38 protein-coding genes, 1 tRNA gene and 3 pseudogenes are annotated in these 47355 nt (G+C 69.1%); 24 read left to right on the top strand and 18 right to left on the bottom strand.

Translation table 11 applies throughout. The annotated features are described in order from the left end of the window. Nucleotides 1-219: 219 nt before the first annotated feature. Together ACFXBC_RS21680 and ACFXBC_RS21685 are read right to left on the bottom strand one after the other, a co-directional pair. Nucleotides 220-2721, bottom strand: a complete 2502-nt coding sequence (locus tag ACFXBC_RS21680) for a Helicase associated domain protein (protein WP_385026706.1) — start codon at nt 2719-2721, stop codon at nt 220-222. 55 nt (nt 2722-2776) lie between these two features. Further along, entirely contained in the window at nt 2777-3259 is a 483-nt protein-coding gene (locus tag ACFXBC_RS21685; RefSeq protein WP_385026709.1) for a hypothetical protein, read from the bottom strand. 304 nt (nt 3260-3563) lie between these two features. Between ACFXBC_RS21685 and ACFXBC_RS21690 the strand changes: the two genes are divergently transcribed. Both ACFXBC_RS21690 and ACFXBC_RS21695 read left to right on the top strand, forming a co-directional pair. Beyond that, nucleotides 3564-4754, top strand: a complete 1191-nt coding sequence (locus ACFXBC_RS21690; protein WP_385026712.1) for a glycosyltransferase family 2 protein — start codon at nt 3564-3566, stop codon at nt 4752-4754. 28 nt (nt 4755-4782) lie between these two features. Further along, the gene (locus ACFXBC_RS21695) at nt 4783-5895 is read left to right on the top strand and encodes a hypothetical protein (protein ID WP_385026715.1); all 1113 of its coding nucleotides are present in this window, start codon (nt 4783-4785) and stop codon (nt 5893-5895) included. A gap of 226 nt (nt 5896-6121) precedes the next feature. Here ACFXBC_RS21695 and ACFXBC_RS21700 read toward each other — a convergent pair whose 3' ends face one another. The 3 genes from ACFXBC_RS21700 to ACFXBC_RS21710 all read right to left on the bottom strand — a co-directional run bounded on the left by ACFXBC_RS21700 (nt 6122) and on the right by ACFXBC_RS21710 (nt 11464). Further along, nucleotides 6122-7909, bottom strand: a complete 1788-nt coding sequence (locus ACFXBC_RS21700; protein ID WP_385026718.1) for an ABC transporter ATP-binding protein — start codon at nt 7907-7909, stop codon at nt 6122-6124. Continuing rightward, entirely contained in the window at nt 7906-9807 is a 1902-nt protein-coding gene (locus ACFXBC_RS21705) for an ABC transporter ATP-binding protein (RefSeq protein WP_385026721.1), read from the bottom strand. Before ACFXBC_RS21705 ends, ACFXBC_RS21700 begins: the two co-directional genes overlap by 4 nt. 439 nt (nt 9808-10246) lie before the next feature. Next, entirely contained in the window at nt 10247-11464 is a 1218-nt protein-coding gene (locus ACFXBC_RS21710) for a helix-turn-helix domain-containing protein (RefSeq protein ID WP_385026724.1), read from the bottom strand. Nucleotides 11465-11831: 367 nt separating this feature from the next. Here ACFXBC_RS21710 and ACFXBC_RS21715 point away from each other — a divergent pair, with 367 nt between their 5' ends. The 5 genes from ACFXBC_RS21715 to ACFXBC_RS21735 all read left to right on the top strand — a co-directional run bounded on the left by ACFXBC_RS21715 (nt 11832) and on the right by ACFXBC_RS21735 (nt 16259). Then, nucleotides 11832-12044, top strand: a complete 213-nt coding sequence (locus ACFXBC_RS21715) for a hypothetical protein (protein ID WP_385026727.1) — start codon at nt 11832-11834, stop codon at nt 12042-12044. 203 nt (nt 12045-12247) lie between these two features. Further along, entirely contained in the window at nt 12248-13414 is a 1167-nt protein-coding gene (locus tag ACFXBC_RS21720; RefSeq protein WP_385026730.1) for a 2-deoxy-scyllo-inosose synthase, read from the top strand. Between the two features lies 1 nt (nt 13415). Next, the gene (locus ACFXBC_RS21725) at nt 13416-14150 is read left to right on the top strand and encodes a cupin domain-containing protein (RefSeq protein WP_385026732.1); all 735 of its coding nucleotides are present in this window, start codon (nt 13416-13418) and stop codon (nt 14148-14150) included. Continuing rightward, nucleotides 14147-14947 carry an SDR family NAD(P)-dependent oxidoreductase gene (locus ACFXBC_RS21730; RefSeq protein WP_385026735.1) on the top strand — a complete coding sequence of 267 codons (801 nt, stop codon included), beginning with the start codon at nt 14147-14149 and terminating at the stop codon, nt 14945-14947. Before ACFXBC_RS21725 ends, ACFXBC_RS21730 begins: the two co-directional genes overlap by 4 nt. 34 nt (nt 14948-14981) lie before the next feature. Next, complete coding sequence (locus ACFXBC_RS21735; protein ID WP_385026738.1) at nt 14982-16259, top strand: DegT/DnrJ/EryC1/StrS family aminotransferase; 1278 nt, start codon at nt 14982-14984, stop codon at nt 16257-16259. A 7-nt stretch (nt 16260-16266) separates the two neighbouring features. Here the strand turns inward: ACFXBC_RS21735 and ACFXBC_RS21740 are convergent, their stop codons facing one another. Beyond that, on the bottom strand, nt 16267-17265 hold the full coding sequence (locus ACFXBC_RS21740; protein WP_385026740.1) for a hypothetical protein: 999 nt from the start codon (nt 17263-17265) through the stop codon (nt 16267-16269). A 135-nt stretch (nt 17266-17400) separates the two neighbouring features. Here ACFXBC_RS21740 and murC point away from each other — a divergent pair, with 135 nt between their 5' ends. From murC to ACFXBC_RS21755, 3 genes are all read left to right on the top strand, one after another. After that, the gene (gene murC / locus ACFXBC_RS21745) at nt 17401-18864 is read left to right on the top strand and encodes a UDP-N-acetylmuramate--L-alanine ligase (protein WP_385026743.1); all 1464 of its coding nucleotides are present in this window, start codon (nt 17401-17403) and stop codon (nt 18862-18864) included. Between the two features lie 34 nt (nt 18865-18898). After that, complete coding sequence (locus ACFXBC_RS21750) at nt 18899-20167, top strand: MFS transporter (RefSeq protein WP_385026746.1); 1269 nt, start codon at nt 18899-18901, stop codon at nt 20165-20167. A 160-nt stretch (nt 20168-20327) separates the two neighbouring features. Next, a complete protein-coding gene (locus ACFXBC_RS21755; protein ID WP_385026750.1) occupies nt 20328-21227 on the top strand; it encodes an aminoglycoside phosphotransferase family protein in 900 nt (299 codons plus the stop codon). A gap of 29 nt (nt 21228-21256) precedes the next feature. Here the strand turns inward: ACFXBC_RS21755 and ACFXBC_RS21760 are convergent, their stop codons facing one another. Both ACFXBC_RS21760 and ACFXBC_RS21765 read right to left on the bottom strand, forming a co-directional pair. After that, on the bottom strand, nt 21257-22138 hold the full coding sequence (locus ACFXBC_RS21760; protein ID WP_385026752.1) for an aminoglycoside phosphotransferase family protein: 882 nt from the start codon (nt 22136-22138) through the stop codon (nt 21257-21259). Between the two features lie 114 nt (nt 22139-22252). After that, nucleotides 22253-23452 (bottom strand): tetratricopeptide repeat protein, encoded by a 1200-nt coding sequence (locus ACFXBC_RS21765; protein ID WP_385026755.1) that lies wholly within the window; start codon nt 23450-23452, stop codon nt 22253-22255. Between the two features lie 779 nt (nt 23453-24231). On the opposite strand from ACFXBC_RS21765, the gene ACFXBC_RS21770 reads away from it, so the two are divergent. The 9 genes and pseudogenes from ACFXBC_RS21770 to ACFXBC_RS21810 all read left to right on the top strand — a co-directional run. Then, entirely contained in the window at nt 24232-25035 is an 804-nt protein-coding gene (locus tag ACFXBC_RS21770; RefSeq protein WP_385026811.1) for a phytanoyl-CoA dioxygenase family protein, read from the top strand. A 13-nt stretch (nt 25036-25048) separates the two neighbouring features. Beyond that, nucleotides 25049-26101, top strand: coding sequence for a polysaccharide deacetylase family protein (locus ACFXBC_RS21775; protein WP_385026758.1), 1053 nt, complete (start codon nt 25049-25051; stop codon nt 26099-26101). Continuing rightward, complete coding sequence (locus ACFXBC_RS21780) at nt 26098-27390, top strand: D-arabinono-1,4-lactone oxidase (RefSeq protein ID WP_385026761.1); 1293 nt, start codon at nt 26098-26100, stop codon at nt 27388-27390. Before ACFXBC_RS21775 ends, ACFXBC_RS21780 begins: the two co-directional genes overlap by 4 nt. After that, on the top strand, nt 27377-28369 hold the full coding sequence (locus tag ACFXBC_RS21785; protein ID WP_385026764.1) for an aldo/keto reductase: 993 nt from the start codon (nt 27377-27379) through the stop codon (nt 28367-28369). The genes ACFXBC_RS21780 and ACFXBC_RS21785 overlap by 14 nt, the downstream gene beginning before the upstream one ends. Before the next feature lie 49 nt (nt 28370-28418). After that, entirely contained in the window at nt 28419-29210 is a 792-nt protein-coding gene (locus ACFXBC_RS21790) for an SDR family NAD(P)-dependent oxidoreductase (RefSeq protein ID WP_385026766.1), read from the top strand. Between the two features lie 75 nt (nt 29211-29285). Then, a pseudogene (locus ACFXBC_RS21795) lies at nt 29286-29696 on the top strand (transposase); the annotation flags it as partial. Between the two features lie 596 nt (nt 29697-30292). Beyond that, on the top strand, nt 30293-30952 hold the full coding sequence (locus ACFXBC_RS21800; RefSeq protein WP_385026769.1) for a reverse transcriptase domain-containing protein: 660 nt from the start codon (nt 30293-30295) through the stop codon (nt 30950-30952). Nucleotides 30953-31044: 92 nt separating this feature from the next. Then, nucleotides 31045-31755 (top strand): group II intron maturase-specific domain-containing protein, encoded by a 711-nt coding sequence (locus tag ACFXBC_RS21805; RefSeq protein WP_385026772.1) that lies wholly within the window; start codon nt 31045-31047, stop codon nt 31753-31755. A gap of 110 nt (nt 31756-31865) precedes the next feature. Next, nucleotides 31866-32027 (top strand): annotated as a pseudogene (locus tag ACFXBC_RS21810) (transposase); the annotation flags it as partial. Nucleotides 32028-32111: 84 nt separating this feature from the next. Here the strand turns inward: ACFXBC_RS21810 and ACFXBC_RS21815 are convergent. Both ACFXBC_RS21815 and ACFXBC_RS21820 read right to left on the bottom strand, forming a co-directional pair. Then, on the bottom strand, nt 32112-32351 hold the full coding sequence (locus ACFXBC_RS21815; protein ID WP_385026775.1) for a hypothetical protein: 240 nt from the start codon (nt 32349-32351) through the stop codon (nt 32112-32114). Continuing rightward, nucleotides 32348-33517, bottom strand: a complete 1170-nt coding sequence (locus ACFXBC_RS21820; RefSeq protein ID WP_385026778.1) for an ISL3 family transposase — start codon at nt 33515-33517, stop codon at nt 32348-32350. The genes ACFXBC_RS21815 and ACFXBC_RS21820 overlap by 4 nt, the downstream gene beginning before the upstream one ends. A 161-nt stretch (nt 33518-33678) precedes the next feature. Here ACFXBC_RS21820 and ACFXBC_RS21825 point away from each other — a divergent pair. Further along, nucleotides 33679-34322: pseudogene (locus tag ACFXBC_RS21825) on the top strand (IS256 family transposase). Between the two features lie 209 nt (nt 34323-34531). Here the strand turns inward: ACFXBC_RS21825 and ACFXBC_RS21830 are convergent. Together ACFXBC_RS21830 and ACFXBC_RS21835 are read right to left on the bottom strand one after the other, a co-directional pair. Then, entirely contained in the window at nt 34532-37330 is a 2799-nt protein-coding gene (locus ACFXBC_RS21830; protein WP_385026814.1) for a Helicase associated domain protein, read from the bottom strand. Further along, complete coding sequence (locus ACFXBC_RS21835; protein WP_385026781.1) at nt 37331-38146, bottom strand: DEAD/DEAH box helicase family protein; 816 nt, start codon at nt 38144-38146, stop codon at nt 37331-37333. It lies immediately after the preceding gene. A gap of 572 nt (nt 38147-38718) precedes the next feature. On the opposite strand from ACFXBC_RS21835, the gene ACFXBC_RS21840 reads away from it, so the two are divergent. Beyond that, entirely contained in the window at nt 38719-39378 is a 660-nt protein-coding gene (locus ACFXBC_RS21840; protein WP_385026784.1) for a hypothetical protein, read from the top strand. A 170-nt stretch (nt 39379-39548) separates the two neighbouring features. Next, nucleotides 39549-40283 carry a hypothetical protein gene (locus ACFXBC_RS21845; protein WP_385026787.1) on the top strand — a complete coding sequence of 245 codons (735 nt, stop codon included), beginning with the start codon at nt 39549-39551 and terminating at the stop codon, nt 40281-40283. A 524-nt stretch (nt 40284-40807) separates the two neighbouring features. Here the strand turns inward: ACFXBC_RS21845 and ACFXBC_RS21850 are convergent. Next, the gene (locus tag ACFXBC_RS21850; protein WP_385026790.1) at nt 40808-41056 is read right to left on the bottom strand and encodes a hypothetical protein; all 249 of its coding nucleotides are present in this window, start codon (nt 41054-41056) and stop codon (nt 40808-40810) included. Between the two features lie 293 nt (nt 41057-41349). Between ACFXBC_RS21850 and ACFXBC_RS21855 the strand changes: the two genes are divergently transcribed. Both ACFXBC_RS21855 and ACFXBC_RS21860 read left to right on the top strand, forming a co-directional pair. Beyond that, on the top strand, nt 41350-42570 hold the full coding sequence (locus ACFXBC_RS21855; RefSeq protein WP_385026793.1) for a hypothetical protein: 1221 nt from the start codon (nt 41350-41352) through the stop codon (nt 42568-42570). A gap of 131 nt (nt 42571-42701) precedes the next feature. Continuing rightward, entirely contained in the window at nt 42702-43697 is a 996-nt protein-coding gene (locus ACFXBC_RS21860; RefSeq protein ID WP_385026796.1) for a hypothetical protein, read from the top strand. Nucleotides 43698-43860: 163 nt separating this feature from the next. On the opposite strand, the gene ACFXBC_RS21865 is transcribed toward ACFXBC_RS21860, so the two are convergent. The 5 genes from ACFXBC_RS21865 to ACFXBC_RS21885 form a co-directional block, all read right to left on the bottom strand. Continuing rightward, nucleotides 43861-43934: transfer RNA gene (locus ACFXBC_RS21865), tRNA-Met, on the bottom strand. 58 nt (nt 43935-43992) lie between these two features. Next, entirely contained in the window at nt 43993-44565 is a 573-nt protein-coding gene (locus tag ACFXBC_RS21870) for a helix-turn-helix domain-containing protein (RefSeq protein ID WP_385026799.1), read from the bottom strand. After that, the gene (locus ACFXBC_RS21875; protein WP_385026802.1) at nt 44566-46083 is read right to left on the bottom strand and encodes a helix-turn-helix domain-containing protein; all 1518 of its coding nucleotides are present in this window, start codon (nt 46081-46083) and stop codon (nt 44566-44568) included. 12 nt (nt 46084-46095) lie between these two features. Further along, nucleotides 46096-46428 carry a hypothetical protein gene (locus ACFXBC_RS21880; protein WP_385026805.1) on the bottom strand — a complete coding sequence of 111 codons (333 nt, stop codon included), beginning with the start codon at nt 46426-46428 and terminating at the stop codon, nt 46096-46098. Between the two features lie 518 nt (nt 46429-46946). Then, nucleotides 46947-47355 (bottom strand): transposase (locus tag ACFXBC_RS21885; protein ID WP_385026808.1); only part of this gene is annotated, 409 nt, incomplete at its 5' end.

Below are 47355 nucleotides of genomic sequence, written 5' to 3' on the forward strand. Positions count from 1 at the left end.
CTCGGATCGCTCCCCCAAACCGCGCGTGAGACAGCCCGCTCCGCGGGATCTCTCAACGGAGTTCGCTTCGCGAACTCCTAAAGCTGGCTGCAGGGATGCGGCGGCGCTTGGGACCTCCCCAAGCGCCGGCCTGCTGCTAAGTCTCAAGGGTTCCGGGCCGCTCTTGTGTCGATGGGAAGCCTTCCGGAATGCTTCCTTAGTGGAATCCATGAGAAAAAGTTACGAGATCTCTGAGATTTCGGGGCGTTCCTCTTCGGCGGGGACAGTGTCGGCTTCACGGAGGATGCTCTGGATCAACTGGCTTCTATTTTTGGAGAGCTGGCCGTTCTTCTGGCTGGTGCGGACCTTGCAGAGCCAGGGTCCGATCATGACGCGTTCCCCGTCGACCTCGATCTCCTCCCGGGCGCCGGGAGGACGGTCGTGCCGTTCTATGAAGGCCCGCAGCAGTGTGGCTGTTTGTTCGAAGGAGCGGCGTTTTCTGGTCTGGGGCGTGCTGGGTATGGAGGGGGCGGTGGTCTTCTTCGTCGACAGGGTGATGTGGTCTGGGGTGAGGTCGAGGCGGGCCAGGAGGTGGCGTTGGCCATCGTCAAGAGTGTTCCAGGTGGTGAGCTGGCGCTGCAGCCAAGTGCCGACTTTTACGCCGTCAATCACCGTGTCGCGGCGCAGAGTTGCGGGGTCGTGTCCGTCCTGGATGTGGCGGGCCAAGAGGTGGTACTTGCGGTGCCAGTCGGGTCCGTGCGGGAGGAGCCAGTCCGGGTCGAGGACGATGAGGCGGATGTGGCGGGTTTCGGGGAGTTGGCCTTTGCGGGCCAGACCGCGTTGGTCGACGAGGAACTGACCGCCGGGAGCATAGGCGGGGATGGCGAGGTGGCCGTGTTCGGTGTGGAAGGCCTCGATGAGGGTCATGTTGCCTTCGAAGGCGGCTTCATTCTCGTCCCAGATCATGCCGAGGGTCTCGAGTTCGGCGATCCAGTCCACAGTGAGGGTACGTCGGCGGTGGGCGGTGCGTTGGCCAGCGATGAATGCTCCCAGGCGGTAGCCGTATGCGTCGGTGTAGTCGACCGGGACCTTCAGATGGCCGTGTTCGGCGTGGTAGCGGGTGGCCGCAGCCAGGCCGGCGCGGCGGGGTGCGGAGAGCACCGCGCCGGCCGACGGCCAGACCAACAGGTCCATGGCGCGGGCGATCGCGTGTGGGTCGAGGGTGAAGTCGAAACGGAACCGGCGTGCAAGAAGGCGGTGGGTGCTGTCGTCCAGGCGGTGCGCGGTGGCCTTGCGGGGGGCGCGGGCAGCGATGGTCTGGTCGTGGTGGCGCAGCGCGGCGGTGATCAGCCAGAGGGCTTCGAAGGGGGTGTCGAGGAGGTCGGTGGGGTCGGCCTCGGGTGGGATGTAGGCGGGGATGACCAGGCTCGCGGTCTTCACGTCAGTGGTGGGGGGTTTGCGCAAGGCGCGGCCCAGTGCCTGGACAATTCGGCGCACGCTCTCGGTGCGGGAGGCGAAGACGATCGCATCTACGACCGGCAGGTCGATGCCTTCGGACAGGACTTGGGCGTTGGTGATCACTGCACGGTCGGCGTTCATGAAGCGGCCGAGGATTTTGGCGCGCTGGTCGGGGGTGTGGTTGCCGTTGATTGAGGAGACGGAGAGCTTCGCGGCCCAGGAGGGGCGCTGGTCGGGTGGGAGGGTGCGCAGGGTGTGGGGGAACTGGCGGGCGAAGTCCGCGGCGTCTGCGACCTGCTGGAAGTAGACGATCACATGCTTGAGGTCGTGTTCGGTCATCGCTTTGAGGACGGCCAGGTGCAGGGCGGTCGTCCGGCGCGTGGTCGGGGTGAAACCTGTGTGCGTGCCGTCGGGGTCGGTCAGGACGGTGCGGAGGACGGTGTCGGTGATGGTGGGGACGAGGAGCTGGTAGTCGGCCAGGACTCCGTCCTCGATCGCCTGGGCGTGGGTGTAGGTGTGCAGGCGGGGGCCGAAGACTTTCGGGTCGTCCATAGAGGCGATCAGGGACGGGGACTCCCATGCGGGTGCGGTCGAAGCGGTCCGCATGGGGCGCGGTCGGGTATCCGGTGCTTCGGCCAAACGGGGGGCCTCCCATTCGTAGGGCGTCGCGGTCAGGTAGAGGCGGCGGTCGGTGCGGATGCGGGAGGCGTCGTGGACCATCGTCCACTCTTTGTCCCAGGAGCCTGCGGTGCGGTGCGCCTCGTCCACGATCGCGAGGTCGAAGACGGGAGCCGGGAAGACGGAGTGCTGGATCTCCTCGATCCGCTGGAGGGAGTCCAAAGTGACGAATACGGTCGCCCGCTCGTTCTTCTTGGCGCGCTGGGTCAGCCAGTACGCCAGGTACTCCCCCGACCCCGTACTGCTCGCCCCGGCCTCAGCGAGCACGGGGTGCTTTTTTGCGTTCAGTGACGACACCGCCATCAACGGCTCGGTCCGCCCGTCCGCGCGGGCCGCCGCCGCCCACTGGCCGATTAGATCCCTCGAAGGGACCACCACCAGCAGGAACCGGATGTCGAGGGCTTCGGCCGTACGCAGTGCGCTCAGTGTCTTGCCCGTGCCGCAGGCGGAGACCATGTGGCCACGGGTTCCGGACTTTCTCAGTCCACGTACCCCACTGTCCACTGCCGCCTGCTGATCCGGGCGCAGTACCCGCCGGGCGGGAACGGAGGAGTCAGGCAGGGCCAGGGGGCTGTCCCGAAGAGCGAGGCGGGGGCTGATGGCCATCAGGCGGTTCCTTGGGACATCGACAGAAGGTTCGCAAGGGCTAGGGGCGGACAGGTCACTGGGAGAGGAAGTCCGTTCCCCGCATCTGGAGTCCGTCGACCAGGGGGACGGCGGTGTCCGCCGCTTCCCGGTGCTGTGCAGCTGTGCACGCGTCGTGTATGGCGTTAGTCAGTCCTGAGTTGTGGTACTTCGCAGCAAGCTGGCGGAAGGTGGCCGAGGGGCGGAAAACGGTATCCGCCGACGCGTCCTCATCGACGAGCTCCGCGGGAAGCCCGCCGTGCATCTCCGAAGTGATCAGGCATGTCCAGTCGATCAGTTTGCATGTCGACCCTACGTCGCTGGCGACGCGGTCGAGAAGCGTGGACCGGCACTCGTGGCATTCGTCCACTGTCGCGTAGAACAGCTGGTCCAGCAGAGCAGTGTCGATCCTAGTCGCAAGGTCTGGATGCAGCTCGGACGGCGGAATGAACTGCCGTTGTCGGCGGCGGACCGTGGCCGCATTGTGTACATGGTCAGCGCCGATCACGATTTTCTCCACGGCTGCTGCCTCCTGCAGGTTCGATATCTGGTCTTTCAGCCCATCGTCGCGCGCTCTGTCTGCACAGCGAGCGGAAATACGAATATGCCGCGCAGCGCTAGATCTTCTAGTAGGGAGGCTGTCGGCCCGCTCCCCCACCTTGCGGTGCTTCACCGTTGCCACCGCGCCCTTGCTTCGATCTCACGTCTGGCTTTGTTGCATGACATGCGCCGGGGGCGCCCCGGTGTCACCGCTGGCGGCGAAGAGTTGGCAATATTGGCAAGGGTCGTTGCCTAGTTGTGCCATTGGCTCTTATCTTTGTGCCATGACCGACATGAGGTTCAGCATCGTGATCCCGTACAAGCAGCGCCTGAACAACATCAGGGCGGTCCTGACCTCGCTGTGTGAACAAGACCTGGAGCCATGGAGCTTCGAGGTCGTCATCGGGGCAATGGAGTACGACCCCGCCTTCGTCGCGCTCTGCGAGGAGTTCACCGGGCGGCTACGGATCGTCTCGGTGCTCTCGGCCGAGGAGTGGAACACCAGCAAGGCCCGGAATCTCGGCATCCGGCAGTCCTTGGGGCGGGTGGTCGTCGTGCTTGATGCCGACGTGGTCCTCGCGACGGACGCCCTGCGCAACCTCTGGCAGACCTACTACCGGCACGGGCAGAACGTCTGCGTGCAGGGGGAGGTGTTCGGGTACGACGATGTGCTGGACGAGGACATCGACATGGTCGCGGCTCAGCCCTACAGCGTCTACCGCACGGCGCTCGAAGAGCTCGACGCGGCGCCGCTGGGCCGCCGGGATCCGCGGTGGTCCCCGGAGTACGCCGCCGCCATCGCTCGCTTCCCCTGGGCCTTCGTCCGTACCGGCTTCATGGCGCTTCCCGCCTCGGTGATACGTGATCACGGTCTCCTGCTGGACGAGGGCTTCCTCGGCTGGGGAGCCGAGGACCAGGAGTGGGGTCTACGGATCTCCAGGACCGGCACCCCGATCGTGCTCGGTCAGGGGGTCCGGGGCATGCACTTGCCGCATCACCGTGACTTCGCCGCCCAGGACCTCTCGGCCGGTGTGACCAACCGTTACTACCTGGCCAAGTGGCCGCGTCTCGAACTGGAAATGGCGCTGGCGCTGGGTGGCTGGCTGGAGGCCGAACGTCATCTACCGGAAGTCGAGCGGCAGATGGACGTCGTGGCGGGGGCCGGAAAACGGCTCGGTGTCGCCCTGGGAACCGTCGGGGGCACCCGCGTCCTCGTGGTGGGCGCCGTCCTCGTCGCGTCGGCGGACGGCCACCACACGCTGATCGACGCCACGGGCGCGGCACTCTTCGCCCCCTGGCCGAACGGACACGAGGAGGTGATGCCGCTCCTCGGCCTCGCCCTGCCCTACGAGGACGCGACGTTCGACGAGTGCCATCTCCTGCCGGCCGTCGACCAGCTCAGCGAACCCTATCGGCAGGCTGTGCGGCGTGAGGCCGGGCGGGTGTCGAAGAAAGTCCTGCCGGTCAGTCCCTGACCTCCCACCCCACCCTCTGGAGATGACCATGAACGCAACCCCCATCCGCCTCTCCGTGGCCGTGATGAGCCACCCCGACCGGGCCGCGGCTGCTGAGGCGCTGGCGCGCAGATACCCCGAACTGCGCGCCCGTGTCGTCCTGGATCCTGACCCTCAAGGTCCGCCGAGCGCCCTCAGGACCGCTCGACGGGCCTGGGCAGCGGTGGAGCCGGACGCGACCCACCATCTGGTGCTCCAAGACGATGCTCTGCTCGCCGACGACTTCGCAGCGCGGCTGGCCGCCCTGATCACTGCCTACCCGCGCGCCGCTCTGAGCCTGTTCGCGGAGTGGGGCTCGCGCTCCTCGTACGCGCTGCGGATCGCCGCCATGCACGGGCACCACGTGGCCCCCGTCGTCGACGACTACATCCCGTGTGTGGCACTCGTCCTGCCTGCCGAGGACGCCCGGCAGTTCGACGGCTGGGCCGGGGCCAAGGCCGCCACGGAGGATCCCGATGACCTCACCCTGCTCCACTATCTGGTCGAGCGGAAGACCCCCGCCCTAGTCCCGGTGGTCAACCTCGTCGACCACGAGAACGGCGACAGCCTCGTCGGCAACAACGTGCATGGTCCCCGCAGCGCCGCCTGCTCGGTACCGTGGCGCGACGATGTCGCCCTTCCCGCCGTTCCGTCCCTCCTGACAGGACTCGGGACGGTCCCCTACTACGACTTCTGGGGGCAGTACTCGGACGCCTGCCTATCCGATCCGAGTTCAGTGGACGGCAGGGTGCGCAGTTCGGCCCGCGTCTTCCTGCGAGAGAAGGGTGTCAGCGAGGTGGAGCTGGCGGTCGGGCTGCGGGCCGCGCTGGAACGGTCACCCGAGCGCGGATTCCTGGTGGACCGGCTCAGCGAGGTCGTGCTCACCGAGGTGTGGATCGTCTCCTTCCTGCTCGGCTACCTTGCCGCTGCGCACGAGGGGCGGGGCGCCGGTGCCCTCGACCTCACCGGGAGGGTGGCCGGGGCGGCGCTGGCCACCCTCGGACCCGGCGCGGTGCGGCGCGTGGTCCCCACCCGGTGGCTGCCCGCCATCGGGACGCTGCTGACACCGCTCGTGATCGACGCCGTACGGGCCGGAGCGGCACGCGTCCCGCTCGTCGGCTGACAAGCGGGACGGGCGGGGCGTGGTCTCCCCCGTGAAGTGAGAAACATGATCCGACGGGCGTCCGCTTTCCGCGGGCGCCCGTCGGCGTAGTGGCGTGGTCCACGGGCCGTGGGGTGCCACCAACCAGGCCTCGTCCCGCCCGTCGCGGCACGCCCGGGCGCCGCGATGGATAGGGCAAGGCCTGGCGCCCGGGGAGCAACCGCGGGTGCCAGGCCTCGGCTAGCCGTCAGCCGTAGCTACGGGCCTGAAGGGCGAAGAGCTCGGCGTACAGCCCGTTTGCGGACACGAGTTCCGCGTGCTCGCCGAACTCCACCACCGCACCGTCCTCGAGGACTACGATCCTGTCGGCCATCAGCACCGTCGAGAAGCGGTGGGAGACAAAGAGGGTGACACCCCCGTCCCCGCTCACCTCGCCGGCCGTTCCCGCATACCGTTCGAAGACGGCGTGCTCGGCCGGCGCGTCCAGGGCGGACGCCGGCTCGTCCAGCACCAGGAGCAGCGGATCTGCGCGGAGCGCCGACCGGGCCAGTCCCAGTGCCTGCCACTGGCCACCTGAGAGTTCGGCCCCGTCGTCGTAGCCGCGGCCGAGTATCCCGTCGAGGCCGCCAGGAACCCGGTCGATGACCGCTCCGGCGCCGGCTGTCGCCATCGAGCCGGTGAGGGCCGCATCGTCGCCGAGTCGCGCCAGGTCGCCTGTACCCACGTTCTCGCGCAGCCTCAGTTCAAACCGGGCGAAGTCCTGAAAGAGGGTGGAGACCCGGTCCTTCCACGCTTGGGCGGGAACGTCACGCAGGTCGGCACCGTCGACGAGGATCCGGCCGCTCGTGGGTTGGTAGAGACCGCACAGGAGCTTTACCAGGGTGCTCTTGCCTGCACCGTTTTCGCCCACCAGCGCTACGGTTGCCCCGGCCGGGAGGTCCAGGGTGACGTCCTGGAGTACAGGGCGGTCGGTGCCGGGATAGGTGAACGAGACATGGTCCAGCCGGATGCCCCGCTGTAGTCGCCGGGGCACGGTTGCGGACGCTGTGGCGGGCGGCTGTGTACGGGTCGTCGGCCAGGTGCGCAGCGCCGTCAGACGGCGCTCGGTCGCGCCGGCCGCCTGGAGGGTGGAAAGCATGCCGAGGGCGGCGGCCACCTGTACGTTGATCTGCACGGCGACAGTGATGACGAGGACTACCTCGCCGACCGTGACCTGCCCGGCGGCGGCCCGGCGCAGCACGAGGTAGACAGCCGAGAAACAGGCGACGGTGAACACGAGTTGACCTGCGGCCCGCAGTACCGCCCCTGTGACCTGGCCGCGTCCGATCCGGGATGTTCCGGACTGCCAGCTTGCGTCGTGCAGCGCCACCAGCGCGTCGTCGGCACCGAAGAGCCGTGCCTCCTTGGCTGATTGCGAGGATGTGGCTACGTGGAGCAGATGGCGTGCTCTGCGGTTGTGTTCGGCAGCTGCTGTCTTGCCGGCGTCGACCTTGCGCTGGGCGTATCGCCCCAGCACGACGGGCGGCAGCGCTCCGAGGGGCAACAGCAGCAGCCACGGTTCCAGCGAACCGAGAATGGCGGTGATCAGCGCAAGTTGCACGCCGAGCGTGGTGATCTGTAGCAGGGCTTCGACGTAGCCCCGCATCTTCTGGATCTCCTCACGGACCAGCGCCATCGTGTCGGCGAAGCCGGAACTCTCCAGATGTTCCACACCGCTGGTGCCGTTGGCGTATTGGATGAGCTCGGAGTTCACCCGTCCTTCGGCCTGTTCGCCGAGCTCGAAGTAGTACAGGTGGGCGAAATGGCCCATCATCAGCTCCGCCACCAGCATCAAGGCGATCACGCCGCCAAGGGCCGTCGCCTGCGCCGTCTTTCCGGCGAGCATCCGGTCGGTGAAGGCGCCCAGTGCGACGGCGACGACGGGCGTCGCCACATGGCCGATCCCCATCAGGACAAATGACTTGAGGAGTCGGCCGCGATCGGTTGCCCAGGCTGTGCCCAGCAACCAGCGTGCCGTGCGGGCAAGGCCACTCACCGCGTCACCTCTGTCATCGTCCGTGTCGTGCGTGGTTCCACGGGGCCCGTGGGAGCCTCCGCGAACCGGTCTGCCTGCAGTCTGAACATCTCGGCGTAGCGCCCCTCGGCCGCCATCAGTTCCTCGTGGGTGCCGCGTTCCACCACGTGTCCCTCCGCGAGGACCAGGATCTGGTCCGCCCGGCGAACTGTGGAGAAGCGATGGGAAATGATCAATGTGGTGACGCCCTCCGTCAGTTCGAGGAATCGGTCGAAGAACTCGACCTCGGCACGGACGTCGAGTTGTGCCGTCGGTTCGTCGAGCACCATCACCGAGGCGCCGGCCCGTACGGCGTACAGGGCGCGGGCGAGCGCGACGCGCTGCCACTGCCCGCCGGAGAGGTCGGTGCCGTCCTGGTACTGCCGTGAGAGCACGGTGTCCAGGCCCTCGGGCAACCGGTCGAGGAAGGCGTCGGCGCCTGCCCGCTGGGCGACTGCTCGTAGTGCCTCGTCGGAGCGGGGCATCGACGGCGCGCCGAGTGCGATGTTGTCGGCGGCCGTCAATTCGTAGCGCGCGAAGTCCTGGAAGATAACGGCGAGTTGCCGGTGCCAGTCGCGAACGTCGATGTCCGTCAACGGGCAGCCGCCCACGGTGATGTGTCCCTCGGTGGGGTCGTAGAGCCTTGTGAGCAGCTTTACCAGAGTCGTCTTGCCGGCTCCGTTGAGGCCGACGACGGCGGTGGAGCGTCCGGCGGCCAGTTCGAGGTCGAGCCCCTCCACCACGGCGCGTTGTCCCGGGCCGTAGCGGAAGCCGACGTTCTCGAAGCGGATCGAGCGCCGCGCAAGCCCGGTGGCCGGTACCGATCCCCCGGGGACGAGCGCCGGCATCGCGCGTGCTCCGTCGCGGAAGGCCTGCAGCGCGTGCAGGGCCATCAGGCCGTACTGGGTCTGGACATCGCACTCGGGGAAGTACACGCCGAAACGCATCAGGATTAGCACGGCCTGCAGGGCCATCCCCAGGCGCAGCAGGTCAAGACCGTGGCCGCCACCGGTAAAGGAGAGTCGGGTGAACACGACAGCGGCACCGACCAGGCCTACCAGCGCCAGTTTCACGAACGGGAGCCCGAGGATGCGCCTCCGTCCTCGCCACATCGCGGAGAGGTACGCAGTGGTTTCCCCCCGGTACCTGTCAGCCAGCCAGTCGACCAGGTGCAGCAGCCGGATCTCCTTCGATGCCTGCGTCCCGGTGGCGAGGTTCTTCAGGTAGGTCGACTTCCGCCGCTGGGCGCCGAGCCCGTCGTAGAAGTCGCCGAAAGAGCCCAGTGAACCCCGTTGGCCGAACCTCACGGCGAGAGCGGTGGCGCCGATAACCGCGCCGGAGAGGGGATCGATGGCGTAGCCAACCAGCGCGACGGCGCCCGCCAGCTGGAGGTATCGGGCGAGCAGAGCGAAGAGGCCCGCTGCTGCGTCACCCGGCGAGGCGGAGGCCCGGTCGAAGGCTTCGCGGGCCACGTCGAGCCGGTCCAGGAGCCGCTGATCGTCCAGCGCCATGGCAGGCGCGTCGGCGAGGGCGGAGCGCATCAGTTCCCCGCGGCAGCGCTGGTCGACATGGCGTACGACCAGCTCGCCGAGTGCCGCTTGGAAGGGGGCCAGCAGCTGCTGGGCTCCGAACGTCGCGCCCGCCACGAACAGGACCACCAGGACCCCGGCCCAACCGCCGGGCTCCGCGCCCCCGAGGGTCGTCGGAACGCGGTGCAGCAGGACGCTCATCGTGATCACGAAGAGGATGGGCAGTAGCCCGAGCAGGAGGTTGAGCAGCAGGGCGCAAAGCCGGATCCCTGGTGGGACGTGGCGCAGCAACGTCGCGATGTCCAGCCATCTGCTCAGTCGCCTGCGCAACCTGTCGGACGGTCTCGTCACGGGTTCGTCCCCCTTGAGAAGAACGGGATGGTGGAGGGAACAGGGTCCGGTGGATGCGGTGACGCCCTGCCCCTCGCACGTTGGCAATTATTTGACAGCGCCCAGGCGCCCGTTCGCTGCTCGATGCGCAGCGGAGATGCGGTACCTGTTCAGGGCCAGTCGATGTCGGAATGGTCGAGCGACACGGACGGCCTGTGGTGGACAGGGGGGTACACGAGAGGTCCCTACGGTGGAGGCCGCCGGATGACACCCGAAGGCGCGAGATACCTGACGTGAGGGAAGCTAACAGCCCACGATCCAGGTTGGCAACGTATTGCCATCTGAATGTCAAACTCCGCTCTGGCGCCGCCGTGTCACGCGCCGCGCGCGGTCTCCTCACAACGCATGTGGGACGGCGTGACGGCGGCGGTGGCGGGGTGGGGGCGGGGGAATACCCGGATCACTCGTCGTGCGTCCGGGTCGCGTCGAGGATTTCGGCCATGGTGCGCCAGATCTCCGCGGCCAGGCCCATGTTGCCGGCCCCGTGTGCCTCCTCGCCCAGCTGCTTGAGCTGCGCCAGGCCCTTGCGGGCCTCGCCCTCGAGGATCATCAGCCTGCTGCTGAGCACCCCCAGCCTGATCCGGTCGCGGTAGGTGAGCAGGACCTCCTGGCCCTGCAACTCGCCGAGGAGGGCGTGCGCTTCCTCGTACCTGCCCTCCTCGAAGGCCAGATGCGCCTTGAGCGTCAGGAACTCCTGCTGCATTAGCGGGGTGCGGACGAACTCGAGGGCCGACTCGGCCTGGCACAGTCGCAGTGTGGCCGGTCCGGTCAGCGGCGGAGTGCTCTGGAGGCAGAGGGAGGCCGCGGCAAGCCGCAACCGCACCCACAGTGAGAGGTCGGTGTTGCTGTGGAGCCCCTCCAGTGCCTCTTCCATGGAGCGCAGCGCCCGCTTCTGCTCGCCCTGGCGGAACAGCACGGTCGCCGCCGACCACAGAACCTCGGACCGCAGCGTCCCCTTGAACCCCTCGACGAGACTTACCAGTTCGTCGCTGTGCGTTCGTGCCTCGGCGAGCCGGCCGTCCTCGGCCTCGGCCGACACCAGTGCCATGAGGGCCGTTCCCGTGTCGTGGACGGACAGCCGCGCCCGCTGGGCTATCTCCACCGCCTTCCTGGCGACTTCGATGGCCCGTCGCACCTGGCCAGTGGCGCGCAGGCAGCGGGCCAGCGAGGACCAGGTGCGGCACTGCAGTTCGGGGAGCCCCAGTTCGTCCGTGATCTCGCTCAGTTCCTCCAGGCATGCCAACTCCTGTGCCTGGTCACCCAGCTTCCGCCTGCCGCGGGCCAGCAACCAGAGCGCCTGCCAGCGGAGCAGCAGGTCACCCGAATCCGCCCCTCGCAGGGCCGACACCAGTGGCTCCATCGACTCACCGTCCTCCGACGAGGAGGCGAGGCTGAGCGCGTGGGCCAGGGAGGTGCCGGGTGAGACGGTGAACGCCTCACGCTCGACACCCAGTTGGCTGGCGAGGTAACTGACGACACGCTCGGTCGGCTGTCGCGCGCCGGACTCCAGGCGGGACAGGTACCCCGTAGAGATCTCATCGCCGGCGAGCCTGGCCTGCGAGAGGCCGCGCGCCTGCCTCAGCTCCCTGAGGCGTCGTCCGAAGAGTGGCTGTTCCATGGGCGGTTCTCCGGATTCAGGGGGGTGCGCAACGGGACCCCGTGGTGAGCGGGGGCGCCAAGCACCCGCGGAACTCCTGATTTCGCATCCCCCGCCCGAAGGTAACCTCTGACCCACACTTTGACAACGTCTTGCCCGCCCTATTCAGCAACGAGAGATTCAGCGCGCTCCTCATTGGTCTAGGCTTGACATGCGTTGGCAACTATTGCCAACCGAGGTTTCCGTGCACTACCTTGACCAGCGGTCAGCACGACGCCTGCCCCACCGGCCGGTTTCCCGGCGGCTCTTCGCCGCCGACGCCGCAGGCGCTTCTCGTTCACGCGTCCTTATCGCGTGTTTTCCTTCACGATTTCCGCCTGGAGAGACAATGAGCATGATCGTTCGCGTCGTGGTCGCCTCGGCACCGGTCGCCCTGGCCCTGGCCTTCATGGCCGGCTCGTCCGACATCGACTGGCCATCGAGCGGGGGAACTTCCCCGTCCAGAGCCGTCGCCTCTGACATCGACTGGCCGACCTCCGGCCAGGACGGCGTCGTGACCACCGCCTCCGATGCGGGCCCGAGCGACATCGACTGGCCGTAGGCGTCCAGGGCAGGGCGTCCGCCCGGCCCGCCCCCGCGGGATCGGCGACCGTCGCTCCCGTGACCCGGCCACAGCGAACGGGGGCTTCGCGTCGGATCGCCGACGCGCATGCCGTGACACCCCTGAACCCGACGATACGACGGCAGATGCCCGGCGCCGCGGTGCCGTCGCCACACCGTGCACGTCCTTCCTATGGAGTTGAAATGAACGGGTCGTCCGAACACACCCTTGACCTGGACCGAACCGTCCGCTTCGGAGAGGTCCAGTACGACTTCCACGTCCGCTCCGGCACCTCGGGCTGGAGCGACCTGCGCGTGCGCCTGACCGAGCTGAACGCCGACCGCTTCGTGCTGGTCGCCGATGCCGGGCTCCCACAGGACCTGCTGCAGGCGGTCGAGCTCAACCTCGGTTCCGTCGCTCCCACCACGGTCGTCAGAGCCCGCGCCGCCGAGACGGACAAGAGCCTCAGCGCCTTGGACCGTATCGCCGAGCAGGCCCTCATCAGCGGAATCACCCGCCAGTCCGTCGTGGTCGCACTCGGCGGCGGAGTCGTCGGCAACCTCGCAGGTCTGCTGGCCGCGCTGCTCTTCCGCGGAGTACGGCTGGTTCACATGCCCACCACACTGCTCGGGATGTCGGACTCCGTGCTCTCCCTGAAGCAGGCCGTCAACTCGACGTGCGGAAAGAACCACTTGGGCACCTTCCATGCCCCGGTGATGGTGTGGAACAACCTTGACTTCCTCCAGACGCTACCGAGGGACGAGATTCGCTCCGCGCTCTGCGAGATGATCAAGAACGTGCTCGGAATCGTACCGGAGCGCTTCGACGAGGTCGCCTCCCTGCTGCGTGCCGATGCCGACTACACCCCGCAGGTCCTGGGCCGCTTCATCGACCTGTGCGTGGACGCCAAGTCCGCCGTCATGCGGAGCGACCACACAGAAAAGCGCGAGGCGCTGATCCTTGAGTACGGTCACACCACGGGACACGCTGCGGAACTCCTCACCGGCGGTCGGCTGAGGCACGGTTACGCAATCGGAGTCGGCATGCTGGCCGCGGCACGCATGTCCCGGCGGCTCGGTCTCCTCGACCTCTCCGACGAGCGGGCCCACCGTGAACTCCTGGAGCGCAACGGAGCGCCGACTCAACTGCCGCCGGGCCTGCACACCGACGCCCTGGTAGAGCTGGTACGACTGGACAACAAGCGGGGATACCTGCCCGGCAGCCCCGGGATGCTGGACTACATCCTGCTGGAGGCGCTGGGCCGGGCGCACCGCCCGGCCGGCGGGATGATCACCCAGGTCGACGAGGAGACGGTGCGGGCCGGCATCGCGTCCGTTCTCCACGAGCAGCACTCCCTGGTGGTGGCCTGAGATGGCGACAGTGGTACGCGGCGAGCGCCGCCCCTTCGGCCCGATCGCCAACGACATCTCCGGCCCCGCGGTCACCCACCGCCAGGTGGGCGGGGAAGGGGTCTGCCGTTGGAAGATGCTGATGAACGGCATGCATCTGGAAGGCGAGTGGAACTGCGTCGAGTACGTAGTGATCGAGCCGGGAGCCTCGGTCGGCGAACACGTCCACCTGCGCACCGAGGAGATCTACTACATCGTCTCCGGCCGGGCCGTTCTCACCATGAACGGGGAAGAGTTCGAGGTGGCGGCCGGTGACCTCGTCACCACCCCGATCGGCGCGGCCCACGCGATAGCCAACCACGGCGACAGCGACATGCACTTCTTCGTCACCGAGGTTTTCCCCGGCACGGGCCCCGCCGCAGACCCCGCGATCGTGCGCGTGCCGGAACTGCTCGCCCCGCGGGGGGACCACCGCATGGCCCAGGTGGACCTGAAGTCGTACTTCACGGGCGACTGGCAGGAGTTCCAACTGCTGGAGATCCCGCCCGGCGTCCGGATCGAGGAAGTCGTGCCACAGGACCGCAGCGTGGTTCTGCACGTGCTGGAGGGCAGCGCGGTGATCGGCACCGGCGGTGTGGAGTACCGGGACGAGGCCGGGCTCTCGGTGGCCGTGCCGCCGAAGTACGTCTGCACCGTGGAGAACACACACGCATTCGAACTGCTGAGGGTTATTCGTACGGAGGTGGGGATCAGGTGAAGCTGGGGATCGAAGGACAGCGGGCCATCGTCACGGGAGCCGCCGGCGGCATCGGAGCCGAGACGGCCCGGGCGCTGGCGGCCGAGGGAGCCAGGCTGGCTCTGCTCGACCGGGACGAGACCGGACTCAAGACGCTGAAGGCGGAGCTGGAAGGCACGGTTGAGGTCGCGGTCGTCCCCGGCGACCTCTCGACGGCGAAGGGCGTGAACGAGACGATCGGCGCCGCGCTGGCGGAGCTCGGCGGCGGCGCGGACGTCCTGGTCAACAACGTCGGCCAGTGCCGGGCCCGGACGTTCGACGAACTCTCCGACCAGGACTGGCGGGACACCTTCGAGATCAACTTCATGAGTGCGGTGCGAGCGACGCGTCTCGTGCTGCCCGGGATGCGGGAGCGCGGCCGCGGAAGCATCGTCAACAATGCCTCCGACCTGGCCCGCCAGCCGGAGGCAGGACCGGCCGACTACCAGGTCTCCAAGGTCGCGCTTGTCAGCCTGACCAAGAGCCTGGCGCTCTCGGAAGGGCCGGCGGTCCGGGTCAACGCGGTCGCACCCGGCCCGGTGTGGACTCCGCTGTGGACCCGCCCGGGAGGCTTCGCCGACACGCTTGGTGACGTCCACGCCCGCGACGCGCGCGAGGCGGTGGAGTACGAGTTGAGCAAGCGGCAGTTGCCGCTCGGACGGATGGGCACCCCCGACGAGGTCGCCCGGGTCATCACCTTCCTCGCCTCGGACGCCGCGTCCTTCGTGACTGGTTCGGTCTGGGGCGTGGACGGCGGCACCATCCGCGGTCTGCTCTGATGCCACCGCCCGCACCAAGGCAAGGAGGTCCCCGATGAGCACAGCACCCCCGCTCCGCGGCCGCACACCGCTCCGCGCAGGCCGGCCCTGGCCCCGCTGGCCTCGGCCGGCGGCGGGAGCCGAGCAGGCCCTGCTGGAGGTCCTGCACTCGGGACGCTGGTCCATCGCGAGCCCGTACGACGGGAATCCCACGCAGGAGCAGCGGTTCGCAGCCCGGTTCGCCGACTACCTCGGCGTCCGCAACTGCATCCCGACCGCCAGTGGCACCGCCTCCCTCATGACGGCGCTCGAAGCGTGCGGGGTGGGCGCCGGCGACGAGGTGATCGTGCCCGCGCTCTCCTGGGCGGCGTCGGCCTCGACGGTGCTGGGGGTCAACGCGGTACCGGTCTTCGCCGACGTGGACCCCGGCACACTCTGCCTCGACCCGGCCGCGGCGGAGGCCGCCATCACATCCGCGACCAAGGCGGTGGTGGTGGTGCACCTGTACTCGGCGGTCGCCGAACTTGCCGCTCTGAGAGCGGTCGCCGACCGGCACGGGCTCGCCCTGATCGAGGACAGCGCCCAGGCACACGGCGCCGCCTACCGGGGCCGGAAAGTAGGCACCATCGGTGACGTGGGCACCTTCAGCATGCACCACACCAAACTGCTCAGCAGCGGGGAGGGTGGTGCGGCGGTCACGAACGACGCACGCATCGCCCGCCGAATTGAGCATCTGCGCGCCGACGGCCGGTGCCGGAGCACGGCCCCGCCGGCCCTCGGCCTCCCCGAACTGGTCGAGAGCGGCGAGCTGATGGGCAGTAACCGCTGCCTCTCGGAGTTCCAGTCCGCGCTGCTGACAGCCCAGCTCGACGAGCTCGGCCCACTGAACGCCCTGCGGCGGACCAACGCGGAGATCCTCGACTGTCTGCTGGGCCGGATGGGACTCGTCCCGCAGCGGACCTCACCCGGTACCACGGAACGCACCTACTTCGGATACGCGGTCGGTCTGCCCGACGAGGTGCTGAGGACGACGTCGGCCAAGGCAGTGGCCGGTGCCCTCACGGCCGAACTCGGTCTGCACGTGAAGCCGGTGTACACACCGCTGTACGCCAGCCCGCTGTACGACCCGGCCTCACGCCCACGGTTCGGCATCGGGGCCTGCCACCTCGACCGGCTGACCCGCGGCCGGCGCGCCCTGCCGGTCGCCGAACGGGCGGCCCGGTCCTTTCTCACCTTCCACCACGCGGCCCTCCTCGGTGAGGAGAGGGACATGGAGGACATCGCCGAGGCCTTCCGGCGCGTGCTCGACCCTCGCACGCGGCTGCCGCAATGATGAGTGTTCACGCCCCCTGCACGGCCGAGGCCTCGCGCAGGCGCCGCAGCGCCCGTACGGCGGACCGGATCTCCAGCAGGTACTCGGTGGCGCTCAGGGCCCAGGCAAGGGCCGGCGGCACCGATTCCGCCGTGTGTCCGACGGTGTCGATGCGGGCGCCGTACGGCAGCGCCAGCATGCGCAACGCCGTGAAGTGCTGAGCGGGCACGTTGACGGCGCTGGTAACCAGCAACAGTTGTGATTCCGAACGGAGTTGACCGAGCCGATCGGCGAAGAACGCGTACGTGTCGGCGGTGTCGGCGCGGCGGCCGGGTGTCCGCGAGGGCGCGGCGGCCACCCGCACCGGCAGCCCCACCGTGTTCCGGTAATGCCGTACTCCCCAGGTCGCACCGATCTCGGCGGAGTCCTCCCCGACGACCCGCTCGGGTTCGCCCAGGCCGAACATCTCCCGTGCGCAGGAGTCAAGTGCCTGGAACTCCTCACGGAGGTGAGAGTGCCCGATGGCTGCGGCATGAGTGAACTCCTCAGGCGAGAAGGGCCGGTGGCCCCCGAGCGCGGTGACGGCCTTCGCGCCGAGCCGCCCGCTGTTCAGCAGCCGCGCCGCCTCGCCGGTACGGACACGGCACCCCCTCAAGGTCCCGCCCAGCACCAGCACGTGGTCGTAGGTGGAGAACCGCGCCGGGGGGCCGCCGCGAAGTCCGAGCGCGGTGGCCGCCTCCAGCACCATCGCCTCCTGATGGCTCGTCATCTCCAGTGCACGGGCTTCGCGCCGCTCCTTGCCTCCGCGGGTGTCCCACCTGTCGGTGAACGCGTCCAGCCGTGCCAGCACGCCGGTCTCACGGGGCGCCCCCGCGGCGAGCGCCGCGGCCAGGCGCCGCTCGTCGGGATGGAGGGCGAAGGCCGAGACCAGCCGTGCAAGGGCCGGTGCGGCGAGCCATTTGGCACCGTACCCGGTGGCCTCGTCCCCCCATTCCGCAGGCAGCGATCGTCCCGCGACAACTGGCATGCCAGGCCCCTTCCCGAACCTTCATGACGTACTTGGCAACGTCGTCAACGTAGCCGCACCGACACACTCTTGCCAAACCTTGCCCAAGACTGGCAATGTTTGCCTAATCCTGAACACAGCTGCGAGAGGCCCGGCATGACGGAGCAGAGCACGCTCACCCCCTCCCCCGACACCCGGCCCGCCCGTCCTGCGGACGGGGCGGAGCCCGAGGGCCGGCTACTGGCCCCCGTCCACTTCGTCGGCATCGGGGGTGCCGGCATGAGCGCTATCGCTCGGCTCCTCGCCCAGCGGGGCGTAGCGGTCTCCGGCACCGACGCGAAGGAGTCGCCCCGGCTGTCTGCCCTGCGCGCCCTCGACATCGACGCGCACGTCGGCCACGACCCGGCTCACCTGCCGCAGACGGGCACTGTCGTCGTGTCGGGCGCCGTTGCCCAGGACAACCCGGAGCTGGCACACGCCCGCGCGCTCGGCCTGCGAGTGATGCCGCGCGCCGCGGCGCTGGCCGGCGTCATGGAGGGGCACCGGAGGGTCGCGGTGGCCGGCACGGCGGGCAAGACCTCGACCTCCGGCATGCTGACGACGGTCGCGCAGCACTGCGGAGCCGAACCGTCCTTCGCGATCGGCTCCGAACTGAGCGGCTTCGGCACAAACGCGCACCACGGGGCGGGAGGACTATTCATCGCCGAGGCCGACGAGAGCGACGGCTCCTTCCTGCTGCTCTCCCCCGAGGTCGCCATCGTCACCAACGTCGGCAGTGACGACCACCTCGACTTCCACGGCACTCCCGAGCGGTACGCGAGGGTCTTCGAGGAATTCGCGCACCGCGTCACACCGGGCGGTGTCCTCGTCGTCAACGCCGACGACCCGGGCGCCGCCCGCCTGGCGGAACTCACCCGCCCCCACATGCGGGTACGCACCTTCGGGGAGTCACCCGGGGCCGACCTGCGCCTCTCGGGGATCACCGTGACGGCCGATGGCACCACCTACGACTGCGCCCTCGGCGGGGCGCCGCTGCCGACCGTCCGCATCGCGTCCCCCGGCCACCACATGGCGCAGAACTCGGCCGCGGCGCTCCTGGCCGCGCTCGAACTCGGTCTGCCCGTCGAGCGCGTCGTCGAGGGTCTCGCCGAGTACCGGGGGGTCGCACGACGTTTCGAGTTCCGGGGCACGGAGGCCGGGATCCGCGTCTACGACGACTACGCGCACAATCCGACGAAGGTCACGGCGCAGCTGCGGGCGGCCCGGCAGGTGGCAGGGGACGGCCGGCTGGTCGTGGTCTTCCAGCCGCCCCTCTTCACCACCACCCGCCGTTTCCCCGCCGAATTCGCCGCCGCTCTGGGCCAGGCCGACGAAGTGATCGTTGCTGATGTCTCGCGCGCCCGGGAGAAGCCCATCGAGGGGATCACGGGGGCGCTGGTCGCGGACCGGGTGCCGCTGCCGGCGGATCGCGTCCACTACTGCCCCGAGCGCGCCGAGGTTGTGCCCCGCCTGGCCCAAATCGCACGCCCCGGCGACCTCGTACTGACCGTGGGGACCGGTGACATCACCACGGTCGGTCCGGAGTACTTGGCCCTGCTGAGGGCCACGGCGGAGAACTGACGTGGGAGTCCCCACGGACCGGAGACGAAGCAACATGGAAACGCACGAGGCATCACCCGCGTCAGCGGCCAAAACGGCCGGGCCCGGGGCAGCCGGACTCAGACGGAACCGCGAGTTCCTGGTGTTCTTCCTCTCCAGGACCGTGTCCCGGTTCGGCGACGGCATGGTGCCCGTCGCCCTCTCCCTCGGACTCGTCGCCACCGGGCACGGTGCCTCTGCGGTCTCCTTCGCCCTCGGAGCCTGGACGGCGTGCTTCGGTGGTCTGGTGCTCTTCAGCGGGGTCCTGGCCGACCGCTTCTCCGCCCGCACTCTCATGATCCTCGCCGATGCGGGACGGGCTGTGGTGACGATCGGCCTTGCCGTCCTGTTCACCACCGACACCCCGCCTCTCGGCCTGGTCTACCTGCTCAGCGCCGTCAACGGGGTGGGCGCAGCCCTGTTCCAGCCCGGCATCGCGAGCACCATCCCCTCCGTAACGGACTCGGTCCGTCAGGCCAACGCCGCCATCCGGGTGACGGAGTCGCTGATGATGACGGCCGGTCCCGCAGTCGCCGGCGTCATAGCCGGGTTCAGCAGCGCCTCAACCCTCTTCCTCGTCGACGCCGCCACCTTCGCGCTCAGCGGACTGTGCCTCGCCCTGATGCGCCGGCGGACGGCGACGGCGCCGCGGGGGACGTCCCTGCTCTTTGACCTGACCGAGGGATGGCGTGAGTTCCGTTCGCGGACCTGGCTGTGGACGGTGATCGCGGTGTGGACCGTGTACTCGCTGGCTTCGCTCGGCGCGCAACTCCCCCTCCAGGCGGTCCTCATCACCGAGGACCACGGGCCGGGCGTCTTCGGCCTGATGATGGCCGTCCAGGGGGCGGGGAACGTCGCTGGCGGACTCGTGGCCTTCCGGACCAGTCCTCGCAGGCCCCTCGCCGCGGGGACGCTGGCCCTGCTTGGGGTAGCCCTCAGCACCTTCGCCCTCGCGGTCTCCGCTCCGGCCTCCCTGATCGCCGCCGCCCTCTTCGCCGGTGGCGCGGGGCTGGCTTTCTGGGTCGTGATGTGGAGCACCTCGATGCAGACGCACATCCCGCGAGCCGCGCTCAACCGGCTCAACGCCTATGACGTGACCGGCTCCGTGCTGTCCCTGGCCGCGGGTCGTGCCCTCGCGGGTCCGGTCGCCCAGCACGTCGGCGCCCACCGGCTCCTTGCGGTCTCGACCGTGGTCAACCTGGCGGTGATCGTGGTACTCCTCGCAATTCCCGCCGTGCGGAACCTGCCTCCGGCTGTCGCAGAACCGCGCCCATCCGGGACCTGACGGTTGGTCGCCGCCCGGCACGTGGCGGCCGCAGCCACGTTGACGCTGGCAGGGACGGGAAAATGGTGGTGGAGCGGGAGCGTCCGCACTGTCATGGCGTCCGCGGCCCAGGACCGTACGGACGAGCTGCCCGGAGAACACACGTGAGGATCGAGAGCAGTTGAGCATCGAGAGCAGTGCGAACAACCGGCCCGCGATCGATGCCGGTCTGGCCACACGTCTGGTAGGCGCCCAGTTCCCCCAATGGGCCGAGTTGCCTGTGAGGCTGGTCGATCCGGCAGGGTCGGACCACGTGATCTACCGGCTGGGGGACGAACTGGCGGTCCGGCTGCCGCGTCACCCGGGAGCGGTAGGCCAAGCGGAGCGGGAGCTGAGGTGGCTGCCGCTGCTCGCGCCCCACCTGCCGCTGGCCGTACCCGTGCCGCTCGGTGTCGGCGAGCCCGCCTTCGGATACCCGTGGAAGTGGTCGCTCGCCCGCTGGCTGGAAGGGGAGAGGGCGACGTCCGACGCACTGTCCGACTCAGCCGGGGCGGCCACGGCCCTGGCGGAGTTCCTGCTCGCCCTCCACTGTGCCGTACCGGTGCCCACGGCCCCCGAGCGCTCCGGGGACGGCCTCACCGTGGCGCCGCTGGCAGTCCGGGACCGGGCCACCCGCGAGGCCATCGCGAAGACCCGCGACGTCTTCGACGCCTGCGCCATGACCGGCTTGTGGGACGCCGCACTCGCCGCCCCGGCGTGGGACCGGCCGCCGGTCTGGTGTCACGGCGATCTCCACACCGGCAATCTGCTGACGGTCGCCGGCTGTCTCAGCGCCGTCATCGACTTCGGTGAACTGGGCTTCGGTGATCCGGCCTGCGATCTCACCATCGCCTTCACGCTCATGTCTCCCCGGTGCCGGCGGCTGTTCCGCGCCGCCCTCGGCGTGGACGACGCCACGTGGATGCGGGGCCGCGGGTGGGCCCTGGCCACCGGGCTCAACGCCTACAGCAACTACGCAGCGGTGAACCCCTGGGTCGCCGCGCAGACCACCAGGCAGATCACCCAGGCCCTCATCGGCTGAAGACGGCCACGCCGCCGGAGCGGGCGCCGTCAGCGGGCGGCCAGCACCTGGCCGATGGTGTGGCGGGCGTTGGCGGCGATGACGGGGTTGGTGCGCCGGTAGTACGGCAGTTGGATGAGCGCCATGGACAGAGCCCAGCCGCGCCCCCGGGCCCAGGTGGCCTCATCGACGTCGACAGCGTCATGGAAGCGGGACCGGCCAGCCGGGGATAGCAGGTTCCACGCGGGGATGAGATCGATGGCCGGATCCCCCACGCCGACGGTGCCGAAGTCGAGCACAGCGGTCAGCCGGCCGTCGGCCCCCAGCAGGTTCGACGGCATCAGATCGGAGTGGGACCACTGGTCCCGTCCCGTCCAGTGCGGGACCCGCAGGACCGAATCCCAGGCGGCGAGCAGCGCGTCCGGTTCGAAGGGTTCCTCGGTGCGCCGCAGGGCATCGATCGCGTCGCGCGTCTCCGTGTCCACGCTCACCGGCGGGCTTCCCCGGTACGAGCGGGGGCCGCCCTCGGGATCGATTCCGCGCAACGCGGTCACGAAAGCGGCCAGGTCCCGCGCCAGCGTCCGCTGACCATCCGTGCAGCCCTCCACCAGCACCTCGCCCGCCACCCACCGGTGCAGGGCCCACCGGTGGGGGTAGCCTTCGGCCGGCTCTCCGAGCCCGATGACCTCGGGGATCGGGAACGGCAGCGACGGGGCGAGCCGCGACAACCAGCGCACCTCGCGCTCCAGCGCCTCGACGCCACCGGGCAACAGGGGCAGCCGGACGGTGGCCCCCGTTCCCACACGGTAGATCGCGTTGGTGGTGCCGCCGGACGCCAGTCGCCTGATGGGCAGGCCCGCCAGGTGACGGAACTGGCCGCGCAGCAGGGAACGCACGAGCGACTCGTCGGTCCGTGCCTCGTTCGCGTGCATGCGCATACCGTGCATCACTCCCTTTTCGCTCCGCTGTGTGGCGGCCTGTCAAAGCCGTGCACCCTGGCCAGTTGCTCGACGGCGCCCCTGGGAGGCGCCACGCCGGGCCGGCTCTCATTCCTCCGGAACCAGCGACTCCGCGAGCAGGCGCCACGCCTCGGCCGCGAGGTCCACGTCGGCTCCGCGCTGCGCTTCCTCGCCCAGCCGCCGCAGTCGTTGCGCCCCCTCGGTTCGCTCGCCCCCGAGAATCATGAGCTGGGCCTCCAGGACCTGGAACCTGAGTTGATCGCGATGGCTGAGGCGCTGCGGTTCGTCGCGTAGTGAGCGGACGATCTCCCGGGCGTCGTCGAGACGGTCCTGGTGGAAGGCCAGGCGAGCCCGGAGCGCGGCCAGCTCCTGCCGGGTCACGTCCGTGCCGACCAGTGCGACCGCGGGCTCCGCCTCCGCGAGGAGAGCCGCGGCCCTCGTGACCAGCGGGGGGCGGGACTGAAGGGAGAGGGAGGCTGCAGCCAGGCGCAGCCGGAGCCAGAGCAGCAGGTCGTCGCCGCTGGCCAGCCGGTCGAGCGCTTCACCCAGCAGTCGCTGGGCGCCGTCGTAATCGCCCTGGCGGACCCGGACGGTCGCGGAGGCCCAGCGCGCCTCTGCCGCCGGGGCGCCGTCGGAGTCGCCGACGAGTCCGAGCAGTTCGTCGGCGTGTGCGCGTGCGTCCGGCAGCCGGCCGGTCTCGGCCTCGCAGGAGATGAGAGTGAGCAGTGCCGCGCCGGCCTCGGGCCCGGGCAGCTCCGCGTCGCGCGTCACCCGGTACGCCTGCTCGGCGACAGTCAGCGCGTCGTCGAACTCGCCCAGGGAGCGCAGGCACCGGGCTAGTTGGGTACGCGCACGGCAACGCAGCTCAGGGACGTCCAGTTCGTCGGCGATCCGGACCGCTTCCCTGAAACCGTCGCGCGCCTGCGCAACCTGCCCCTGCCGCTGTTTGCGCCCTGCGATCAGCCAGAAGGCGTGCCACTGGAGGGCGGGGTCCTCGGCATCCGACCCACCCAGCAGTTCGTCGACTTCTGCGGCGGGCGCCTCGCCCGAGGAGGCGATGGCGAGGGCCTGGAGGAAGGGACGCCTGCCCGGCTCCTCGAAGGCCTCCCGCTCCACGCCGAGCCGTCGGCACAGGTAGTCGACGGCCCGGTCGGTAGGTCTCCGTGCCCCTGATTCCAGCCGCGAGAGGTATCCCGTGGACATGCCGTCCCCGACGAGCGCGGACTGCGACAGGCCGCGTTCAGTCCTCAACTGCTTGAGGCGGCGGCCAAAATGGGGCTGTTGCACCTGGCGAATCCCAGCATCGTCCGGACAGGGGGTGAACCACGCGTGATGCGCGAAAGCGGCCCTCCTTGGAGCGTCAGGTTGGCTGGCAGAGGAACTGCCCCCTGCTCACGCGGTTCAGGCAACAAGGATCCTATCTCCGAGCTGCATGTTTGACAAAGTCTCGCCAATGACCGGCACCAGAGGTGGTGCTCGTGCAGCAACCGGCAGGGTGAACGCAAGTTGCCCCTTGGCAAGCATTGCCAAATGAGAGAACCAGTCGATACTATTCTTGGCAAGTCAGCGGTAAGGGCTTGGGCTCGGCCTTGCCGGTTTCACGAAACGGCGACAGGCCGGACCGGAACACCGGCACGTCTCGTGGCCCCGGTGGTGTGCTTCCCGTCAAGCGCCCTCCGGTGCACGGCCCGACGAGGCCCCACCGGAGGCCCGGTGATCGCTCGGGGCGTCCACCAGCAATTTCTCGATCGGCCGCGCACAAGACGGACGGTGTCACCGGCGGTGGATCGCGACGACCGCGAGCGGGACTGCGGGGATCCAGCCCGGCGCCCGGCGGCCCAAGTGGGCAACGGGTCGAGGTCGGCAAGCTCCCGGTGGCCCGAAAATCACCTGCACTCCACCGGTTCCGAACTAGTCAACTCTATTGGCAAGATCTGGCAAACACATCCGTCGCGGGGGCCGGACCCGGTCACCCGGTACCGGAGAGGGGCGAGAAACGCCCGCGGATCCGCCGTACCGGATCACCCCCGCGCCCACCGAACAAGAACGGAGTCGAATCCGTGCCTATGCAGACCCCTGCCGCACCCGCGGCAACACTGCGGCTGGACGGCGAACAGGTCCGGCAGTTCCAGGACAGCGGCTATCTCGCGCTGCCCGGTTTCCTCACCATGGACTTGGTGGACCGTCTCAAGCCGGAGGTCGACCACTGGGTCGACGCGGGATTGCGCGCACAGTCGATCGCCTCGGCCCTCGATCCCGACACCCATGGCGTGCCGGACGTGATGGAGCTGGACCTCCCCGCCCACGGTGAACTGCTCACCCACGAGCCCCTGTTCCAGATCCTGAGGCAGCTGATGGGACGGGACTTCGTCTTCCACCACCTGCACAGCGACCGGCACGCGCCCTCCCTGCCAGGCAAGCCCTGGCACCACGACTACGAGCAGCACCTTCCGCAGGACCGCCCGCACACCATGATCCACGCGTTGCACTACCTGGACGGTATGAAACCGGATATGGCCGGACTCGCCGTCCTGCCCGGTTCCCACCGTGAAGTCACCGCCAAGGGGGCGCGCTGGCACCTCGGTACAGCGGTGCTGCCAGGAGAGGAGTACATCGAGGAGCTGCCGGAGGGTTCGACCATCCTGCTCAACTCGGCCCTCTTCCACGCCCGCCGCGCCAAGCCACACGCCGCCGGCCGCCCCCGGTACTTCGTGGATGCCTCCTACTGTCAGACCGGGACGCTGTGGCCACCGGTCAAGCCCTACTGGCGGGAGACGTTCCGGCGTGCACGCCGGAACGGGCTGGCGCGCGAGGACTGGCCGGAACTCTTTGCCGAACGCCACTTCAGCGTCTACTCAAAGCCCGAGTGAGCGAGGGGGAACCATGCTGTACGCAGGAATATCCTGGCACCGGGACGGATACCGCCTCGCAGTAGTCGACGAGGCAGGCCGCACCGTCCTGGAGCCCACCGGCCACCCCTCGCACCGGGTGCCCGAACTCGTTTCCCTGCTCAAGGGACTCGACGCCCCGACGACCCTCGTGGTCGACAGCACCAACGGAACCATCGATGGCCGCCTGATGGCCGCCGGCCTGCGCGTCCACCGCGCCGACCCTGCTCTGCTCCCCTCCGCCCCCCGGTTCGGTTCGGTCGAGGCCGAGCAGATCGCGCGAGCCGCGGCACTCCACGCGGACGCCCTGGTCGAACTGGAACGGCACCGCGGCACCCAGACATGCCGGGAGGACTTGCTCGCCGCCTGGATCGCCGGATCGGCCGAGGCCGACCTGGAGTTGGAGTCGTCGGGACTCCTGTTCAGCCACGGAGACCGTACGAGCAAACAGGTCGCTCTCACCTTCGATGACGGCCCCCTGCCGCGATACACTCGCCGGGTCCTCGACGTGCTGGAACGCTACGAGGTCCCGGCCACCTTCTTCTGCTGCGGCATCCACGTGGCGGGAGAGGGCGGCGAACAGCTGCTGCGCATGCGCGAGCAGGGACACACGATAGGCAACCACACCTGGTCGCACCCGTTCCTGCCCGAGCTCACCCGGGCCGGGCTGACCGAACAGATCGACCGTGCGGGGGAAGCGATCGCGCAGGCCACGGGCGGTGACGTGCCCCACCTGTTCCGCCCGCCCTACGGGGCCCGTACACCGGAGGTCCTCGGATGGCTCCGCGAATCCGGGACCACCACGGTTCTCTGGGACGTCGCCCCCGACGACTGGGCCCTGCGCCCGGCCGACGTGATCGCCCGGGACGTCCTGGCCGACGTGCGCCCCGGCTCCGTCGTACTCCTCCACGACGGCGGGGGTGACCGGTCGCCTACGGTCGACTCCCTCGCCCCGATCATCGAGGGGCTGCTGGCACGCGGATACGAGTTCGTCCTGGCGGAGGCCATGTCCGACTGTGCCAGAGCCCGCCCGGCAGGTGTCGCGTGAAGAACTGGGCAGGAAACATCGACCTCGGCACAGCCTCCGTTGAACGGCCGGCGTCCCTCGAGGAACTGCGGCACGTCGTCGCGCGCGGTGAACGGATACGGGCGCTCGGCGCCGGCCACTCCTTCAGCGGCATCCTCGCCACCGGTGGCACCCTCGTTCGTCTCGACGGCCTGCCACCGGAGATCCGCATCGACGCCGGATCTGGGACCGTCACGGTCGGCGCCGGCGTCCGCTACGCACATCTCTCGGCCGAGTTGCACGAGGCGGGATACGCCCTGGCGAACCTGGCCTCGCTGCCTGACATCACCGTCGCGGGGGCGGCTGCCTCCGCGACCCACGGTTCGGGCGACGGGCAGCGATGCCTTGCCGCATCAGTGGCAGGCGTCGAACTCGTCGGACCGGAGGGAGATCTGACCACCCTGCGCCGCGACGTCGACGGCGACGCGTTCACCGGCTCGGTGGTATCGCTCGGAGCACTGGGGGTCACCGCCAGGCTGACCCTGGAGATCGAGCCATCCTTCGAAGTGGCGCAGTCGCTGCGGACCGCCGTGTCCCTCGACGAGCTGTGCGCCCGCTTCGACGAGGCGTTCGGGGCGGCCTACAGCGTCAGCGCATTCACCCTGTGGCGCGACGACGCCGTCCTGTGGCTCAAGAGACGAACCGACCGGCCCGCCACCGAACTGGAACTCGGGGCTCTGGCGGACGGGCCGCTGGCCCCGGTGCCAGGCGACGACCCGTCCCACTGCACCCCTCAGGCCGGCCTGCCGGGGCCGTGGCACGAGCGACTGCCGCACACCCTGGCGGGCAGCGCCGGAGACGACGGCGACGAGTTGCAGTCCGAGTACTTCCTGCCGAGAGAGGCGGCGCCGGCCGCGTTCGCGGCGCTCCAGGAACTCTCCGGCGTGCTGGCGCCCGTACTGCAGGTCTCCGAGGTTCGGACCGTACGCGGTGACGACTTGTGGCTGAGCCCAGCGCACGAGAGGGACTCGGTGACCTTCCACTTCACCTGGACGCGGGATCTCGCCCGCGTCCGTCCCGTGATCGAGGCGGTGGAGGAGCGTCTGGCCCCGCTGGGTGCCCGGCCGCACTGGGCGAAGCTCACGGAGATGAGCAGCCCCACTATCCGTTCCCTGTACCGCCGTGCGCCGGACTTCACCGAACTGCGCACCAAGGCGGACCCGGACGGCAAGTTCGGTAACCAGTTCATCGACGAGGTGTTCCCGAGCGGAGGCCCGACCGGTGTTCCGCTCCCCGCGCACCACAGGAGGAGCGCTCATGGAAAGGCGTGAACTGGCCGGGACGGGCCGGAAGGTCTCCGCCGTCGGACTGGGCACCTGGCAGTTCGGGGACGGCTGGGGCCACATCCCGGAAGCGGATGTCCGGGGCGTCCTCGAGGCCGCCGTCGAGGGCGGCGTCGACCTCATCGACACCGCCGACGTCTACGGCGATGGCCGCAGCGAGCGGCTGATCGGGAGGTTCCTGCGGGACTTCCGCGCCTCGCCGGCGGAGCGGCCGACCGTGGCGACGAAGTTCGGGCGCCGGGGTCCGCAGGAAGCCGGCTCCTTCACCCTGGACAACCTTCGTGCCTGGGCGGACCGTTCGCGGGAGAACCTCGGGACCGAACGGCTGGACCTGGTGCAGCTGCACACACCACCGGACGAGGTGTTCGCGTCCGACGCGGTCTTCGACGCCCTGGACACGCTGGTCGAGGAGGGGCGGACCGCGGCCTACGGGGTGAGCGTCGAGACATGCGACCAGGCCCTCAGCGCCATCCGCCGGCCGGGTGTCGCCTCGGTCCAGATCATCCTCAACATCTTCCGGCGCAAACCGCTGGAGCGGGTCCTGCCGGAGGCGGCTGCGGCAGGCGTGGGCGTCTTCGCCCGGGTGCCGCTCGCCTCGGGGCTGCTTTCCGCGAAGTTCCGGCGGGAGACCCGTTTCGCCGCCGACGACCACCGCTCGTACAACCGGAACGGCGAACAGTTCGATGTCGGCGAGACCTTCTCCGGCGTCGACTACGCAACGGCGGTCGAGGCCTCCGCGGAGTTCGCGGAGCTCGCACCCGACGGGATCACCCCGGCTCAGGCGGCGCTGCGGTGGGTGACCCAGCAGGAGGGCGTCACCTCGGTCATCCCTGGCGCGAGTTCGACGGCCCAGGCCCGCGCCAACGCCGCCGTAGGGTCGTTGGCACCGCTGCCCCAGCCCCTCCTCGACCAGCTGCGGGACCTGTACGACGCGCGGATACGGGACCAGGTGCATCACCGCTGGTGACCCAGGTCATGGTTGACGTCCCTTCGGAACTAGCTCGGGAGCTGAGTCGATGAAAATCAGAGGAGAGAGGGTGCTCCTCACCGGCGCGACCGGCGGCATCGGCCGGGTACTCGCCGCCGCACTCGTCGGAGCGGGTGCTGACGTGATCCTGAGCGGTCGCGACCCCGGGGCGCTGCGGGAGGTGGCCGAGCCGCTGGGCGCCCGATGGTTCGCGGCCGACCTCTCCGATCGCCAGGACGTGATCGCACTCGCCGAGCACTGCGCGGGGGTCGGAGTCCTCGTCGCGAACGCCGCGCTGCCGGCCAGCGGGGACCTGCTCGAGTACACCCCGGAGCAGGTGGAACGGGCCCTCTCGGTGAACCTGGGGTCGACCGTTCTGCTGACGCGGCTGCTCGCCCCGGCGATGGTCGCGGCCGGCCGGGGGCATCTCGCCCTCATCGGGTCGATGTCCGGCAAGGCCGCCACCCCGCAGTCCTCGCTCTACACGGCGTCCAAGTTCGGCTTGCGGGGTTTCGCGCACGCGGCCCGTACCGACCTTCGGCCCGCGGGCGTCGGGGTCTCCCTGATCCAGCCGGGATTCGTCGCGGGAGCGGGCATGTTCGCGAGGACAGGGGCACCATTGCCCCGCGGAGCGCAGGCCGTAACCCCAGAGCAGGTGGCGGGAGCCGTGCTCAGGGCAGTCGAACGCGATCTCGGGGAGGTCAACGTGGCCCCCCTGAAACTCCGGATGACGTGTGCTCTGTCCGTCCAGTACCCGGCCCTGGCGGCCTGGTTGCAGCGCCGGGGAGCCCCGGACAGCAGCGGCAGGCTCATCGTCGAGGCGCAACGCGCCTCTCGCTGAACACCATCACGGTCGAGATCGGGAGTGTCTGATAAACGGCGGATCTGTTGATCATGGAGACGCCAAGTGAGTGAGATGACGATCGAGCAGGAGCCTGTTGCCGAGGTGGCGGGGTCCGGCACGTCGGACGAGCAGTTGATCGCGATGCTGGTCGACCGGGCCCGGAGCGAGGGCCTGCAGCTGACCGGCGAGGGAGGACTGCTGCAGCAGCTGACCAAGCGGGTCCTGGAGTCGGCCCTAGAAGGGGAGATCACGGACCACCTCGGCTACGACAAACACGATGCCGAGGGCCGCGGCAGCGGCAACAGCCGCAACGGGACGAGGGCGAAGACCGTGCTGACCGACGTCGGGCCGGTCGAGGTCAAGGTCCCGCGGGACGTGGCCGGCACCTTCGAGCCGCAGATCGTCAGGAAGCGGCAGCGGCGGCTGACCGGCGTGGACGAGATGGTCCTGTCGCTGTCGGCGAAGGGGCTCACCCACGGGGAGAGTGCGCCGTGAGGCGCTGGTTGATCGTGAGGGGGTGAAAGACCTCTTCCGTCGGGCCGTCGCAGCGGGCTGGCGAAGCTGAGGGCAGCCTGATCCGGGAGGTGCCGGGGAGGGTGGCAAGCGGCCCTGACAAAGCCGGGACGTGTCCAGCACCGTCAGATGGGGCGGGTCCGGCGAGCGACTCGGAAAGGTGTACGTAAGGAACCGGCGTGTTACTCCCTCAATGTGGTCACCGGCTCGAACCTGACGGATCTGGGCCGGTCGCGGTGCGCGCCCTCCTCGATGGCTGGGGCGGGGAACTCCCGGGCGGTGATTTTCTCGCGTCCGCCCGGAGGCCACGGTGAAAGCCTGCGGCGTAGCCGTGGCGATGCCGCAGGGGCAAAGTCGGGCGCCTCCTCCGGGAAACGATCAACTGGTGAACACGGGAACCGCCTGGTCACGGCTCCCGGCGGCGGGCAGACAATCCGCCGTTCGGGATAGGCCCACCGTCGGCCGAACGGACCAGGAGGGGCGGAGCCGTCGTAGTACTCCGAGGCCGGGAGAGCCGGCCACATGGGGAAGGACGGCAGCGGTTTCACGGATGAAGGGAGACTGCAATGTCGAAAGACGCGCCGCCGAACGGCGGCGCCCCGGACCCGGAGCCGCTTGGCTCCGCGTCGCGGGTATCGAAGATGCAGACCAAGCTCCACCGTTGGGCGGCGGCCGACCCTGGCCGCCGGTTCGATGACCTGTTCAACTTTGTGCACGCCCCGGCGACGCTGAAGGTGGCGTTCGACCGGGTCGCGGGCAACCGCGGGGCCAAGACCGCTGGAACGGACGGCCTGACGGTCGCCCGGATCGAGCGGGAGATCGGCGTCCCGGGGTTCCTGGGCGACCTGCGGAACGCGCTCATGAGCGGCGAGTTCCGCCCGCAGCGGGTACGGGAACGCAAGATTCCCAAGCCGGGCGGGTCCGGCAAGGTGCGGAAGCTCGGCATCCCCACCATCACCGACCGGGTGGTCCAGGCAGCGCTGAAACTCGTACTGGAACCGATTTTCGAGGCCGACTTCAAACCGGTCTCCTTCGGGTTCCGGCCCAACCGGCGGGCACACGACGCGATCTCGGACATCCACCTCTACGGCAGCCGCGGCTACCACTGGGTGGTGGACGCCGATATCGAGGCGTGCTTCGACTCGATCGATCACACGGCCCTGATGGACCGAGTGCGAGGACGGGTGAAGGAAACGTGTGCTGTCCCTGGTCAAAGCCTTCCTTAAGGCTGGGCTCCTCACCGAACTCGGCGAGGAGCCCGACCGGGACACCGCAGGGCGGGATCCTCTCCCCACTGCTGGCCAACATCGCGTTGTCGGTGCTCGACGAGCACTTCCACCACGACTGGGAGCCCGGCGGACGGATGGATACCGAGGGACGGCGCCACTGGCGCAGGAAGCAGGGCCACGCCACCTGGCGGCTCGTCCGCTACGCGGACGACTTCGTCATTCTGGTGTTCGGCACCCGCGACCACGCCGAAGCCCTGCATGAAGAGACCGTCCACGTGCTTGCTCCGGTCGGTCTTCGCCTGTCCCCGGGAAGACACAGATCGTGCACGTGGACGAGGAGTTCGACTTTCTGGGGTTCCGCATCCGGCGGCGCCGCAAGAAGGGGGACAGCCGACAAGTGGCACCTCTACACCTTTATCGGCGCCCGCGCATTGCGGACGCTGCGAGGCAAGATCCGTGCCCTGACCCACAGGTCGTCGCAGATCCCGCTCAGGGACGTGCTGATCCGGATCAACCAGATCACGCGCGGCTGGGCAGCCTACTTCCGGCACGCCGTGGCCAAGCACACCCGGGACACGCTGTCTCACTTCGTGTGGTGGCGCGTCATCAGGATGCTCAAGGCCCGACGTCGCTGGAGGTGGCGCGACGTCCGCCGATGGCTCCGCACCCCAAGGGGATGGCGGCCCATCCACGCAGACGGCGTTGAGCTGTTCGACATCGCCTCCACGCGGGTCACCCGCTACCGGCGGCGCAACAGCATCCCCACCCCCTGGACCAAGACCGCAACCGTTACCGCCTGACGCAGAAGCCGTGGGAGCCGGGTGCGGTGAGAGCTGCACGCCCGGTTCGGCGAGCGGCCCGCAGAAACGGACCGGTGGCAACACCGGCACCGCGCTGCGGGCCGACTCGACTTTCCGCGCACCTGGCCGAGGTCTACGGAGCGGAGGTGTCCAAGCAGACGATCTCCACGATTACCGACAAGGTGATGGAGGGGATGGCCGAGTGGCAGAGCCGCCCGCTTGACCGCGTGTATCCCGTTTTGTTCGTGGACGCCATCAACGTCAAGATCAGGGTTCTGTCAACGATCTTGTGATCCGGTGGGTTGGAGCTCATCGGTTGACGTTGCCCTCGACGGCACCGGAACTGTGGGGCAGGGTCAGTCCGTTGTGGACGGCGGCGTAGTCGCGGCGGAGATTGCGGGCGAAGCCCGCGAGCGGAGCCAGGCTGTCCGTTCGACGTCGGTGATCCAGTCGTCGAGGCGGTCGCCGTGGCGGCCGGTCATCATCGCGGCGAACTTCCTGACGTGAAGAGTGAGCCGGTCGAGTTCGGGATCGCGCTCGCGCAGCCGGTGCAGCTTGTCGGCGTCCTCGTCTCGTAGGTGCTCGGGGTGGGTCATGATCCAGGAGGTGACCTCGCGGACCGACGGAGGCTTGGGTCCCGGGGCGGGAGCGTGTCCACGCCCGTTCCGGTAGCGCCGCAGGTGGTGCTGGACAGCCAACTCGCCGCCCGGATAGCCGAGTTCTTGGAGGCGGCGTTTCGGATGCCTTCGTTCCAGCGCTGGTGCAGGTGGCTGACGTATGGGTCGACGATATGGGCCCGCTGCAGGCTCTTGGCGACGACATCGTCGGCGGAGCGGGCGTCCACCAGCTTGCAGACGGTCGCCTGGTGCAGACCGGGTTTCCGGCCGATCGCCGCCTTTGACATCCCCTGTTCCCGCAGCTCATGGGCGGCGGCATGCTGCTCACGCAGCCGAACCACGATCTTCAGTTCTTCCGGGAGCTGCACTACCTCTGGCTCCGCCGCGCCAGTGTCGTGACCGCTGGCCCGTGCTGGAGGCGGGTTTGCCAGTCGGGAGCGATGGGCGTTGACCGTCTTCTCGACCGCCTGGCCGAGGTTGGCCCACAGGTGATAGCGATCCGCGACCTGTTCGGCCTGCGGCGCCCCGACCCGAGCGCCCTCTGCATATCCGCTGGAACCGTCCCGGCAAATGACCTTCACCTCGGGGTGATCGCGGAGCCAGGCAGCCAAATCCTCCCCGTCGCGACCGTCGTAGAGGTACAGCAGCCGGTGGGTGGCCATGTCGATCAGTATCGTGCCGTAGTGGCGGCCCTTGCGGAACGCGAAGTCGTCGACGCCGAGGACCTCCACCTTGCCGATCTCCGGCTCGGGCAGGGACCTGACCAGCCGCAACAGCGTGTCCCTGCCGATGGTGAGGCCGACCGCGGACGCCAGTCGGGCCCCAGCCCGGCCGGCCAGGGCCAACCCGATCCGCGTCAAAACCTCGCCCAGCAGCGGGGTATGCCGGCTGTGCGGGATGGTCAGCCCCGAGACCTGCTCGGCGAACGTCACCGCCGTGCAGGAAGGGTTCTCGCAGCGGAAGCGGCGGACGCACAACTCGATCACGACACCGAGGCCACCCACAGCGACATCACGCAGCCTGCGGACGTACCGACCGTGCACCCGGGCCGAGCTCTGGCCGCACCGACACAAACCGGTCGTCGCCCGCACCCGCGTCCTCAGCACTACCTGGTCCGGCTGCCGCTCGACCTCCTCGATCAGCAACGCGGACAGGTACGGAAACAGCTCCAGGAGGACATCATGAGACCACGCGATGCATGATCGCGAACAGGCGGAGCAACGTGCTCAGCCGCCCGGATCACAAGATCGTCGACAGAACCGAGATCAGGGACGGCCAGGTCGCCAACCGGCCCGTCTACGTCGTCATGGCCGTCACCGTCGACGGCACCCGCGACATCCTCGGCATCTGGGCGGGCGAGGGCGCGAAGTACTGGCTGCGCGTGTTCACCGAACTGAAGAACCGCGGCCTGGACGACGTACTGATGCTGGTATGCGACGGGCTGAAGGGCCTCCCGGATGCCGTGGAGGCCGTCTGGCCTCGAACGATTGTCCAGACCTGCATCGTTCACCTCCTGCGCAACAGCTTCCGCTACGCGGCCCGGCAGGACTGGGACAAGATCGCGAAGGCGCTGAAGCCTGTCTACACCGCGCCGAACGAGAGCGCGGCGGCCGAACGCTTCGGAGAGTTCCAGGACGCCTGGGCCGGAAGTATCCGGCGGTCATCAAGCTGTGGGAAGCAGCCTGGGCCGAGTTCGTGCCCTTCCTCTCCTTCGACGTCGAGATCCGCAAGGTCATCTGCTCGACAAACGCGATCGAGAGCGTGAACGCCCGCATACGCAAGGCGATCCGAGCCCGAGGTCACTTCCCGAACGAGGCTGCCGCCTTGAAGTGCGTCTACATGGCGCTCATGAGCCCGGATCCCACAGGCAAGGGCCGCAAGCGCTGGAAAGCACCTTTGAACGCCTTCCAGATCGCCTTCGAAGGTCGACTCGCCCCGACCAACAACTGAACCTCAACAACCAAGATCGGCCGTTAAGTTGACACACCCCCTGGTCGATGGATTCGGTGAAGTCCTCGCCGATGCGGGCGGAAGCCCTCCGCCTCCGGTCCCCAGGACCGGAATCCGAAAGTCGACGCTCACCGAAGCCGACGGCCGCTACACCTTCACCACTGGCGGGGGCGACGGGGCGATGAGGTCGGCAGGTGCCACGGCCTTACTCAACGCGGCGAGGCGATGGGCTCTGTGGGGGCGTGCGCCCAAAAGGCGGCAGTGACACGCTGGACGAGGAGGGACTGGTCGCTCGGCGGGTCGTTGTCGCTGTCCACGGCGTGCGGCACAAGGACCCTGGTGCGGGCCACGTGGCGTACCTCTTGTGCCATGAGTGGGCGCAGGACGTTGACGAGTTGTGTGGCTGTGCAGTTGGGGTCCGGCAGCACGATGGCGTCAAGGTTGCGGGGCATCGGGTTGTAGCTCCTGCGTACGCAGTGGATGACCGGCTGGTCGTGTGTGTGCCGCACGGCCGGATCGCCTTCCAGATGGATTTCCGCGTCGAGCATGTCCACCGCCAATTGCATGGCGAACTTCTGGGCCTCGGCCCTGGTGGCCAGTACGGCCACGACGCGACGCAGCCGGAGCCGTTCGATGATCTGCGCGGTTGCGTTGGCTTGGGTGGACCATTGCCGCGGACGCCGCGAGGCGGGGTTTCTGCGGACGCGGACCACCGCCAGCTGGCAAGACGCCAGCAGTTCTTCGTCCTCCAGTGCCTGCCGGCTCGTCGGGACGACGTGGCTACCGAAGATCTTTTGTGCGGGCATGTGGACCGCCCAGTCCACGTCGCGCGCCTTGAGGCCGGGTGCTATCTGGCGGGGGATGCGTGGAGTGGCCGTCAGATAGATGCGCCGCCGGGCAAAGATGCGGTCGTCGTAGTGGATGTCGGCATAGGGGTGTTCCGGCGTGATGATGCCCTCTGCCGTGCGGTGCGCTTCTTCGACGACGAGGTGTCCCCAGGCAGGAAGGTCGTGGCGACGGTGGCTGTCGGCGACCAGCCGGGCATCTGCGTAGCGGGCGAACACCAGCGCTCCGGGCGGCTGCTGTCTGATCCAGTCGGCCAGATCGGCAGCGCTGGTCAGACGGGTACCACCGTGCGGGCCGAAGCCCATGCCCGCCTGCGGCCTGTCGCCCACTTTCCGCCAGGTGGCGGCGGCCTTGCGGAGGTAAAGCACATCCGGGCCGAGGATCAGGCAGGTTTCCGGAGCGAGTTCAAGCACAGCGGACGCGACAGTGGTGGTCTTGCCTGCTCCGGCAGGCATGCTGATCAGTGTCCGGCGGCCGCCCCCGCCGAAGATCATCGGGGCCAAGCCCGGTGGCGGCTCGCTCTCGGCCGTCCAAAACACCGGGTCGTGCGCACCCACCAACGCGGCAACGTCCTGGAGAGCCGGTTCCTCCCCAGCCGCGGAATTGCTCGTGACAGCAGCAGGGCTCTGTGCTGACGGAAGCGGTGCCGGCGGCGTCTGCGCGCGCTGGGAAGCCGGTGTCCACTCCATGGCCAGTGAGTCCAGGGACGCGATCTCCTCGCTGCCGAGGGCGTCTTGGCGGGCCTGAGCGCACAGGTCGGTGATCCATGGGCCGAGCGGGAAACGCCTGTCGCCTTCGCCGACGTGGAGGCCGGGCGGGACACGCAGGTGGTGGTGCTGGCGGTAGAAGTGCCGGGCGGCTCGCAGCCCGCCTGCGAAGTGGTTGGTGGGGGCTCGATGGAGCGCCAGGACCAGTGGACTGTCTTTGAACGGCAGCGCCGCCAGTTGCTGGCGCTGCTCCTTCTCCAGGGTCGGGAACATGTCGAACTGCCGGTCGAGCCAACGGGTGGCGTGGTCTGCGTCGCCGGGCAGGGGGCCGGGGGTGATGACCGGAGGGGACGCGCTGTCGCGGACCCGGGTCAAGGTGCGCTGCCATGCGTCGGACCAGCGGGGGTTCCACCAGCGGTCGATGTCTCGCAGGGCGCGCCGGTAGGGGTCGGGCAGGGTGCCCTCGCTGTCCTGGCGGCGCTGCTGCAGGAGCCACTGCGCGAGGGAGCGGCGCTGGTAGGTCTCCTGCGCGTCACGGGGAAGGAGGTGGCCGTGCTCGCATGCGTAGGCCTGCGCGGTTTCGAGGAAGGCCTCGGTGCTGTCCGGGTCGTGGCGCCAGGTGATGTTGAAGGTGGCCAGTGCGGCGACGCGGGCGGCGGGCAGGTGTCCGGCAGCTTTGAGGGCGCGCTGATAGCCGAGCCAGCAGCCGAGATGAAACCCGTCGTCGGTGATGTGATTGCTGGGGACGTCGAGGTGCCCGTGTTCGGTCTGGAAGGCCCGGGCGGCGGCCATCCCGGCGTCCCAGATGTCCGGTTCGGGTTCCATGATGCGCAGCATCAGGTGGGGAGCGATCTCCAGGGCGCGTGCGGGGCGGATGGCGTAGTCGGGGGTGGAGATGAGCAGGCGGCGGCCGCTGATCGGCAGGCGGTAGAAGTAGTGCTCGTCGTAGGCCCGCAGCGCGATCATGACTTGGTGGAGCAGGTGGTAGGGCGTGCCGAAGGTTGCTTCTTCGGGGCGTTGCCCGGGGCCGAACAGAACGGGGATGATCAAGGTGGAGACCTTGTTCATGCCGGGGCCGATGCGCAGGGCCCGTCCGATGGCCTGGATGATGTCGATGGTGGATTGCTTGGGGTCGGCGAACAGCACGGAGTCGGCCAGCGGGAAGTCCACGCCTTCGACGCACAGGCGGACATTGCACAGGACGCGGAGCTCGGCGAGCGAGCCCTTGCGCTGGTCTGCGGGGGCCTGCCCGAAGTGGCTCATGCGTTCGCGCCGCACCTGCCGGGAGTGCTTGTGGTGGATGCTGGAAACCCACAGGCCGTCCGCGTGTCCGCCAGGGATGGCGGCCGCGGTCTGCGGGAGGGTTTCGGCGAGGGCGTCGCACTGCGCGATGCTGCGGCTGAAGGCAACCGCCCGCTGAATGTGGTGGTCCTCGCGGGCTTTGAGCAGGGCCAGTTAGGCTGCGGCGACCCGCGCGGCATCGGTCTGCGGGGTACGGCCCCGCTTCGTGCGGCTGGTGAGGAAGGCGCGCAGCTGCGGGTGGTGGATCTCGGGGGCTGCGATGCGGTAGTCGGCGAGTCTGCCTTCGTGGATGGCCTCGGCCAGGGAGTAGCGGTAGGCGACGGTGCCGTAGAGGGACACATCGTCCATGGAGGCGATCGGTTCGGTGACGATGCCCCGGTTGACGTCCCAGATACGAGGCGTGGCGGTGAGGTAGAGGCGATGGCGGGCGGGGATGGCGTCGTCGTCGTGGATGACGCCCCAGGCCTTGCTTCGGGCTCCGGCGGTGCGGTGGGCTTCATCGACGATGGCGATGTCCCAGCGGGGTAGTTGATGGTCGTGGTGGGCCAGGCGGAGCTTTTTGAGGGCGGCGTAGGTGGCGAAGACGTTGACCGGGCCGTCGGCGTCTCGTACGGCTTGGGCCAGGTGTGCCGGGTTGCTTGTCATGGTGAGGATGCCGTCGAGGACGGGCTCGTTGGTCTGCGGATCGGAGCAGACCCCGAGGTAGCGGCCCGGGCGGCCGGCGGTGTACCAGACGCGGGCGGTCTGGTTCAGCAGGTCCAGGGTGGGCAGCAGAGTCAGGCTGCGGCTGTTGGTAGTGATCTCGTGGGCGACGTGGACGGCGAGGTGGGTCTTGCCGGTACCGCACGGCATGATCACCTGCTGTCGTGTGCGTCCCATCGCGAACGCGTTGAGCACACAGTCCGCGGCATCACGCTGACGGGTCCACAGCTTGCTGGACAGGCGTTCGCCGGAAAGATCAAGTTGCACGGGCCAACTCCGCAGTTCTGGCAGGTCAGTGGGTCTGCCCGAAGAATGCGCAGCAGAACGACCACGCGCTGCCCGCCCGCGGTGTTGCCACACGATCAGGTGAACACCGTACGAAACAGGCCCGTTCTATGCCCGCGCGCGATGTAGATGTAACTGTGCAGGAACAGCACAAGGTAGAGGCTGTGCGAGGCCGATGTGTCTGCAGGACGGAGCGGGAGCCGGATGGCGTGGGGCCGGAGTCTGGCACGCGTGAACGTGCTGCTGGCCGGCCATGAGTCGAACTGCTCGCTGCTATGGCGTGTGGCGGCGGCTCAGGGGGTGGATATCGCCTTCCTGCTGGACGAGTTGGGCGACGGGGAGCCGGGACAGCAGGCGGTGCAGCCGCATCTGGCCGAGGTCTTCTTGAGCGCTCCGGCCGCCGAGAGGCTCGCCGCGATGCTGAATGTGGAACTGTCACGGCTGCAATGGGCGCTGCCTCATCTGCGCGAGATCCACCTGCTGCCCGGGCAGCAGGCCCGGTGGGAATGGCCGTGGTATCCGATGGAGCACTATCTGGTCCCGGCCTGCAGCCGGTGCGTGGCGCTGCGCGGGGGCGGGTGGGGGCGATCTGGCTGGTCTGGCCCGAGTCCTGGAAGATCTGCGACCGGCATGGCCAGTTCACCCATGTGCGCCAGTCCGGCTCCGGCGTGGAACTGGCCCCACTGGCGCAGGTGGTGCGGGCGCACCGGCAGCGCCAGCGGTTCGAACGCCGGCACGGCCGCGTCGGGGCTTACCTGGTCGCGGACGCGTTCGCGGTCACCGGCTGGTGGTGGCGCACGACGGTCGTGGGGTGCTGGGCGCGGCGGGCACAACGCGCCGGGCGACCGGAGAGCGACCTGGAGTCGGCGTGGCTGTGGATGCACCCGGAGGCCGTCGCAGTGGCCCGCGCTCTGCTGGACTACGAGCGGCAGCGCGCGATGCAGGGCGCCGGGCCGTGGGCCGTGGCCGAGGCGCAGCTGCTCGAGCGCCTGGCGCAGCTGGCCACTGTGCTCGAGCTGCCGCCCGGGACGTGGCGGATCCCGGTGGCACAGTGGCTGCACCAGCATCTCCGGTGCGCGCCGCCGGTAGCGCAGATGGGCGAGCCGGGCCGGCCGGTGACGGCGCTCATCCACGCCGACGACGAGCAGCAGCAATCCCTGGCCGAGCGGTGCTGTCTGCCCTGGGAATGGAACGACCCGTCCGTGCCCGTGTGACCCCGGAGCGGCAGCGCGGGCCGCCGCCCGCAGGACCTCAACCGGGCAGGTTTCGGACCGGCGTTCGCCATGCCCTTCGTCCGGGTGATCGGCTGCGGCAGCGGCCACGAGGGCACCCGGGCCGGCGGATCATGGAGCGAGTTTGCCGGGCAGCGAGCTGGCGGAGGGGTATGTACGTGCCGGACGCTCCCCTAGACCAGCAGGCGATCACCGTCTGCTATCTCGACCGGTTCGGACGCCGGTGTGAACTGCCGGTGGAGCAGGCCGCTCAGGTGCCGTTCGAACAGCTGGCGCCCTTGCAGATGCCGGTGCCCTATCCAGGTCGGCAGTCCTTCGTCACCAAGGCCTGGGCCTCGGCCACCGGCCAGTCGCTGGCGTGCGGTTCACTGCGCCAGCAGCGCTGCGGCATGCTGCTGGACCGGGATCCGACGGTGGCCGCGCGCAGCGCCGGGCCAATGGAGCTGCACTGGACACAGGGCGGCTGCACGCAGAGCCTGCGGCCGGACTTCGTCGCCTTACGGGCAGCGCGGCGGGAGGTCATCTGCGTGGCTCCAGAGGAGATCACCGACCGTTGGCACGCAGGGCAGCAACTGCTGGCCCAGGCCGCCGCTGTGGCGGGCTGGCGGGTGCGGGTCCTGAAGCTGCCGGATGGTGTGGAGCTGGACAACCTGATGCTGCTGTACGCCGTCCGTAGTCCACAGTGGCTGGCCGTGGCCGATGCCGAGGCGTTGGCCCGCCGCTTCACTTCCCCTCGCACCATTCGCTCCGGGGTGCGGGCTGCGGGCCTGCCCATGTTTGCGGGCGTGGACCTGGCCTATCACCTGATCTGGAAACGGCGGCTGCACACCGACATGACCAGGCTCCTGACGCCGTCATCGACGGCATGGCTGCGGGAGGACGGATGACCGCACCGCACGGCGCGGTTCCGGACGGCGCGGACACTCTGGCCCTCGGCGACACCATCACCTTCAGCGGGGCGCGCTGGCTGGTGACCGCCTTTCACGGTCCGCGGGTCTTCCTCAACGCGCCCGGTGACACCACAGCCGAGCCTTTGATCATCCTCCAGCCGGTGCTGACGTCCGCGAAGGACTTCGCGGTCCTTGACCGGGCGGCTCCCCGCACGGTGGTCACCCACCGCGGGCACGAGCTGAAAGCCCTGCCCGCCGCACTGCGTCGCGAGGTGACCCGGTGGGAGCGCATCGTGAAGGAGGTGCTGCACCAGCAGGCCCCGAACGTGCCGGCGACCACTCCGCCCAAACCCGCCTTCGACCCGGAGCTCCGCACTCTCAAGCAGCGCTACCGCACCAAGACCGACCAGTTGACCGAGGCTGGCTGGCCGACCTCGCCCGCCACCATCGAGCGCAAGTGCCTCGCCTGGCGCAAGGAGGGACTGCTGGGGTTGATCGACCGGCGTGGCCAGCGCGCCGCCTCAGCGCACGGACGCGTCGAGCAGCGGGTGATCGACCTGGTGTGGGAGATCCTGGATGGCGAACGCGACCAGGGTCTGTCGCCGGGCACCTTGTCGCGGCTGATCGGCCGTGTGCAGCAGACGGTTCAGGCCCGCTACGCTCGTGAGCTCGCCGACGCCGATGCGGCCACCGCGGCTGCGCTGCTGCCCAGCCAGGCCACGTATTACCGGCTGCTGCAGCGTCTGGGGATCACGGCACACAATGCGCATGCCGCGGCGGCCCGGCGTGCGGCCGGCCCGCCGCTCTCAGCGATGCGGCCCGGCAGCCGGCGGGCGACCACGGCGCGCTGGCCCGGGGAACTGGTGCAGATCGACACCACCGGACTGGATGTACTGGTCATCGGCGACGAGGGACAGATCATCTCGGTGGAGCTGACCATCGCGATCGATGTGGCCACCCGCAGCATCGTCGGCGCGCTGATCGTGCCCAAGCGGTTCCGCCGTGGTGCCGGTGCGGGCCGGTGGCTGGGCGGGCCACCCGCAGCTTCGACACGGTGCAGGTCGTGGCGCAGAGCACCGCACCGCTGCCGGTACAGCCGGGGTGGTCCCCGGAAACCTTCATGGGCGGCTCGGACCTGCCCTTCGAGGAACTGCTGGCCGCCGATGAGCGGTTCGCCGGTGCGGCCGCCAGGCCGGTCATCAAACCCGAGACGCTCGTCGTCGACCACGGCTCACCGTTCGTCTCCGCGGACTTCACCCGCTCCTGCAACTCCCTGGGCATCGAGGTCCGCGAGGCCCGGCTGCGCACCCCCGTCGACAAGGCGATCGTCGAGCGCGCCATGCTGGCGATCAAGACCGGCTTCAGCCAGCACCTGGCCTCCTACACCCACCACCGTCTGGACCTGCGCGGCAAACACGTCCGCAAGCAGCCGCTGTGGACGATCGCCCAGCTGCAGGACCTGTTCGAGCAGTGGGTGGCGCTGCGCTGGCAGCAGACCCCGCACGGCGCGCTGCGCAGCCCGTTCACCCCGGGACTGAAGCTCACCCCGAACCAGATGTATGCAGCGCTGATCTCGCTGCGCGGCTACCGGGCCACGGCGCTGACCGAGAGCGAGAACCGCAAGCTGCTGCCGACCGTGTGGGCACGCATCAACCGCAAGGGCTTCCAGATCAACAACCGCACCTACAACCTGGACAAGGGAGCCCTGGATCCCTTCCGCGGCTCCTCCGGGCTCGCGGCCTTCCAGGGAAGGTGGGAGGTGCACTACTCCCCCAACCAGCCCGAGGTCGCCTGGCTGTTCAACCACCGGGCCGCCCCAGACAGCGACCCGTGGGTGGAGGTGCCCTTCATCCACCGGCGGATCCTGCACGACCGGTGGACCGAAGAGAGCTGGGAGCAAGGACTGCAGGTCCATCTCGCCGTCGGCGGACACCGACACGACGAGGCCGCCATCGCCCGGGCCACGCACCGCCTGCTGTCCAAAGCGGCTAAGGGGCCCGGGCCCGCCGATGCACCCGCTGCCTCTGCCCGTTCCCTGCCCGCGCCCCGCCGCCGGCCGGCGGCACCCAAGGAGCCCTATGCCGCCGGTATGCCGCCGCTGGATCCGGAATCGGTGCGGCCCTTCCGCCGCCTCGATCGCCCCGCTGCGGAACTCTTCACCGCTGGCGAGCCCGTAAAGGACAGCAGGCAGAGCGTCGATGCCTTCCTCGCCTCGCTGCCCGAACTGAACCCGCCCGCCGACGGCGATAACGGCTATAACGGCCAACAAGGAGAGGACCGTTGAAAGCCTCGGTACGTGATCCGCAGTCCCCGCCCACTCCCCCAGCCCCGCCGGCCCCCGACACTGTCGGCCCGCCGACCACCCTGCTGGGGTGGCGCACCCGCCTGCGGCAACCGTCCTCCAAGCTCCCATCCTTGGTTCCGCTGCCGCCGGAAGACCCTTCCTCCGCCAACAGCGAGGAGGAAGGGGAGAAAAGGGAGAACGATCCCCGCGTCCGATACCGCGCCGACCTCGGTCTGGTCGAGACCACCGACATCCAGCGCGGACTGCTCCTCGCACGGCGGATGCTGCGGCGAAACGGCGAACGCCGCCAACCCGGCCCGCACATCGCCATCGACAGCGACTACCGCGGCACCGGCAAACGCACGCTGCTGCACCACATCGGCATGGGCCACCAAGGGCGCCGCGAGAAACTGCACGGCATCGACGACACCCGCATCCCGGTGATCTGCATCAACGCCCCGCCCACCCCGGGCACCCCGGCCGACTGGTCCGCCGCCCTTGCCACGTTCCTGGGCTGGGCCCTCTACCGCTCCGACACCGACAGCCGGCCCGTGCAACGCATGAAGGACTTCACCGGGCCCGCCGTGCATGTGATGCGCACCAACCACGTAGAGGTGTGCCTGGTCGACGGGATCGACCGGCTGCGCACCGAGGATCTGCAGCCCACCTTCGACTTCTTCGACTACCTCGCGGACGAACTGAGCCTGACGGTCTTCTGGAGCGGCATCGGCTCCAGCGACATCCTCCGCGAAGCACGCACCGCCCGCTTCCCCGCCCTGCGCCGGACAACCGACGCCGCACCGCTGCGCCAGCGGCCCGTACCCACCCTCTGGGTCAACCGGCTACCCCCTCGCAGCCCCGAACACCCCGACGAGTGGCCCCGGGCCCTGGCCAGTTTCGACGGAAGACTCCAGCTGTGCCGCCACCGGCCCAACAGTCTCCTGGAGCTCGCCGAAGAGCTCTACGACATCACTGACGGGCTCATGGAAAACCTCACACCGCTGCTCAGCACGGCCGCGCAGATCGCCATTCTCGACGGCACCGAGGCGATCACACCGGAGATCCTGCACGACGCAGCCCGATACCTCGATCTGCCCGCGGCAGGCACGATGGACGAGGCGTGGTGACGCAGAGCGCGGATGCCGGGCTCTCACCACCGACGAGTACGCGGGCCGCTCGCACGCCGTGCCGGGCACTCGCACACGTCGCCCAGCGGGCCCGCAGGTGGCGGGCGTCCCTGAAATGCGACAGGGCCCGGATCCTCGAATGGATCCGGACCCTGCTCGGCAGTAGCGGGGACAGGATTTGAACCTGCGGCCTCTGGGTTATGAGCCCAGCGAGCTACCGAGCTGCTCCACCCCGCGTCGATGAAGCCAACCGTAGGTCTTCCCGCGAGGTCCGCAGACCGCCCTCGGCCAGGGGCTATGCAGCGAAGCCGACGTTGGTGCAGTACTCGTACGCTCCGTACTGGGATCCCAGATCAGGCAGGACGTCGTCGGTCCAGGCCGCGTCCAAGCCGTGGTGGTCACCGGCCGCCCACGCGCCGACGATCCGGTCCCAGCGGCGCACCTTCATGTGCCGGAAGGGAACGTCGCGCTGCAGCGGGCGGGCGACGCCGGACTGGTTGAGGGGATGGATCTCCACCCTGGTGCCGCCGTTCGCGTTGAGGCGCTTGAGCAGGTGCCGGGCCACGTTCTGCCGGCGCACCACCCGGTAGGCGTCGTCGATCTTCTTCAGGTTCTTCGCCGAGGGGTGGCGCTTGCCCTCCAGCCATGCCTTGAGCGTGCGGTCGGTCACCGTCAGCCCGGCATCCCTGGCGGCCTGACGGGCGTGGTCGGACCTCGTCAGATAGTTCAGGCGCGCCATCAGGCCGCGCTTCGCCGTGACGGGTGTGGCGATGCCGCCGGCGAGGTCGTCGAGCTTTTGCCCGACGAGTTCGCTTCCCCTGACGCCGCTCGCGCCGAACCTCCCGAAGTCGCTGTTCCTCTCCGGCATCTACTGCTCCTCCCCCATCGTGTCGGTGCCCGCGGTGTAGAGGTCTTTGACCTTGACCTCGGTAACCCCACGGCCTTCGGGAAAGACACGGCGCCAGTCGCCGATGACGTGGAGTTCGTCGGTGCCCATCGCGCGGACGACGGCGAGTCCTTCGTCGTGGGCTTTGAGCGCCTTCATCCAGAGGTTGGCGAAGGCCTGGGAGCGGATGATGTGCATCCAGTCCGGCCGATACAGCTCCCGGTTGTAATTCGACTCCCCCATGGTGGAGACGAACTTCGAGTACATCGCCTTCACGTACTCCAGGGTGACCGCGTCGCCGTCGGCGATGGCGGTGTCGCGGGCGTCCTTGAGCGTGATGCGGAACTTCTCCAGCAGGTTCTCCGTCGCCCCCGAAGTGTAGGACTCGTGGACTTCCGGCGCCTCGCACAGCCCGTATTTCGGGCTGGACAGGCGCAGCAGGAGACGCAGGGTGGGTTCGGTGACCCACAGGGGTCCGGGTTCGTCGCGCTCGCCGATCGGGTTGGGCAGCACGGCGTCGTGCTCCCAGGCGGGTGGGGTGATCAGGTGGACTCCGGCGCGGCGGCGGTCGTGCGGCATGCCGGTGGTGTGCTCGAGCTGCCCGAGCGGCAGATGAGTCTTGAGGGCGGACAGGTAGGCGCCGTTGATGTCCAGTGCCGTCACCCCATGAACGCCGGGCGGCAGTTCGGCGCGGGTCCACTTGGGGCGGGCCTCCCAGATCTGGTCCGCGCCCCGGGAGGTCTGCTTCTTCAGGATGTCGGGAATCCCGGGGTGGGCGATCACGTCGTACCGGGCGCCCTTGCGGGTCTCGTCCAGCAAGCGCATCGTGTCCGGGATCGCCTTCTTCAACAGCGCCGCGGTGGCCGCTTCCACGTCGCCCTGGTGCTCGGCGAGCGCTCCCTCAACCGCCGCATGGATCAAGCCCACCGCGCCTGACGGCTCCTGGAATGCCCGGCGGGCCGGGCCCTTGGCACGCTCCGACGGCTTCGAGGCCGGGGCAGGCCGGCCTGCGACCGGGGCGGTAGGGGCGGGCTGCGCCTCGGCTGTGCTGTCCTGACATTCGGCCGGGTCCAGGTGCTGAGCGAAGCCCTCCACCCGCTGTCCGGCCGGACGCCCGCACAGCACACACGGCTCCGGCGAGGTGAGTACCTCTACCTCGTCGCCGCCCTCGGGCTCGGAGGAAGCGGGCTCGGCTGAAGCGGCAGCCTCCGCTGCGACGGGCTCGGCCGCAGTGGACTCCACCGCGGGCTCGGTGTCGGCGGTGAGCTTGGCGCTCAACCCGTTCAGGAGATAGGCGTACTTGACGCGCACCTCGCCGGCCGGGACCCGGCCGGCTTCCCAGGCACTGACCGTGGACGGGCTCACCCCGAGGGCGCGGGCGACCTGTGCCTTGGACAGTTGGGCCTGCTCGCGCAAGGCGCGGCGGGCCGCGGGGTCCGGGAGGTCGGCCTGCGGGCCGACGGAGGCGAGGAGCGAGTCGATCGCGTCGAAGTCACTCACCGGGCGCTCCCTTCAGATGTAGGTTACGGGGTTGCGGGACAAGTGCGGGCTCTTGGTGGGCCGTCCGACACGGTCGTCGCCCCGCAGCAACTCCCCTTGGAGGGCGTAGCGGTCGCCGTGCTTGGAGATCCCGGTGATCGTCGCGACGGCGAGGACAGTGCCTGACGTGTTGATGATCTGCACCTCGTCCTGGGACAGGGCACGGTCGGCATTGAACTTCCAGATGCCGCGGCCGGTCTCCCATGCCTCGTCCTCGCTCATGCCGGGCCGCCAGCCAATGGTCATCCGTTCGAGCATGTCGTCCGGGCCCGCCTCGCGCTCGGGGCCGATCTGGATCTGCAACACCCGCCCACCTCCCAGAACCTGAACTCTTCAACTTGTTGCGAAGTTACCACCTGAACATGTAACTTCGCAACAAGTTAGGAAGTAACCGCCTTTCCTGACCCCAGCACGACTTCACCGCTCCGACCCTCGACACGAAGGAGACCCACTCCATGGCCAAGGCGTACGGCGAAGTACTGCGCGGCATCCGCACCGACACCTGCTGCACGACCGGCGCGGAGCTGATCCACATCCGGTTCACCGACGACTGGGGCATCCGCGGCTGCAACGAGTGCGGCGGCCCAGAACAAGCTCGGAATCCTGGTGCACGCCCGTCCCAGCGAAGTAACGCACCCCGGCGCCAGCTGATCCCCCGCCCCGGCCTTCGGGCCTCCGCCCGCCGCCAGCCCGACGGCAGTCAGAGGCCCTTGCGCACGCTTCCAACTCGGATTCCGGAGTCCCCGTAGTTCCGGGCCCGGCGGGCCTGCTCCCCAGCCCGCATCCTGCGCCCTGAGGTTCCCCCGTCATGCGGGAGCCGCTGATCAGCTGGTCAGCAGGGGGTGACGGGTGTTCAGATTCGTTGGTTCGGCCGTCGCCTGCTCGGCGTAGTACTTCTCCTCGAACTCGATCGGGCTGAGGAAGCCGAGCCGTTCCTGGATGCGGCGGGAGTTGCAGAAGCCGTCGACGTACTCGAAGAGCGCGAGATTCACCTCGGCCCTCGTGGTGAAGGTGCGGCCGCGGAGGCCCTCGGTTTTGATGAGCATCCAGAGGTTCTCGGCGAGGGCGTTGTCGTACGAGTCCCCGACCGAACCCATGGATGCCTCAACTCCCGCCCGCATGAGTCGAGTTGTGAGCTTGATGGACGTATATTGACAGCCGTGGTCGGCGTGGTGAATGAGCTTGCCCGGCTCAACTTCGCGGGACGCGAGGGCGTACTCCAGCGTGGTCAGG

Source organism: Streptomyces sp. NPDC059398 (assembly GCF_042751845.1).
Lineage (GTDB): Bacteria > Actinomycetota > Actinomycetes > Streptomycetales > Streptomycetaceae > Streptomyces.

What these genes read in the sequence shown, in the direction of transcription:
- murC (WP_385026743.1), top strand. Translation starts at nt 17,401, where the DNA reads ATGACGGAGCAGAGCACGCTCACCCCCTCCCCCGACACCCGGCCCGCC.
- ACFXBC_RS21760 (WP_385026752.1), bottom strand. Translation starts at nt 22,138, where the DNA reads ATGCACGCGAACGAGGCACGGACCGACGAGTCGCTCGTGCGTTCCCTG.
- ACFXBC_RS21715 (WP_385026727.1), top strand. Translation starts at nt 11,832, where the DNA reads ATGAGCATGATCGTTCGCGTCGTGGTCGCCTCGGCACCGGTCGCCCTG.
- ACFXBC_RS21690 (WP_385026712.1), top strand. Translation starts at nt 3,564, where the DNA reads ATGACCGACATGAGGTTCAGCATCGTGATCCCGTACAAGCAGCGCCTG.
- ACFXBC_RS21720 (WP_385026730.1), top strand. Translation starts at nt 12,248, where the DNA reads ATGAACGGGTCGTCCGAACACACCCTTGACCTGGACCGAACCGTCCGC.
- ACFXBC_RS21785 (WP_385026764.1), top strand. Translation starts at nt 27,377, where the DNA reads ATGGAAAGGCGTGAACTGGCCGGGACGGGCCGGAAGGTCTCCGCCGTC.
- ACFXBC_RS21725 (WP_385026732.1), top strand. Translation starts at nt 13,416, where the DNA reads ATGGCGACAGTGGTACGCGGCGAGCGCCGCCCCTTCGGCCCGATCGCC.
- ACFXBC_RS21775 (WP_385026758.1), top strand. Translation starts at nt 25,049, where the DNA reads ATGCTGTACGCAGGAATATCCTGGCACCGGGACGGATACCGCCTCGCA.
- ACFXBC_RS21735 (WP_385026738.1), top strand. Translation starts at nt 14,982, where the DNA reads ATGAGCACAGCACCCCCGCTCCGCGGCCGCACACCGCTCCGCGCAGGC.
- ACFXBC_RS21870 (WP_385026799.1), bottom strand. Translation starts at nt 44,565, where the DNA reads ATGCCGGAGAGGAACAGCGACTTCGGGAGGTTCGGCGCGAGCGGCGTC.
- ACFXBC_RS21750 (WP_385026746.1), top strand. Translation starts at nt 18,899, where the DNA reads ATGGAAACGCACGAGGCATCACCCGCGTCAGCGGCCAAAACGGCCGGG.
- ACFXBC_RS21740 (WP_385026740.1), bottom strand. Translation starts at nt 17,265, where the DNA reads ATGCCAGTTGTCGCGGGACGATCGCTGCCTGCGGAATGGGGGGACGAG.
- ACFXBC_RS21800 (WP_385026769.1), top strand. Translation starts at nt 30,293, where the DNA reads ATGTCGAAAGACGCGCCGCCGAACGGCGGCGCCCCGGACCCGGAGCCG.
- ACFXBC_RS21790 (WP_385026766.1), top strand. Translation starts at nt 28,419, where the DNA reads ATGAAAATCAGAGGAGAGAGGGTGCTCCTCACCGGCGCGACCGGCGGC.
- ACFXBC_RS21850 (WP_385026790.1), bottom strand. Translation starts at nt 41,056, where the DNA reads ATGCGCATTGTGTGCCGTGATCCCCAGACGCTGCAGCAGCCGGTAATA.
- ACFXBC_RS21845 (WP_385026787.1), top strand. Translation starts at nt 39,549, where the DNA reads ATGTACGTGCCGGACGCTCCCCTAGACCAGCAGGCGATCACCGTCTGC.
- ACFXBC_RS21815 (WP_385026775.1), bottom strand. Translation starts at nt 32,351, where the DNA reads ATGACCCACCCCGAGCACCTACGAGACGAGGACGCCGACAAGCTGCAC.
- ACFXBC_RS21680 (WP_385026706.1), bottom strand. Translation starts at nt 2,721, where the DNA reads ATGGCCATCAGCCCCCGCCTCGCTCTTCGGGACAGCCCCCTGGCCCTG.
- ACFXBC_RS21770 (WP_385026811.1), top strand. Translation starts at nt 24,232, where the DNA reads ATGCAGACCCCTGCCGCACCCGCGGCAACACTGCGGCTGGACGGCGAA.
- ACFXBC_RS21710 (WP_385026724.1), bottom strand. Translation starts at nt 11,464, where the DNA reads ATGGAACAGCCACTCTTCGGACGACGCCTCAGGGAGCTGAGGCAGGCG.
- ACFXBC_RS21695 (WP_385026715.1), top strand. Translation starts at nt 4,783, where the DNA reads ATGAACGCAACCCCCATCCGCCTCTCCGTGGCCGTGATGAGCCACCCC.